Here is a 57,671-nt window from a genome sequence, read left to right as displayed (position 1 = left end):
CCGGCAGCAATCATGCAGTGGAAAATGTCGCGTGGTTACAATCTCCCCTTATTCTATAATTCGACAGAGACGGGCATCAGGATGTTGACACAGACGCTTTTTTTTCAAAAATCATTAAAGCTGTTTGCTTTTGACTTTGGCATGTCTGATGCCGGACGTGACATTAGCTATGATATTTCGCACCGAATGTGGCCGAGCCTTGCGATTGCTTTGCCCGTATTGCTTCTGGGTATATTGGTAAACATTATCTTTGCTATGGCGATGGCTTTTTTTCGCTCTACCTACATTGACCTCAGTGGTGTAATTTTTTGCATTATCCTGATGTCTATCTCCAGTCTTTTCTATATTATTGGCGGACAATATATTTTTGGGAAACTGCTGCGATTAGTACCTATTTCTGGTTATGATGCCGGACTTAGCAGTATCAAGTTTATTTTATTGCCGGTATTTGTTGCTGTTCTGGCAGGGATTGGCGCAGGCTCCAGGTGGTATCGTAGTTTATTTCTTGAAGAGATGAATCGAGAGTATGTTAAAACCGCGCGTGCAAAAGGATTATCTGAACTGCGTGTCTTATTTCGTCATGTATTGAAAAATGCCATGCTGCCAATTCTTACCGGCATTGTTGTGCTTATCCCTTCTTTGTTTATGGGAAGTCTTATCCTGGAGTCATTTTTTGGTGTGCCAGGGCTTGGCAGTTATATTATCGATGCCATCCAGCAACAGGATTTTGCTATTGTAAGAGCGATGGTATTTCTAGGTTCCGTTCTTTATATCGCTGGTTTAATTTTGACTGATATCTCTTATACATTGGTTGATCCGCGGGTGAGGCTGGGTTAGGTATGGAATTATTATGGACAGACCAATGTTTTTTAGCGGTATTGATAATAAGCGCTGCAGTAATTAGTTTTAGTTTACGCAAAAAGCATGTCAGAAGGGCTTTTCAAAGCATCTTTAAAAAGCCACTGGCTGTGAGTGCCTCGATTGTATTATTATTTTTCCTGGCAATAGCCGTTATTGATTCCATTCATCTCAATTTTCCAATATCGGCTAATCAAGATCCTGTCACAGGTCAGCAGAATTCGATTTTAGACAGGGTAATGGCACCGCTGGGCAGTTTTTATGAGAAAACGTATTCCGCACCGTTGGCACTGAATTTATATAGTGCAGAAACAATACTAATAGACGGAGAAGCAAGACAGGTACATCCTCGTTTGAAGTACCTGCCAAAGACCATTAAAAATACCCATGACAGAACAGCACAACTAATAGCAGTTAGTTATAGAGCAGTACTGGTGAGCTTGCTTATTGTTATCACTCTGTGGGGGCTGATTATCGGAATTGATTGGAGCTTAGGCAAGCGGTTGAAGCTGATACCGGAAAAAAGCGGCATCAGTGGGCTGATTACGCTTTTTATATGCCTGTTTGTGATGCTCGCCAGTTATTGGCTTTCTCGCGATTTTCATCTTTTAGGTACTGGAAAAATTGGCCAGGATATCTTTTATTATACGGTAAAAAGCATTCGTACTGGCCTTGTTATTGGCATATTAACCACTCTTTTTATGATGCCACTGGCTTTATTACTGGGGATGGCTGCTGGTTATTTTGGCGGTATTATTGATGATATTATTCAATATCTTTATACCACCCTAAGCTCAATTCCCGGGGTACTTCTAATTACTGCTTCAGTGTTGTCCATGCAAACGTACATTGCTAACCATCCTCAGCAGTTTCCTACCCTTAGCAAAAGTGCAGATGCCAGGTTGCTTGCCCTTTGTTTGATTCTTGGGGTGACGAGCTGGACAAGCTTATGCCGATTATTGCGGGCTGAAACACTGAAATTAAGGGAAATAGATTATGTTATGGCGGCCCGTGCTTTGGGAAGCAGTTCCTTTACCATCATCCGCAGGCATTTGCTGCCGAATGTGATGCATATCGTATTAATTACTCTGGTTTTAGATTTTAGTTTTTTAGTTCTTGCCGAGGCCGTATTGTCTTATGTGGGTGTAGGGGTGTCGCCTATGACAATCAGCTGGGGAAACATGATTAACGGGGCACGTTTGGAGTTGGCAAGAGAGCCTATTGTCTGGTGGCCGATGATGGCCGCTTTTGTATTCATGTTTATTTTGGTGCTTGCCAGCAATCTTTTTGCAGATGCAGTGCGAGACGCCTTTGATCCTCATCAGGCAACTCTCTAAGGTGGTAGTGCTACAAATATCTCAACAGGGTCTTATCGCTGAGCTGCGATGATTCTCTGCTTGCTCTGAATAGCTGACTTCTGTAGAGTTCTGTCATCGTTGGAAGAGTTTAATCATTATGAAATCACGTTTTGTTCATTTGCGTGTCCACACCGAGTTTTCAATGGTCGATGGCTTGGTGCGCATAAAACCCTTGATGAAAGTACTTGCCGACAAGGGTATGAATACCATAGCCGTTACTGACCATTGCAATCTTTTTGCGGCTGTCAAGGTATTCAAGGCAGCTCTTGAGATGGGCATAAAACCCATTCTTGGCGCCGATTTGCCTTGTCACGCGCCAGAAAATCCAGAGCAAACGACATCACTTGTGCTTTTATGCCAAAATGAAACAGGCTATCGCAATTTAACTTGCTTAATTTCAAAAGCTTACCAGGAAGGGCAATATCAGGGGCAGCCCAGAGTACAACACCAATGGATTGCCGAGTATGCTGAAGGGTTGATTGCTTTATCAGGGGGGCGCTCCGGCTCTATAGGGAAAGCTTTACTGGCTGAAGATGAATCCACTGCTTATGGACTTGCGCGATCATTGATGGCTATTTTTCCTGAGCGATTTTACCTGGAGATCCAAAGAACCGGGCGAGTTGATGAAACTGAATATAATGAGCGGGTTGTTCGTTTGGCTGAAGAGCTCAATTTACCTTTAGTTGCTACCAATGATGTGCGGTTTTTACACCCGGATGATTATGAAGCCCATGAAGCGCGGGTCTGTATTCATGAAGGGTATACTTTGGCAGATCCGCGTCGAAACCAACTTTATAGCACCCAACAGTACTTGCGTTCTTCCGAAGAAATGGTGGCCTTATTTAAAGATTTACCTCAAGCAATAGAAAATACGGCTGAAATTGCTAAACGATGTACAGTAAAGCTTGATTTAGGTAATAATTATCTGCCGAATTTCCCAATTCCCGATGGTTATACGGTAGAAGGCTATTTGTCACAACTTTCAAAAGAAGGTTTGGAAGAACGATTAAAGCAAATTTTTCACGCTCATCCCCCCGAAAAGATCGAAACTTTACGTATAAACTATGATAAGCGGTTGCAAATTGAGCTTGATGTAATCAATAGCATGGGATTTCCAGGCTATTTTCTGATTGTTGCCGATTTTATTCAGTGGGCTAAGAAAAATGGGGTACCTGTAGGCCCTGGAAGGGGTTCTGGGGCTGGCTCACTGGTTGCCTATGCATTAAAAATTACCGATCTGGATCCCTTGCAATACGAGTTGCTGTTTGAGCGCTTCTTAAACCCGGAAAGGGTTTCAATGCCTGATTTCGATATTGATTTTTGCATGGAAGGCCGGGATCGCGTCATTGAGTATGTTGCCGAGAAATATGGTCGTCAGAGCGTTTCCCAGATTATCACCTTTGGAACAATGGCTGCCAAGGCTGTGGTACGTGACGTAGGGCGAGTGCTGGGTCATCCTTATGGTTTTGTAGATAAAATAGCCAAGTTGATTCCTTTTGAAATTGGCATGACCTTAAACAAGGCACTTGCAGAGGAAGAGGAATTAAAACGACGCTATGAAGATGAAGAGGATGTTAAAGAATTAATTGATTTAGCTTTAAAGCTGGAAGGGATCACCCGAAATGCGGGAAAACATGCCGGAGGCGTCGTTATTGCGCCATCAAAGTTGACTGATTTTACTGCCATCTACTGTGAACAAGGCTCGACACAGTTAGTCAGTCAATTTGATAAAGATGATGTTGAAGCAGCAGGATTGGTCAAATTTGACTTCCTGGGATTAAGAACGCTGACAATCATTGATTGGGCATTAGCCATTATCAACAAAGAGCGACTTAACAGAGGCGAGCTGCCTGTCGATATTTCCTTAATTCCAACGGATGATAAAAAAACCTTTGAATTGTTACAGGCTTGCCAGACGACAGCAGTGTTTCAGTTGGAATCGCGAGGGATGAAGGAGCTGATTCATAGACTTCAGCCTGACTGTTTTGAGGATATTATTGCGTTGGTTGCTCTATTCAGACCAGGGCCTTTGCAGTCAGGAATGGTGGATGATTTTATTGATCGCAAGCATGGCCGTTCAAAGGTTGAGTATCCGCATCCTGATTTAGAGCCTATATTAAAACCGACCTATGGGGTGATCCTTTACCAGGAGCAGGTCATGCAGATTGCTCAGGTTCTGGCAAACTATACTTTGGGGGCAGCTGATCTCTTACGTCGTGCTATGGGTAAGAAGAAACCGGAAGAAATGGCCAAGCAGCGTGCCATTTTTACTGAAGGAGCCACTGCACGAGGGGTTGATGAGCAGGTTGCTACCCATATTTTTGATTTGATGGAAAAATTTGCCGGTTATGGATTCAATAAATCACACTCAGCGGCTTATGCATTAGTCGCTTATCAGACGGCCTGGCTAAAAGCCCATTACCCGGCGGCCTTTATGGCTGCTGTAATGTCATCTGACATGGATAATACAGACAAGGTGGTTACTTTTATAGATGAATGTTTACAGATGAAACTGCAGGTTTTGCCGCCAGCAATTAATCATTCTTATTATCAATTTACGGTCAGGGATGAGCAAACTATCCTCTACGGCCTTGGAGCAATCAAGGGAGTAGGGGAAACAGCTATTAATTGCATTACTGAAGAACGGGCAAAAGAAGGCGAGTTTTCAGGGCTGTTTGGTTTTTGTCAGCGCATGGATCTGCGTAAAGTAAACCGTCGGGTGCTGGAGGCACTTATTAAAAGTGGTTCAATGGATGGTTGGGGTATCGAGAGGGCAGTTTTATTCGCGTCATTAGAGAAAGCATTGAAAGTGGCTGATAAGACGCATCAGAATCAAAACAGCGGACAAACGGATTTATTTTCTTTATTGGAAGAAGGTTTAACGCAGGAAGATTATATTGAATGTAAGCCCTGGTCTGAAATAATGCGTTTAAATGGCGAAAAAGAGACGCTGGGACTTTATTTAACAGGACATCCGGCAAGACAATACTGCCAGGAATTTAAGGAATTCATCACCCCGATAGCAACACTTAATCCAGCTTCCATGAAAAAGGCAATTATCTGTGGTTTAGTGACTTCAATTAGGCGGGTAATGACTAAGAGAGGAAAAAAATTAACTATCATTGGTTTGGAAGATGCTGGTTCCAGGTTGGATGTGGTTGTTTTTTCTGAAATTTATGAGATGCAGCAAACGATGATTCAATCGGGAGAAATGCTGGTTGTAGAAGGGGACATAGCAGCTGATGAGTACAGCGGAGGTGTTAAGATGACTGCCAGTCAGTTATTGACGATCGATGAAGCTCGCTCGCAACTTGCAAAATGTCTCGTTTTGAGGCTGACAGCTGAAGAGGGACATTTGATACCCAGTCTGCAAGCAATCTTAAAAGCTAATCAAGGCAGATGTATAGTACAAGTGCATTATGCTAATGCGCAAGCGATGGCCATCCTGAATCTGGGATTAGAATGGCGGGTATCGCCAACTGATGAGTTTATTACGGCATTAGCTGATTTACTTGGGGAGAACAAAGTGGTTTTGCACTACTAGGCTCTGCCAATTGCTTCATTCAGGGGGTGCGATTAACTGCGGATTTTCCTTAAAAGTGGTAGTATGGATGGAGCGCCAGCGAAATCCAGGGTGTATGAGTTTATTATCAAACTGCGCTCCCGGATAGTTGGCGCCCCAGGCTACCATTAATTAACCCCAACCGCAGTTTTAATCGCCCCTTCATGCAGGCCAAAGTTTGATATAAATTAATTTAATGGCGTAATAGAGGTTCACTTCAAAAAACCAAATGAAAGCCGGCTCTAAATTATTAAATTTCAAAAACTATGATCCTATGGTTTAATTGTTGTTGAATTTTGTTGTTGAATAAGCTCTTTAAGCAATTGACCATTTTGCATGTTATCAAAGAGTTCTCTAACAGGTTGAATTTCGATAGCATCAAAATAGGTTTCCTCGGTTATCAACAATTGCTCGAGGCATCCCTTTAGGACGGAGGTAGCATTACTATGATTGCTGCTACGATTTAATTTATAACAAAGCTTATTTAAAAGATTGATAACGTTTTGCTGTTTCATTGCAAACTGGAGTTCTTCTCGATTAGAAACTGGAAGTGTTTTTGCCTCTTCCTGCAGAGTCTCTTGCAGGTTTTCAATATGTCTGACAATCATTTCAATTTCTTCATTTCGATAGCCAGTATAATCGGCAATAATTTGTTGATAGCGATGATATTGGGTAATTAAATGCTCGAATTGCTCTTCCTGCTGATGAAATTGGATAATACAAGATGCAGCAATTCGAGCTTCACTCATGGCAAAAGCCGATGAAATGCCGACTGGGTAATAAGGAGACATAGCGCAATCTCCCAGAAGAATAATGTAGCTATTATCAGGTAATTTTCTTACAGGATTATCGGCATAGTGGATGTCAGAAAGAAAGGTGCCTACATTGGATTGTGTTTCATTTTCTCCCTTCCCATCGATCACAAAATTCTCAGGAGGCACTTGCATTCTAAACGATGCAAAAAAGCTTGCCCATTCAAGTACTTTTTTTCTTTTGATAGAGGGATTTTGGGTTTCATGAAGCGATTCTGGAACAGGGGTTGCAATGAATAATCGAGGTTTCCACTTAGGTCCAGCATATCGATTCTCTTTATACAGATTATCGTCAAAGATAGCATTATCTGGTTTTCCTTCACGTGGATCCCAGCCAAGTGGGCTTAAATTTTTCACTTGAAATTCAATTTTTCTTCTATTCTTTGCCAGGAATTCTTGATAGTCCTTCTCTTTTTCCAGATCTTTTAATGTTAGCCGGGCAGCCATATGGTAAGTGGGCGTGCCCATTTTTTTAAAAGAGAAAGGCTTTATTTGTGGAGAAAATTCCGTTTTAATCGCATCATTAATGTGTTGAGTCAGATGACGCCTCTCTCCTTCACATACCAGCAAATAATCAAACGTGATGGTAGTATTGTCTTTATCCAGATGCAACATTCTATTTTTCAGATCTATTGAATCTACGGTTGTTCCTGGATACCAATGGAATTTGACATTGCTTGTTTCCTGATTATCAATGTGTTCTTTAAGTGCTTCCTGGAGTGTTCGAATGGAGAAGTTTTTAGGTTCATTAAATTCATCTTTTTGTCTCATAAGTTTACGCAGGAATTTTTGTCGTTTATTTAAATTAGATAGAGGTTTATTTTGGGCATCTATCAGATCTCCCGCATCATTAATTTGCAGTTGATTGAGTGGGTCGAAGAGCTGTTTGCAGTAGGTATCCCATCTTAGTTCTTTTGCGGGAAGATCTTTTTCTCTGGGAATGATTAATTTTTGTCGGCGCGTAAACTCGGTTCTTTTCTCAATAAGATGGATTCTAAGTTCTATTGAGGATGTGTTTTTAGCTTCCTCGAAAAGAGAGGCGGTTGCTGCTAAACCAGCGGGCCCCGCTCCTATAATACCTACTTCTATAACTGGCATCTTTATATCTCAAATTGTCATTTAAACATCAAAAGACAACTATTTTATCATTTTATACCGTAAATACACAATTAGATTTAATTTTAATCCATAAAAATTTCAAAAGAAATCCCTAGGTTCTGTGCACTTATCGCTAGCTTGGGTCAAAAAGCCTTGATTGGCGAGCACCTAAGCGGAGCATACATAGAAGTATGTGAGCATCGGAGCGCAGAAAATAAAGGCTTTCTGGCCAAGATTAGTAGATAAGTGCACAGAACCTAAAGCAAGCTGAATGTGATTTACTGCATGCATAAATCAAGCTTTAGTGCACCCTCACCCTCATCGTATTCGTAGGGAGAGAGGAATTCAGACCGTGGGATCTGTTTGAGTTTTCTTTCTTGACCTTGATGTTGTAATAGGATAATGACAGTCTCACTTGGTATATCATAGGTAAAAACGATCTTTCCATAATTTTTGCTTTTTCCAAGTTTTTTAATTCTCAATTGTCTGAGGCTTTCTTCCATCTGGTTAAATTCGCGCATGGCATTAGCTAAAGGGCTTGTATTGTGCGATTGATCCTGCTGCAGAAACTTAAACCAGGCTTCCTTTCCGTTCTCCTCAATTAATTTGTTTACCAGAGGATTAACGGTTTCCTTTTCGAAATTTCTGAAGATTTGGAGTAAGTTATCATAGCTTTTCTGAGCTATAATCGCCTCTTCATGTTCTGTTAATAAAGAGCCTGTCTTTTCGTTAAATTCTACTGAGCCGGTGGTGGCCTTCATGCGGATAGTATGGAAGGGGAGGAGAGATGCATATAGTTTGGCTGCAAAGCTACTTTGTATGTCGAGCTCATTTATATCAGTGATATGATTTTTTTCATAAGTTTCGCTCCTTGCGCCATAACATATGGATAATGTTATGTTAAATGGAATAGCGTTATTTTTATGTGTAATTAGTAAATGAACAAAGCCTGCCAGTTGAGAATAATGAAGTAATCTCTTTGTCTTGAAGATTTCTTCTGAATCAAGTTGTGCATAACAATACTCTGTATCGTCAATTGCACCATGGGCGGCGATGATTATTTTATCGTCTTGTTTGCGATGATTAAACCAACATTGAAGTTTTTTTTGCGTTCTCTCATCAAGCTCCAGTGTATTGGTATCAGCATAAGTTGCTGCGACAGCCATCAGGTTTAAAAAGGTAATTTTCTTTTTCCCCCAAAAAGAATGGCGATGTTTTTTTTCCAGTGACTTAACCGCTTTTTCTCCGAGGATACCTGGATCAGCTAAATTCAGAAATAAAATTTTCATATCAATAAAATTAACGAATTACAACCATTTTGATTATATCCTAATCATATAACAAAGTAATGATTTTTTTTGTTCCAAAAAAAATCATTCAAGCGAAGTATTACCTCTTTTTTTGCTGTCAGCCATAGGCTAACATGTCATAAAGCTGCTAACGGATTGTATGAATGACTTTTTTTTCAAAATTGCTTGTGATTTGCATGTTAGCCCTATCAGCAATTAATTCAGGCTTTGGGGCGCAAAAGGATAATTTTTATAGAAGTTTTTTGCAGCCTAAATATCATGGTGAGCGTTTAAATTATTGTACTTTGGATGGGAAGTGTGGTTCTGCAGTAGCAACAAATTATTGTAAACTGATGGGCTATGCTTATGCTGATCAGCAGATAATTGATCATAATGTCGGGTTAACCAATTATCTTTTTTGTGATGCGCGATGCAAAGGGTGGCGTTGTAATGGCTTTAAGGTGATCCGTTGTGTAGCAAATATGTCTCATAAGCCTCCCAGAACTTATCATTATCGTTTAAGACGTTTTGTTTATCCCCGTTTTGATAATTACCGTATCGATTGGTGCTATGATGGTCATCGCGGGTGTGGCCGTAAAGCGGCTCATTCTTTTTGCCGCCGGATGGGTTATTTGGACAGCCGTAAATTTGCCATAGAAAAGAATATTGCTGCCACCAAGGCAATCGGTAATCAGAAATTATGCTTCGGAACATTATGTAATGCCTTTGCTTATATTAACTGTTATCGATAGGAATTTTTTGTGTAATGATTTATGACACTAATAAAAAAAATCGTCATTTATTTGACATAAGATTGATTGGCATCCAATACTCAACAATAGATAAGATGGACATAGGGATAGGGTTATGAGCAACAATGAAACAGTCTTCATTATTGATGATAACGAAGTACGTTGTCATAAGCTCAATACCATTTTGAGTTTTGTAGGTGAGTCCTGTTTATTTGCTAATTACAATAATTGGCGAAAGGCCTCTTACGAAAACACCCAGCTAATCATGATGGGTGCAAGAGAGTCCTCTGAAGATCTGGAGTTCATGGACGAGCTTCAATCACTGGCACCGCAACTTCCTGTTATCCTGATTGACTCTACTTTACCAGAGAGTCATTATTCAAAAAAAAATGCGCTGGCTAACCTCTGTTTTCCCTTTACTTATGCGCAAATGCTTGAAGCACTTCATAAGTGTCAAATTGCCAATGAAACCGCCCTTGCTGAGGAAAGTAATAAAAAACGAAACCCCTCCTTATTTCGCAGTCTGGTGGGGAGCAGTGAGTCAATTCGTCAGATACGTCGATTAATAGCACAAGTTGCTGATACCGATGCCAGCGTGCTCGTATTCGGTGAATCTGGAACGGGCAAGGAAGTCGTGGCGAGAAATATTCATGCGTTTTCTTCACGGTATAATAAGCCGTTCATACCGATTAACTGTGGTGCTATTCCTGCGGAACTATTAGAGAGCGAATTGTTTGGCCATGAAAAAGGGGCTTTTACGGGAGCAATTACTTCTCGCCAGGGCCGGTTTGAATTGGCGAATGGGGGGACTTTATTTCTTGATGAGATAGGCGATATGCCCTTGGCTATGCAAGTTAAATTATTGCGTGTATTACAAGAACGATGTTTTGAACGGGTTGGCAGTAATAAAAGCATTGAGGTAAATGTCAGGATTATTGCTGCCACTCATCGCAATCTTGAACAAGCAATCAGAGAAGGCAAGTTTCGTGAAGACCTTTTCTATCGCTTGAATGTATTCCCAATTGAAATGCCGCCTTTAAGAAACAGGCGAGAAGATCTGTCGTTGCTATTAAATGAACTGGTTTCACGAATTGAAGGTGAGAACAGACCGGGCATTCGTCTTATGCCGGCAGCGCTTGATGTCTTGGGACGTTACCATTGGCCTGGAAATGTTCGGGAGCTTGCAAATTTAGTCGAGCGTCTGTCTATTTTGTTTCCTAATGGCATTATTGATGTTGATGACTTGCCAAGGAGGTTTAAGCTGGGTGCTAAAATTTCAAATCAGGAAATTGCCAGCAGCGAACGAGAGACTTTATTAGAGATGATAAGTCCTGATTCTATCGCTAGTGATGGTATTGATCTGAAAGAACATCTGGTAAAAACAGAGCTTGCATTAATTAGTCAGGCTTTGAATGAAGCTGATTGGGTAGTTGCTCATGCAGCCAGTTATCTTAATATGAGGCGTACTACCCTGGTGGAAAAAATGCGTAAATATGGCCTGACGCGCCCGGAGCGCGCTTAGGGCACCACAGACCCTCGAGGTAATTGTTCACGGGGTATGTAATTAAGGAATATTAAGTCCTCTGTCTTTCCCGCGAAGGCGGGAATCTATCTAAAAATCAACCTATGTGCTAACTTTATGGATATATTCCCGCCTTCGCGGGAAAGACAACTCAAATAAATAGGTTTATAAACAGAAAAATTTACATATTCTGTGAACGGTTACAACTCGAGTTACTATAGTTTGACTGCGTCAAGTATGTTCTTCAGGCATTTTTATGAACCCCGCGGTCAATGGCCGCAGGGATAGGATTCCGTATTCATAACGTGAAACCTGATAATAGTGTGGGTATTATTCCTTTGATTCTTTTGTTTCGGGTTCTGCTGTTTTTACCGCAGCTGGCTTGCTTACTTTAGGCTTGGCTGCTGCTACAGTTGCCACTTCTTCTTCACCTGCTGCAGGCGTTGTTTCATGACTGGCTGACGTAATTACTGCCTCTTGTTCTGGGGCAGGGGCACTTTTTTCCTGAGAGGCTGCAGGCTCTTCCCTGGATTTTGTCTTAGGGGCTGAAGAAACGACATCGTCTTGAGCGGTTTCCTCACGTTTCTTTTTATAATCGTCAATAATTTCAGATACGCTTTGTTTGACATCTTTAAAAAGCTTACCAGCAATTGAAGTGATTTCTTTTAAATCAGGAAGTTTTGATTTGAAATCGCTCATAGTTACTCCATAGTTGTTCGTTCACTTGTATTAAGTATATAACCATAATTATTATTAGTATAATCAATAGTTAATAAGTTATTGCAAATGGGAAAAATAAACATGGAATTTGATAGCCTTTATGCCCAGGGATGAATCAGTTTCATCGCAGGTTTTAGTAACTTTTCTGCCAGTGATTTTTTCCCATGAATAGTAATTTTAAATGCGTTAAACGTTGCCATTTTCTCAGTGAGGTAGTCATCGCTGGTTTTTAAGCTATCAACGAGCCGCAAATCAAAAGCATCTTTTGCCAGCCAATGTTCTCCAGTAGCGACCTCTTCAATGTTGACCTGCGGGCGATTGGTAAGCACATATGCTCTGAAAGCATGATGTACCTTTTCCAGATCTTCCTGGAATTTTTTGCGGTCTTTTTCTGTATTCTCGCCAAAGAGAGTCAAAGTACGTTTATATTCGCCGGCTGTTAATAACTCAACGTCAATATTATTTTTTTTCAACCAACGATGAAAATTAGGGAATTGAGCCACAACACCAATAGAGCCAAGAATGGCAAAAGGAGCTGCAACGATGCGATTGGCAACGCAAGCCATTAGATAACCCCCACTGGCGGCAATTTTATCAATGCAAACAGTAAGAGGAATTTTACGGTCACGAATCCGTTGTAACTGTGAGGCTGCCAAGCCATAACTATTGACCATGCCCCCTGGACTCTCCAGGCGAAGTACTATCTCATCCTTGTCATTAGCAATGCTGAGAATGGCAGTCACTGCCTCACGAAGTTGCTCTACTTCTGTTGCTTTGATATCGCCATGAAAATCAATCACATAAAGGGAGGGCTTATCTTCATTCTCTTTTTTCTTTTTTTCAGGTTTTTTATTTTTAATATGCTGAGACATCTGGTGTTTTGTCTCTTCGTGCTGTTTGTTAAGCGAAGTGATTTCCAGTTTGGATTTTGGCTTTCGGCTCAAGACTGCAATACCTGCCACTGCAAGCAATAAAGCAATGACCAGTGTTAATGTTTTTAAAAGAAACAAACCATACTCTGATAGAAACTCCATCATCCACCTTACTCTGGATAGAATAAAAAAGTGATTATCACAATGACTGTCTCAGGGTGCAAGTGCTTTCATTGAATGTTTCAGGATTTGCTCCATTAAAATGCCGTTATTGCGAACGAAGTGAAGCAATCTGGAGCCATGTTGCAAATAGGTTTCTATTCACAGCCCTGATTACATGCTTGCTTGCCAGAAAAGTAAATTATGTTAGTCTCCTATTTTTTAAACTGCCGGTCTTTTTATGCTTGAGGTCTGTTCGCTTTGTTTTGATTACCAGGATAAACCGCTACTGGAGCAGATAAATTTTACCCTGCGGGCAGGACAGCTGTTGCATTTGCGTGGGGGTAACGGGGCAGGTAAAACAACCCTGCTTAAGTTATTAGCGGGACTTTTGCATCCTTCGGAAGGTGAGATCCGTTATCAGGGGAAGCCTGTCAGGAATAATCTGGTTATTTATCAACAGAAAATTTGCTATGTGGGCCATAAGACAGGAATCCATCCCCTATTAACTGTTAAGGAAAACAGTCTTTTCGATATGCATTGGGGACGGCGAGAGGTTGCTTTTGATTCCTTACTTGAAGAGTTTGGATTGCAAGGATTAGACCATGAGTTATGTAGCCATCTTTCTGCAGGACAAAGGCGGCGGGTAGGTCTTTTACGTATTGCAATGACTAATGCCAGGCTTTGGTTATTAGATGAGCCGTTAGTGGCTTTGGATAAAGAAGCAGTCAAGGTGCTTGTGGGGCATCTTGAAGATCATCTTGCTCAAGGAGGGCAAGTGATTATAACTTCTCACCAAAAATTGCCTCTGATGCAGGCAGACTGTCTGGAGTATAACTTATGATAGGTTTTGCCTTGCTCTTTAAAAGACAAATCCAGAGAGAAATTTTAATCCATCTACGTCAACCGCGCTTATTGTTATATTCTGCGCTGTTTTTTTTAATGGTTGCTGTTTTTTTCCCCTTGACCATGCCTCCTGATGTTTCCATTATGCGCACTATTGCCCCCGGACTGGTATGGATTGCCATATTATTAGCCCTCTTATTGTCTTCTGCCGGATTTTTTCAGCAAGATTATGAGAATGGTGTGCTTGAGCAATGGCTAATTTCAGGTTATCCCCTGAGCCTGATTCTTGGTGCAAAACTGCTGGTTCATTGGCTGCTTGGCCTCTTGCCGATGCTTCTTTTTTGTCCGTTGCTTGCTTTATTATTTAATTTAACGTTTTACGAAACGATAATTTTGATCATAAGCCTTATTGCTGGAACACCGGCTATCCTGTTTTTATGTGGCCTTGCTGCTTCTTTCAGTGCTGGTCGAGGCGTTTTAATGGCGTTGATTTTATTGCCGTTGACGGTACCGGTGATGGTGTTTGGCAGTGGAACGTTGACAGCGGCGATGCAGGGTCTTCCAGTGCAAGGCTATCTGGCAATATTGGCTGCCTTATCTATTTTAGCTTGTGGATTTCTGCCTTTTGCCACTGCAGCAGTGATTCGTATTAGCCTTACGGATTAATGCATGGTAAAATTGTGGTTTTTTCTGATTTAATTATTCCCTATGTGGAAGTTTTTATATCAAATGGCCTCGCCTAAAATCTTTTACCAGCGAACAAAGTCCTGGCTTCCCTGGTTAGGTATTTTATCGTTAGTTTTTTTAATAGCCGGTATTTTCTGGGGGTTGATTTTTGCTCCGCCGGACTATCAGCAGGGAGATGCTTTTCGCATTCTCTATATTCATGTCCCCAGTGCGTTTTTATCTATGGCTTTATACGGTGGAATGGGATTTTTAGCGGTTCTCCTGTTGGTATGGCGTATCAAAATGGCCGGTCTGATGCTTGGAATGGCTGCTCAGTTAGGTGCTTCCATGGCTTTTCTGGCCTTGGTGACAGGCAGTATCTGGGGTAAGCCAATGTGGGGTGCCTGGTGGGTATGGGATGCCCGCTTAACCTCCGAACTTATTTTATTGTTTCTTTATTTGGCTATTCTGGCTATTAAAGGTTCTTTCCAACATAAAGAACAGGGTGACAAGGTTGCTGCTATTTTCACCTTGGTTGGATTGGTTGACCTGCCTATCATCCATTATTCCGTTTATTGGTGGAATACGCTGCACCAGGGAGCGACTTTGTCTGTATTCGCCAAGCCTAAAATTGCTGCCCCTATGTTATATCCATTACTATTGACCTTGGCCGGTTTTTCTTTTTATTGTCTTTGGGTTATGTTGCATAAGGCCCGTTGTGAGGTATTACTTCGAGACTATAAGCAGCAATGGGTAAGAGACTTGATTGAAAAGGAAGGAATATGAATCAATTTTTAAAATGGTGGGCCATGGGCGGCTATTCAATCTACATATGGCCAGCTTATGGCTTGGTTTGTGTTGTTCTGGTTATGAATATTCTCGGCATTAAATTTCAGCGGGCGCAGGCACGTAAAAAATTGCAACAATGGTTTAAGAGACAGCAATGATGAACCCTGTCCGTAAGCGTAAGTTAATCTTGATATTATTTGTAGTTTCGATTTTAGCAATGGTTACTGGTCTTGTCTTGTATGCTTTAAGGCAAAATATCAGTTTATTTTATACCCCTGCCCAAATTGCGAATGGCGAGGCATCTGGAAAACAGTTAATTCGTCTTGGAGGGATGGTGGTGAAGGGAAGTATCGTACGTGCTTCTGATGATTTGTCCGTACAATTTGAATTGACGGATTTTAAAGGAAAGGTCACTGTCAATTATCGCGGGATTTTGCCTGACTTATTTCGTGAAGGTCAGGGGATTGTTGCGCTTGGAAAGCTTACAGATAACCAGCATTTTACTGCCATCGAAGTTTTAGCAAAGCATGACGCGAATTATATGCCGCCAGAAGTGAAGGATGCTTTGGCCAAGTCCAATCAAAATGGGGAAAGAAGTACGCATGATAGCTGAAGTTGGTTTATTTTCTCTGGTATTGGCTTTGGTTTTTGCCTTATTGCTTGCTTTAATTCCCAGTTTGGGTGTATGGCGAAATAAAGCGGACTGGACAGCGGCAGCTCCCCTTTATGCTTGCGGACAGTTTATCTTTGTTGGACTTGCTTATTGCTGTCTTACAGCTTGTTTTTTGCGTGATGATTTTAGTGTGACTTATGTTTTGACAAACTCCAGTGTTTCGTTGCCCTGGTTTTACAAATTGTGTGCAGTATGGGGTGGCCATGAAGGTTCAATGCTGTTATGGGTTGCTATTTTAAGCCTGTGGATGCTTGCAATCAGTTTCTTTAGTTCAGCTCTGGATAAGGCGATGCGTGCGCGAGTACTGGCCGTGCTTGGTTTTTTAAGTGCAGGTTTTATTCTTTTTTTATTGGCGACATCCAATCCTTTTGGCCGACAGTTTCAACTTCTACAGACTCAGGGCAGAGATTTAAATCCATTGTTACAGGATCCCGGGTTCCTGTTTCATCCTCCGATGCTTTATATGGGCTATGTAGGGTTTTCCGTGGCTTTTTCCTTTGCAATTGCAGCCCTTTGGGTTGGGCGGGTAGAATCCTCATGGGCAAAATGGACAAGACCCTGGACGCTGGCAGCATGGTGTTGCTTAACTACGGGGATTACCCTGGGAAGCTGGTGGGCTTATCGTGAACTTGGTTGGGGTGGATGGTGGTTTTGGGATCCCGTTGAAAATGCCTCTTTTATGCCCTGGCTTGTCGGGACAGCATTAATACATTCACTGGCTGTAAGTGAGCAGCGCAAGCAATTCAAGGCATGGACGTTGTTATTGGCGATCACGGCTTTTTCTTTGAGCCTTATCGGAACCTTTTTAGTCCGTTCAGGTGTGTTGACGTCTGTTCATGCCTTTGCGGTTGATCCTCAGCGTGGATTATATATTCTGGGCTTTTTGCTGGTTGTTATTGGTGGGTCTTTGGTATTATTTGCTTTACGTGCCCAGACTTTGCAAAGCCGCGACAATCTTTCCCTGGTTTCTCGCGAAAGCGCCCTGTTGTTAAACAATGTCCTTTTGGCGGTAATTATGCTCACCGTGTTAATGGGGACGGTATATCCTTTACTGATTGACGGGCTGGGGCTTGGCAAATTATCGGTTGGCGCGCCTTATTTTAACTCTGTTTTTGTGCCATTAATGATCCCTTTATTAGTGCTAATGGGCATTGGAATCCATTTGAACTGGCAACGGGATAGTTTGCAAAGGCTGACCCTGCGGCTGGGGAAAGTGGTTTTTCTCAGCATCGTTTTACCGTTTATCTTATTGTTTACTTTTACTGAATCAGTAAATGGTTATGCTTTAATCGGGTTAACCCTTGCTTTGTGGATAATATCAAGTACGCTAAAACTACTCTTTATTCGTGGTAAACAACGTGGTTTTACGCATCTGGGGCAATCTTTTTGGGGAATGGTTGTTGCCCATTGCGGTTTGGCTGCTACGGTTATTGGCATTGTAATATCCAGTAATTACGGCATCCAGCAGGATGTAAGAATGGCTCCGGGTGATAAAATAAAACTTGCTGATTATGATATTCAATTTATCAGTGAATCCTCATTGCAAGGTGCTAACTACCATGGCACGCAAGCCCAATTTAAAATCAGCCATAATCATAAGGTTGCCTTTATCTTTCCTGAAAAGCGGCTTTATGATGTAGGTCAGATGGCGATGACCGAATCAGCTATTGATGTTAATCCATTTAGAGACATTTATATTGCTCTTGGGGAACCTTTGGGTGACAAGGCTTGGGGAGTTCGTTTGTATTATAAGCCCTTTGTCCGTTGGATATGGGGTGGAGGGTTTATGATTTTGGCGGGCGGTTTACTCAGTTTGACTGACAGGCGTTATTATCGTAAGCGCCAGGAGCTTGCTGTAAATGGCCATGAGGTACAAGCATGAGTGTTTGGCGCTTACTGCCGTTATTGGTTTTTGGGGCGTTAGCAATTTTTCTCTGGCGTGGACTCTCTCTTGAGCCGCAAAACTTACCCTCTGCACAATTGGGTAAATCGCTCCCGGATTTTCAGTTAGCCACTTTAGATAAAGAAACGCTATTTACCCCGCAAATATTGGAAGGTCAGGTTTCCTTGCTCAATGTATGGGCCAGCTGGTGTCCAGCCTGTATGGAAGAACAGGTGTTTCTGATGCGTCTTTCCAGGCAAGGTGTTCCTGTTTATGGCTTAAATTACAAAGATGAGCCGCAGAATGCCAGGCATTGGCTTGATGAGTGGGGTAATCCTTATCGTGCTATTGGGGAAGATAAAGAAGGAAAGGTGGCCATTGACATGGGGGTTTATGGAGCACCGGAGACATTCCTGATTGATAAAAAAGGCATCATCCGCTACAGACATGCAGGCATTCTTGATGAAAGGGTATGGGATAGTGAGTTTATCCCCCGAATCAAGCAGTTGCAGGAGGAAGCGTGAAATATTTGCAATATTATGGCTTGTTATTGGGATTATTATTTTTACCTACTGTATTCGCGGCCAATACAATCTATCCTTTTGAAACGGCCAGGCAGGAGGCGCAATTTTCTCATTTATTGAAAGAACTCCGTTGTCTGGTATGTCAGAATCAGGATTTGGCAGACTCCAACGCGAGTCTCGCTAAAGACTTGCGTCAGCAGGTTTATCAATTTGTCAGGGAAGGGAAGAGTGATAGCGAAATCATCGGCTATTTAACTGATCGGTATGGTGATTTTATTTTATTTAAACCACCAGTAAAGCCGTTAACGGCTTTACTGTGGTTTGGGCCTGCTCTTTTTTTACTGGCGGGGTTAGTGATTTTTTGGCGTACCTGTTTAAAGCGAACTTCTGATGAATAAATGGTGGTTATTGTCTTGCTTTTTGCTGCTTATATTATTGGCTTTGCCTGTAATATTATATCCTTTACGTAAATCACACAGATTAGTTTGTTTGTTGCCCATTCTATTGCTGATTAGTACATCGGCAGCCTACTGGCATTGGGGAGGGTGGCAAGATTTGTATCGTTACAGTCAACAAAAAGAGAAGCAAAAGAAAATAGAGGCTGTTATGCAGTCTATAAAAAATCCGGCTCAGTTAATTGAGCGGCTCAAAGCGCGACTGGAGTCTGAACCTGAAAGTGCCCGTGGCTGGTACTTGTTAGGAAGGCTGTATGCAAGTCAGGGGCAATGGACATCTGCCCGTGATGCTTTTCAGCGCTCTTATGAATTAAATCCTGAGGATATGTCTGCAACGATTAATTATGCGCAAAGTCTTTGGCAACTTAACCAGCAGCACTTTAATGACCAGGTTAGAAACCTGTTTAAAACCGTATTAAAGAAAAATCCTGATGAACCAGAAGCGCTGGCTATGTTGGCAATGGATGCATTTATGAATCATGATTACCCATCGGCGATTGATTACTGGCAACACTTGCTTAAACTGGCGCCGGAACAATCCGAAGAGGCGCGCATGATCCGCAAAGCCATTGCCAAGGCCCAGGAAAAGCTACATTAAAAATATCAGTCTCAGTCGACTTGTAATCAATAATTAAGAAACTATTAACAGTGATAAGCTTTATTGAACTGGTTTGGGTAAATTTGAAGTCAACAGATTTAAGACACGTCAGTTAATCAATAAGGTGGGATGCCAGTTTCCTGTTGCTTTGTCTGCCATTTTACTGCCCAGACCCAGCGCCTGTGAAAGTGGATATCCACAGGGGCTCTAAATCCCATAAAAAATACTGGGCGAATCTCGAAAATAGGATCAAAAAAATTACTGATTAATCTTTATTGCTTACAGAGGTCGTCGATTATAGGTTTCAAACCGACTAATAAAAACTCAAGTGACTATAATATGTAATAATTAATAGAGGAAGCGTTAAAACAAGAGAGAAATTCATGCATTTATCTTTCAATTCCAATGTTAGTGGTCAGTTTTTTGAATCTTTTGTGAAACAAATCTTTACGTTTTTAGCAGAAAAAAATCTTTTAATCAATGACAGCAATCAACATATTATCGCGATCAAATTAAGAACGGATGGTCACCATGTAGTCCTACAAAATTTATTTGAAAATAAAAAAGCTGAAAATATTGAGTTTATTGATGAATCAATACAAACAGACACTAACAAGACCGTTGTTTTTTCTTATAACAGTAAGCATATCACAATGACCTTTTCTGGAGAAAATGGAAAAGTAAAAAAACTTGAGAAAGGAACAGAAAAGTATGTGAACCCTGAATCTAAATCATTTGTTTTTTATCGAAAAAATTTTGATTTTTTAGAAATAAAGACGAAATCACTAAATAATCTTTTGAACTTGATTTCTAAGGAAACAACTTTCATTACTTCCCAAGAATCAAATCAACTAACGGGTAAGATAAGATTGAAATTTTTGATTAAGAAAGAAGAACAACAAACGTCTCAAATTGAAAAATTACATAATGTTTATAAAGAAGGAGAAATATTCTTTTTTAAAAAATCTCCAAATATTTCACGTGTTGAAGCACTGGCAACAAGGTTTACATGTCAATTAAATGACCTTACTGCAGCACAACATGTGGATAGGTTAAATGCCATTCCTTCTCAAAATAAATTGTCTATCTTTCGTGAAATAATATTACAACTGGAAAAAAGAGGATACCCGCATGGTGATATGAAGCCATGGAATATTTTTCTAAGAGAAGAAGTTGAAACCAACACTATCTATATAAAAATTCTTGATGCAGATTTCGTCAAAATCGACGGTCATATTCGTAATGCATCTGGGGGAAGTCAGTTAATGGAAGAATTAGGGATCGGTGATATAGCTATGGAAATAGTTGAGATTTCATACCTGGCATTGAAACTGGTTGATAAAAATTTATCAACAATGCTGAGAGAAATTTCTAGTTATCTTGAAGACATTGAGAAAGATAATCCTAATCTCAAAGGTAGTGATGCTGTTTTAGAGAGAATATATCGAACTATTACACAACATATTTCTTTGTATGTTAATTCTTCTCAAGAAAAGCATTCTGTTTTACCTACTATCGAATCGATCAAAGAGGATATTAATCAAGTTGTGAGAGACAGCCGAAAAAATAATAAGCTAAGTTAAGATCTGTATTTTCGTATGGGGATCCTAAATAATATTGTGGAGCAAGACCATCGATTTGTGAAGAAAATCACAAAACCCATGAAGGAATTTAAAGCGCTTTACTTTGCAGAGGCGACATTAGCGGGGATCGAACTGCACCACATGCTCAGGAAAGCACAACATAAAGGATCCGCTAATCAAGCTATTTTTGCACAGTTCTATGGACTCGCGGCATAAACTCGCCCAAAATAACGCCGTTCCTGGTTTAAAAATATTTTTGCAACAGAGCCGAAAATCTCATTCGCATTTAATCTGGGCCAGTTTTATGCGCTGTTTGCAGTCTATGGGGTTTTCGTTTGCGGGCCATTACATATAACGAAAAAAATCACCAAATGAGAGGGAATTATGAAACTGGGGAAGGAATACTTATGACAAATAAATTTGACGTGATTGTGATTGGTGCAGGGCAAGCTGGACCCTCCCTTGCAGTACAATTCGCGAACATGGGAAAGAAAGTTGCCATTATCGAGAGAAAGCTATTTGGCGGAACGTGTGTCAATAATGGTTGTATCCCTAGCAAAACGCTCATTGCCAGTGCAAAAGTGGCACATCTTACAAGAGAAGCTCAGGAATTTGGCGTTATGGCTCAAGGTTCCATAACCGTTGACATGAAAAGAGTGAAAGCTCGCAAGGATGCGATTGTTGATAAAGCTTCAAAAGGGCTTGAAGATTGGCTGGAAAATACCCCCAACTGTCATGTATACAAAGGCCATGCCCGTTTTGAAAATCCACATATAATACGTGTTGGTGATGAGTTATTGGAGGGTGAAAAAATATTCATCAATGTTGGGGCACGGGCTGTTGTACCGAGCATTCCGGGACTTGAAAAAATACATTACTTTACGAATTCCAGCATCATGGAAGTAGATTTCGTGCCCCAGCACTTAATCATCATCGGCGGTAGTTATATCGGCCTTGAATTTGCTCAAATGTATCGTCGTTTTGGTGCAAAAGTTACTGTGATTGAGAAAGCGTCAAAGCTAATCTCGCGAGAAGATGCAGATATATCTGAAGCCGTTAAAGAAATCTTACAGTCTGAAGGAGTTGATATCCGCTTAAATGCAGAATGCATAGAGCTTGATAAACAAAATGATGAAATCGTAGTTCGACTTGATTGCACCGACTCAGAAAAAATCATCTCTGGTTCCCATCTGTTATTTGCTATTGGCCGTATCGCCAATACAGATGATTTGGGTTTGGATAAAGCGGGTATAGAAGTGGACAAAAATCATTTCATAAAAGTAGATGACTACCTGCAAACGAACATTGGCCATATATGGGCATTGGGCGAATGCAACGGAAAAGGTGCCTTTACGCATACCTCCTATAATGATTATGAAATAGTTGCGGCCAATTTAATCGGTAACCAATCCCGTCGAGTCAGTGATCGGATTCTGACTTATGGTTTGTTTATTGACCCACCATTAGGGAGAGCTGGTATGACGGAAGCTCAAGCGCTTGACTCGGTAAAACCAGCATTGATAGGTAAGCGAGCAATGACACAAGTAAAGCGAGCGGTTATTAAGGGTGAAACCCAAGGATTCATAAAAGTCCTTGTGGATGAGGAAAGTAAACTCATTTTGGGTGCAGCAGTTTTAGGTGTGGGTGGGGATGAAATTATTCATTCCATTTTGGACGTGATGTATGCAAAAAAGCCTTATACGGTGATTCAAAATGCAGTGCATATTCACCCGACTGTGACGGAATTAATACCAACAATGCTGGGGGAACTAAAGCCGCTCAAGCACTGAAGAAGTTGATTTCATGGCTTATCTTCAGCCTGTGTGATTGTGGTGTTATGCAAAGGGTGTGTTTGTGAATATTGGATGCCTAAAAAATGAAAGCGCTCATTGAATATCAATAGAACAGAGGTGACTGTTGTTTAAACAGTTATATTGAATTCATGGTAATTATTAAATTGTCAGTGTCAAATTGCTTGTAATTCGTCTAGACTAATTCTGACTAAGGAATTTGTATCCATTCAAGGAGTGAAGAATGAGTAATCGAGTTTATCAGGTAGTTGAGTTAGTAGGTACTTCAGAAGAAGGTATTGAAGAAGCAATCAATAATGCGATTGCTCAAGCTGCCAAGATTCATGGTAAATTGGATTGGTATGAGGTCATGCAGACGCGTGGGTTTATAGAAGGCAATCAAAATAAATATTACCAGGTGCAATTGAAAATAGGTTGTCACGCTCATTAAACAACGGAATGTTCATAATTTACACAAACTCAGGATATTTGCGAAGTGCTGTTAAAAAATGCCAACCGTAAAGATTGAGTTTGTGTTGACCAACGCCGGAAATATTTAATAATTCGTCCAACGTTTGTGGTCTTTCACTTACCATTTGATGCAAGGTGGTGTCGCTAAAGATCATAAAGGGAGGCTTATTTTCCTCTTCGGCCAGTTTCCGTCGCAGGGTGCGTAATACCTCAAACAATGAGTTTTCTTCTGCGGTCAGATTGTTGTATTTATTTTTGCCAACCTTGTCTTTTACGGTAATCCTTGGTAATGAAAGAAATACCTTCTCCTCGCCCTTTAATAGAGCTGCAGCCTTTGGCGCTAAGCGAAGAACATTGTAGCTGCCAATATCCTGATAACAGTAATTACGATGAATTAATTGCCAGGCTAATTGTTTCCAGTAGTTTGCTGGTTTGTCTTTGCCAATACCAAAGGTACTTAATTGATGATGGCCTGCTTGTTGAATTTTTTCTGCTGAACTACCGCGCAGTACCTCAATTGTGTAATTCATACCATAACTTTGACGTAGCCTGTAGATACAGGATAGTAATTTTTGGGCGTCTTCTGTTGCATCAATTGTTTCAGGGGGGTTATCGCAAACATCACAATTATTACAGGGTTTATCATTAAACTCATCGAAATAACGCAGTAAAATCTGGCGACGGCAATAGGTTGCCTCGGCAAAGGCCAGCATATGATTTAATTTACTGGTTTCTACCCGTTGCTGATTTTCATTGGCAATGGTGGCTATCCGGCCACGTAATTTGGCGCTGTCGGCCGGATCATAGAGAAGTAAAGCGAGAGCCGGCAAACCGTCACGACCCGCTCTGCCGGTTTCCTGATAATAGCTTTCAATATTCTTGGGAACATCATAATGAACGATAAAACGTACATTGGATTTATCAATTCCCATGCCAAAAGCCAGTGTGGCGACAACAATATCAATACGGTCATGACGAAAAAGGGTTTGTACTTGGCGGCGTTCTTCATAGCAAAGTCCTGCATGGTAGGCTCTGGCTTTGATTGTTTGTTCCTGTAATTTAGCGGCCAGGCGTTCTACCTCCTTGCGTGTGCCGCAATAGATGATTCCTGATTGTTGAGATTGCGTTTCCAAAAACTGGTTGAGTTGTCTGAAGGGGTTATTTTTAGTAATAACACTGTAATGAATATTAGGTCGATTGAATGAGGCAATAAACTGTTTGGGGTTGTAGTTTAGCTTTTTAATTATATCCTGGCGAGTTTGTTGATCAGCGGTTGCTGTAAGAGCGATGATTGGCACCTGAGGAAAATGGGTTTTTAATGCCCCTAATGTGGCATATTCGGGTCGGAAATCATGCCCCCATTGAGAAATGCAGTGGGCTTCATCAATAGCGAATAGCGAAAGAGTACAGTCATAAAGGCGCTCTAAAAAAGAAGAACTCATTAAACGTTCGGGAGCTATGTAGAGCAGGTCCAGTTCGTTATTATGGAGCCTTGCGAGCACTTGCCTTGCTTCGTCACTGCTTAAGGAAGAGTTGTAATAAGCTGCTTGAATTCCCTGTAATTTCAGGGCAGTCACCTGATCTTCCATTAGTGCAATCAGGGGAGACACCACAATAGCTACCCCCTTGCGGACTAACGCGGGTATCTGATAACAAAGCGATTTCCCCCCGCCTGTAGGCATCAGTACCAACAGATCACTGCCATTGATTAAATCATTAATTATTTCTTCCTGGGGAGGACGAAAAGCATCAAAACCAAAATAATCTTTTAATATCTGGAGTGCTGGTTTGTTTTGTTCAAATTGTCCACTGGGTTCCATGTGATTGTTCTTTTTTATTTCAAGGACACCAAAGTTTGTCATGATAGCATTTTTTATTATGCCCGCATAAATGTTTTGTTTTATGATAAGGCTATTACCCAAGGAGAAAGGAAAGCTATGGATTTTAAGTTCAGTGAAGAGCATCATGCTTTTCGAGATATGGCTGCAGAATTTGCACGCAACAAGCTGGCTCCCAATGCAGCGTCCTGGGATGAGAATAGTTATTTCCCTATGGATATCTTACGAGAGGCGGCAAGTTTGGGGATGGCTGGTATTGTGTCTGGCGAAGATATTGGTGGCTCCAATCTGAAGCGTTTGGATGCGGCACTTATTTTTGAACAACTGGCCACCGGTTGTGTGACCACCAGCGCCTATCTTTCCATTCATAACATGGTTGTCTCTTTGGTTGACCGTTATGCCAGTGAGTCTTTACGTAAGGCCTGGGGGCACCGCTTAACTTCTATGGAAGCGTTTGCAAGTTATTGTCTGACTGAGCCTGAATCAGGATCAGATGCAGCATCTTTAAAAACCCGTGCTCAAAGAGAGGGTGATTATTATGTCCTGAATGGTGCAAAAGCCTTTATTTCAGGTGGTAGCGTGAGTGACGTTTATTTGTGCATGGTCAGGACAGGAGATGAATCGCATAATGGCATTTCTTGCATATTGGTTGAGAAAGATGCGCCAGGTTTGAGTTTTGGAAAGTTGGAAAAAAAATTAGGATGGTGTAATCAACCTACCTGTATGGTCTATTTTGAGAATTGTCGCGTCCCCATTGCCAATCGTGTAGGGGAAGAAGGCATGGGATTTAAAATTGCCCTAAGTGCGCTTAACGGAGGTCGTGTGAATATTGCCGCCTGCTCTTTGGGTGGGGCGGCAGCCTGTTTGCGGTTAACTCAACGCTATATGCATGAGCGGAAGCAGTTTGGCAAGCCATTAACGCAGATGCAAGCCTTACGTTTTTATTTTGCGGATATGCTAACTGACTTTGAAGCTGCACGTTTAATGGTTTATCGTGCTGCTGATGCTCTGGATAAAAAAGATCCACATGCTCCCATGTATTGTGCTATGGCTAAACGATTGGCAACGGATGTCGCTTTTCGCATCAGCGATAAAGCCATGCAGTTGCATGGTGGCTATGGATATTTGCATGATTATCAAATTGAGCGTATTTTTCGCGATCTCAGAGTCCATCAGATCCTTGAGGGTTCTAATGAAATTATGCGGGAGATTATTGCCAAGGCCACATTGGATGAGGATTTTTTAATTGATTAACACCGCATTTTAGGAATGCGTATTAACAGGAGTTTTGCATGAATTTAATCGAAAAAGAGCTGGATGCGAATGGCATATTAACGCTTACATTAAACCGTCCGGAAAAGTTAAATGCTTTAAGTCACGACGTCTTATACGCCCTTTCAGAAATAGTTACCTCGGCTAAGGACAATCCGAAAGTCAAGGGACTGCTTCTCACTGGCTCAGGAAAAGCCTTTTGTGCTGGCGCTGATATTTCTCGTCTGGCAGAATGTAACGCTCATACGGGTTATCAATTTGCTTGTGAAGGCCAGGCTGTATTCAGACAGCTGGAAACCTTGGGTAAACCTTCTTTGGCTGCTGTAAATGGTTTTGCCTTTGGTGGCGGCTGTGAATTAGCTATTTCTGCCACCTTGCGCATCGCATCTAAAACAGCACAATTTGGACAACCTGAAGTTAAATTGGGGGTTATCCCTGGTTATGGCGGTACGCAGCGTTTAGCCAGGTTAATTGGCAAAGGGCGTGCTATGGATTTATGTTTAACCGGTCGTTTTATTAATGCTGAGACAGCTTTAAGCTGGGGCCTGGTCAGTGAAGTTGTAGAACAGGATGCATTACTGGAGCAGGGTAAGCGTATTTTGACCACCATTTTGTCAATGGGGCCTTTGGCAGTGGCCAGTGTAATGGAAGTGATTGATCGAGGTTATGACATGTCGCTGACCGATGCCTTGCATCTGGAAGCAGTGCATTTTGCCAAAGTATGCGCTTCTGAAGACAAGCAGGAGGGTGTTGGGGCATTTCTTGCCAAACGGCAGGCCGAATTTAAGGGGGAGTAAGCGGATGACTGCAGAAATAATTTTTTCCCGGGAGAAACATATTGGTCTGGTAACGTTGAATCGTCCGCAAGCGCTCAATGCCTTAAATCTGGCAATGATTAAGGCATTACAACAGCAATTGATTGAGTGGAATGATGATGTGGACATTCATGCTGTAGTGATTCAAGGACAGGGAGAGAAGGCGTTTTGCGCTGGAGGGGATGTTCGTTGGTTGTATGAGGCAGGTCTTGCAAAAAATCCTGAGCAAATGCAATTTTTCTGGCATGAGTATCGTTTAAATCATTATATTCACCAATTTAAGAAGCCTTATATTTCTTTAATGAACGGGATGACCATGGGAGGGGGTGTTGGAATTTCCCTGCATGGTTCCCATCCGGTTGCTGGTGAACGCTTTGTTTTTGCGATGCCTGAAACAGGTATCGGATTTTTCCCAGACATTGGCGCAAGTTATTTACTGTCCCGTTGTCCAGGGTATACTGGTATTTATTTGGGATTAACGGGTAACCGCCTTAATGCGCAGGATGCCTATGCTTTGGGATTAATCAAACAGGTAGTGCCTTCTGAGTATTTAGAGACAGTTCTGGAAACGTTGATTAATACAGATTTGTCATCTGCTGCTCACGAGCGGGTGGATGCTTGCCTGGATGAATTTGCGTTAGCTGTGCAAGATACAACTATTATGGGAATGAAACCCTCTATTGATTCTTGTTTTTCCAAAGATACGGTAGAAGACATTTTTAAAGCATTAAGAGAAAAAGGGGGGGAGTGGGCAGCACGTGTTCTTACTGATTTAGAGCAAAAAGCCCCTTTAAGCCTTAAGGTGACGCTGACACAGCTGCAAAAGGCTAAATTGATGCCGATGGCAGAATGTATCAAGATGGACTATTGTCTGGTCAATCAATTTATGCAAGATTCTGATTTTTATGAAGGAATCAGGGCTTTACTGGTTGATAAGGATAAATCGCCACAATGGCAGCCTGACAGTCTGGGAAAAGTCACTGCAGCTAAAATTACTGAATATTTTAACTGTAATCAAGATGAACTAAGTTTGTATTCGCTTGCTTAATGTTAAGGTTGTATTAGCGTTTTTGGGGGTTGAATATCGTCTATGCTAACTAAACTTTGACCTGTTTTTATGGCATCAATTTCTTTAGTCACGGCAGCGATACGTTCACCCAAAATCATCCTGTCTATTTGTTCTATCACTAAACCCAAGGTTTGTCTTAGGGTATTATTATAAGGCAAAGTAGATTCTGAAAGATAATCGGTTAAGCCGACTGATAGCGCTAAAAGTTGTTCATCAGGGGTTTGGAATTTATTCAGGATGTTGAACCAAAGTTGAGCTATTGCTACATATTCCTTTAATAGTAGTTGAATATTGCTTTGATTATTTTGATACCCTAGTAATTCCCAGGCTTCTTTCCCTAGCAGCAGGCTTAGTCCTGCTTCCAAGCCTTTAATTTGTACATCAATATCAACATTAAGAGGGTTTCGGGAAAGAGACTGATTACTCAATATCGATAATAAGGAAAATGAAGAGTTTAGCTTTTCTGACTTTGTAGTAATGAAAGCAGTATTGAATATACTTCGACTTAACTGACGTAGTAAGCGATTGTTAATTTCCTCCATCCGCGTTTCTAAAAAGTCGTGCTGTTTAGAATCAATATCAAAATTATTATGAACTTTTTTACCTTTTTCGACCAGAACAGAAAGTATTGATAGCATGAAATAATCTAAAGGCGCAGGCTTCTTATTCTCTGCGAGCAAGGTAGTAAGACGGCCATAGGCTATACTGGCATTATTAATTGCTGCATCTATATAGTTTCCAAATGCGTTTATAAAATCGCCTTGCTGTTTATAATAATCACCAAGCTCAACATGAGCTAATGAAAACCCCAATTCGCCTGCTTTTTTCAAATTATAAATAATAAACTCATGTTCGTTTTCTGAAGACATTTCCGAAGGTAGCTTATGGATTTTAATCATCGCTCTGCAAAAGTAGCGAATGCTTTCAAAATAATCCTTTTTAGCTTGTTCGGAAGAGAAGTGGTTTTCTACTGGATTAAGTAGAGTCAATGTCAGATTTAAGTTTAAGAGGTTGATGTCCGGTATATTATTCATTAACAAGGGTAAAATACGTTGGAAATGCGTTAATTTTTTTGATTCTTTATTCAGCTGCAGACTTGCCTCAGGGCTTACCTGATTTAGCTCAACGACTATTTTTGAAATTATATTTTGGTAATTTTCAATAAGATTATTAATTTTTTCCAACCCTGTCTTGAGGTCTTCTTTATTATTTTTACAATTTACAATAATGGACAGCATGGATTTTGCGATTTTATTGATGTCGGCAAAATTTTCTGAAATTCGAAAGTTGGGAGCTTTTTCAAGGAGTTTTTCTAAATAATTCAAGGAGTTACGAAGCTGCTCTAAATCTCCCGACTCCGGATTTAAATTATGTAATTGCTTTAAGGCAACTGCTCTAAGTAAATGATTTAACTTCGGATCAGCAGCAGGATGAGCTGAATCAATTTTATTAATGAATTGCTGCAGCTTATCTTCAACAGATTCTTCGTCATATTCTTCAGAAATCGCTTTGTAATAGTCTTCAAACAGGTAATTATCGTAAAACTCTGGCGTGAAAGAGTAATCTGGTGTTTTACTTAAGACTTGAAACAATTTAGACAAATGGGCTGGCGTGCTAAAATAGAAACTTTCCTGCGGGATTCTTAATTTTTTAGGGGATGAAAAATCAACCATTGATTGGCCATCAACCAGGGAGAGGATTGATTGAGTCAATAATTTTCTGGTTTTATCCCTGGCATCAATATGATAAATATCATTATTATCTTTCCAGGAGGTTGTAAAAGGCGGAGCTGACATTAACAGTTTTGCTCGATTTTCTTCTTGGTAGGAAAAATTACTAAAGCAATGTAAGAAGAAAAATTGCTTAAACTCTTCTTCTGTGAGGCTGTTTTTTAATTTTTGACTTAATTTTTCAAGATGAGCCAAGCCGACAATTGCGATTGTTATGCCATCATTGTTTCTGGCTATTTTGGCAAGATTGTTAGCCATAATATCGTCTCTTTCGGGGTCGGTCATTATCGAAGAAACAGTTTCTGAATCAGGGGCTGATACAGTAGGACTGCGTTTATCAATAGAATAATAGTTAACTTTATGGTTTTTTATTTCCTTTAGCATCAGAAGTTTAATTTGTTGTTGCTTTATTTGCTGGGTTAGGAACTCAATTTTGGTTAAGGCATCTTCATTATGTAGGGCATCTCTTTGAATACTAAGTTGGGAGAAAAAAGTGGAATAATCCTGAATTGATTGTTCTAAATGCTTAATGCTGTTTTCCAAGGTAACAAGCGTTTCAGGAAGCTCTACTGCAATGGCAGTCAGATTGTATGACTCTTCATTTCTTGCCAGCAGGTCAAGGCAAACTATCTCGGCGACAAGATCCAGGTGTGATTCTCCAATCACAAGCACTTTTCCCATACAAGCTCCAAAGCGTAAAAGCGTAAAAGTATAAAATTAATATAGTCAAAAAATTAGCTAACGGTAATTTTCCTAAACCAGGAAAGAATAGAATACGAGGGATGCTCGTATTCCAGTCTCTGTTAACACCTCATAATTTCTGCAGGTGATATATGTCGCGTCGATAATATAAGCTCAAGCCGATTAAACCCATCATCAAACTACCCAGCAGGGCACAATGGGGTATTATTCCTAAAGAAGCCTTAAACGATTCCAGAGTATATAGTCTTACCCCCTCAGAGTTAAAGTTTCCCATCCAGGAGGCATCCATTGCATGTCCTATTTTTGTATGGAAGAAAGATCCTCCAAGCATATTAATGCAGTTAAGGAAGGCAATGGTGACTCCACGTAACTTTGAATGCACCAAATCAGCACCCGCAGCAAATACAATGACCTGATAACAGCACAGGATGCCTATTGTAAGGAATAAAGCAGCTAACAAGTACCAATTGTATTGGTGACTCGATAATAAAAATAAGAAAACCATCGCCATACCTGAACCACAAAAGCCAAGTACCCAATAGTTGCCAAATTTTTTGCTTAAAAAAGCAAGCAGGGGTCCTCCAAATAACATACCAACAAAAATGAAGGAAATGAGCTCAGCAGCATTGGTTTTCTCGATGCTAAAAGCGGTCATTAAATAAGGAACACCCCAAACATCAGCAAATCCTTCAAGGGAACCAACCATCAAGAAATTGGCAAAGGCTAGTAACCATATAGTCGGCATGCTTAATAGAGATTTGAAATAAGTTAATTTAAATTGCTCAACATTTTCTGTAGTTTGAGTTTCGGATTTCGGTGAGCGTAAGAAAGAATAGGCCGCAGCGCCAAGCATGATCGCAATAAGAGATAATGTGAGAGCTACTGTTTGCCAATCATAATGAGTAACAAGAAGGCTAATTGGTTTCCCTCCATAAATTGCGCCAAGAAGACCGAGAGTAAATGAAAAACCAATCATTTTTGAGTATTGATTCTGAGGGAACCATTCTGAAATTACTTTCGAGACAGTAAGAAAGCCTGCGGCAGACCCAACTCCTATCAATAAGCGGCTTAGACAAGCAAGGTACCAATTGTTGGTATAACTAAAAAGAAGACTTGCCAGGCCGCAGAGAACTGCAAAAATAAAAACAATATAGCGTGCATTAAAACGCTCAAGCATAACCGCAATCGGAATTTGCATTCCGGAATAACCATAGTAATAAAGTGCAGCGAGAACACCAAATTGACTGGCTCCAATTGAAAATTGCTCCATCATCAAGCCAGGCCATAGACGCAGGATGAATTGGTAAGTGAAGAAGAGCAACGGCAAAAGCCACATCAAAAAGGGAAGATGACTGTTTTTAAGCCTGAACATAAGCAACCTCGTTAATAAAGGAGTCTCTAAAAAATTGCTAAAGCGGTTATGGAATCATTGGTAGCTTTCCAACATCTGCTTGCAGAGTTTTCAGGTCACCTTAAGTGGTTTGAAAAAAATGGTAAAAATATAGATAAGAAGTAGAGTTCGGCTTTTCAGCCGATAATATGAGAGGAAATAATAATTAATACATTCAGGGGTTCAGGACACATCGATGTTTAGCAACAAAATTTGACAGTAAATTAACTATACAGAACTTTTTGTGATCAGAGAAGCATTTTGTACAAAAATTCTCTGTGTATGACAAAATATGTCATATACAGAACCTAGAGTTAGTTCATTAGAGAAATTAACCACAAGGCATAAAAAATAGGCTAATATCTTATAAAGTCATAAATGGATATTAGACTTCATGCCCAATAGATCAAAGAAAAATACGCTCTCACATAGGAAACAGGTGCTTATTGATTTGGCGTTACAGGGTGGAGGTGCTCATGGCGCTTATACCTGGGGCGTTTTAGATCGTTTGCTTGAAGAGCCTCGATTACGCATCGAAGGAATTTCAGGCACTTCAGCGGGCTCCATGAATGCTGCTGTTCTTGTTAGTGGTTATATTAATAATGGAGCTGAAGGTGCAAGGGCTGCGCTGGAAGAGTTTTGGCGGCGTGTTTCTCGGGCTGCTCTGTTCAGTCCTTTTCAACGTAGCTTCCTGGATATTCTGTCTGGGAGATGGACTCTAAATTATTCACCTTGGTTCATTGCTTTTAATTTTATTTCACGTCTTCTTTCACCCTATGATCTGAATCCCATCGCTTTTCATCCCTTACGTTCAATTTTACTGGAAAGTATTAATTTTGAGGAGCTTGCAGAGGCACCGATAAAACTGTTTATTACCGTAACCAATGTGAGAACTGGAAAAGGAAAAATATTCAGAAATGGCGAAATAACACCAGAGGTATTGCTTGCTTCAGCCTGTATGCCTACTTTGTTTCAAGCGATTGAAATTGATGGTGAAGCGTATTGGGATGGTGGCTTTTCAGGGAATCCAACCATTACACCACTGATCCAGGAGTGTGAATCAAGTGACACGGTGTTAGTGCAGATCAATCCTATTGAGCGTACCGGTATTCCTAAAAGTGCACCTGAGATTCTCAATCGCATTAATGAGGTGGCTTTTAATGCAACATTAATTAAAGAGCTACGGATGATAGCAGTACTTAGACAGGTTGTTGATACATTAAAAGGTGAATGTGCCCGTTGGGCTAAAATGCGTATCCATCGCATTGCCAGCAGTAAAATGGTGGAGTTGGGTTATTCTTCAAAACTGAATGCTGAATGGTCATTTCTATGTATGTTGCGTGACGAAGGCAGGCGTACAGCAGATAATTTTCTAATTAAATACGGCAAGGATCTGAATCGACGTTCCAGCTTTGATTTGGATTCATTATTGTAGGAGCAAGATTAGGGTGGATTACTCCTGATTCTATAGAAACATGGGATAGATAATCAGGATAGCCTCATTTGAATCTGATGATTGAAGGAACTCCTTAATTCAGGAGCTCCTTCGACAACATTAAGCCATCCATGATCATCATGGTCATTAAATCCGGCTTGAGTGCGAACTCACTATGGCCGATTTGTCGGATAAGTCAACAAGGCAGACAAGGTTGTCCACCAGGTAACGCAAATGCTTGTCTACCGATTTTTTATCTACTGCTGAAATTAAGCGGCTCAGATTTGCAAACTCTGTTGAACCGTAATATCCTGCCTCATCACAACCTTGTCGACAAGAAGCTATTTTATCTTTTAATGGATGACGGGCTGGCAGCCGCTCTTGCAGGATTTTGATATGGAAGGTCAGTTGTTCATGTAAACGATCAGCCACATGCCTTTTTTCCTGCGGTTCAACTGAAGTATCGGCCAGACAGTCACGGGCAACGGTTAAGAACATTTGCACGCTGATGTCATAGAGGCGACTGTAACCCTTTGTGTTACGTCTGGTATTTCTATCGCTCTCCAATATAGATTTTTGAGTATTCCAAATTGTTGTGAGGGTATTTTCATAAAGACTTTCCCTGTTGGCAGCCGTTAAAGCCTGAATAGCAAGATTACTAAACAAGTTGTTCGCCTGGGTTTTGCGCTCATTATTTTTCCACCAGAAGTTGGCATAACGGCCTTGTTGTTGCTGAAAGTAATGCTGGTAAGAGGCTTTAATATCATTAACCGCCTGTTGACCAACTATTGATGGAGATGGTTGGTCTATGTAAGGATGTTTAGCCACTTTAGACAACTCATGGGCAAAATGAGTTACTTTCTGATAGCAATCTTTGACTTGATCTAGGCGAATCTCAGGTTTGAGTTTGTCTAAACGCTCAGGAAGTTGGGGGATTTTTACAGCCAGATTTTTATATTCCTCATAACAACGTCTGCTAAACCCATCGTCTACTTTGATCAGATCATGCTCTAGATGTTGCATTAAAGCCTCACGCTCTTTTCTTTTTGAACTATTGAATTCACCAAAGAAATCATTGAAATTCTTTTCTTCACTAAGTTCGTGGGCTTGTTTAATTACCTGAATGGTCTCTTCTAACTGAGAGGGGTTTTTTATTGTTTTTTCCTCAAAATAGGCTTCACACAGAAGCTTGCGGTTTGCGTCATCAAGACCGGTATTTTCCGGTTTTTTGAATACATTAAAAAAGCCAAGATAGGAGGCATTTAAATCACTGCTTATCGGCTGATGTAGATATAATGTATGCAACTTATCGATGTTAAATGTTTTGATGCGGTTTAATATCATTAAGCTGTCATTAATGAGTGCTGCATTATGCTCTCTTTGCCAACAGCTATATAACAAGGGTAGATCATCATCCTGCAGTTCACCTGAGTTTTTTATGCTATCAGCAAAACCAGATAGATCATCAATCAGTTGTTTATCATAATTTTTAAGCGCCTGGTCGAAGTGAACCGTAAAAAATGTTTTCTTGGCACCCGACATAGATTGAATTTTTTCAGCCAGGTTAAATACATTTTTCAGCTGACCTTCATCCTGTATTTGGTTCTTACTAACCAATTGAGACAGATTGGCAACTGTTTTTGGTGAAAGCGAAGGGTGCTTCCTGGCTACCCCCAAAAACAGCTGATTCTTTTCCAGAGTCATGCTCTTGAAAAGGCTATGCCATTGCTTATATTCCTTAATAGACGATGCAACAGGGTAATGAGACTCCACTAACCCTCTGGAAGACATAAATTGGGCAAATGCATCTCCTTTCTGTTGCAATTGATTCAGAACATCATGCGCAGAGTTAAAGTTCTGTCTGCTTATTTTGTTTTCCAGATGCTTATATATATAGTCCAGACTCAGATGCGGCGGAAGTGCCATCAAGGGAACAAAAACCTGCTGTAAAAATTTTGTTCTCACACTGTCTTCATTCAAATTTGCCTGAGACAACAAGTTGATTAATTTCTCACAACTTTCATCAACCACCGGTTGATGGCGAACAAGAAAATGCCAGAAATCAATTTGTGCTTCCTCGCTAAATGCTTCCGGCAAACAGCGTGGTTTGGGCAGTGCATGATTGCGCCAATCAAACGCCCCTCCGCTTAATGCTAATTCAAACACCGGTCGTATAATAGCAGGTGACAAATCAAGATCATTGACATAGGTTTTCAGATAAGCGTTCAATTGCTCAATGTGATCGGCCGCTTTTGCTGTTTTGCGGTTTTTATCAATTAAATCGATAATGAAGAGTAGTTCGGATTTGTTGGTATGTTTCGTTAATAAAGCCGTGCTCTCTTTTTCAGAAGCAAATATTTTTTCAATATTCTCTGCCAACTCATCATCAAAACGATCCCAGAAGTGTTTGTGAATCACAAGGCTCAGATTTTTTACCAGTTGCGGTGACTTGACTTCGACAAAACCTTTGATAGCGATATTCATGACCAAGGATATTAGTCGGCTTCTTTTAGCTATTTCCTCAGGTTCAAGATCACAGGGTGACTCTTCGTTAAAATGTCCGCGTTTGAAAAATTCACGCAGGCAATCGATAAAACCCTTGTCATTGGCGACATCTTCCGCATTGACCAATTGTTCAATGACTTTGGCCATAGCCGCACATGACACACTGTAACTTGCAGGATGCTCGAGAATCCCGGTTAATTGATTAAACAATTGTGCTCTGCGCGATGTTTGATGTTGAGCATCCAGCTTGCTTTTCTCGTTAAAACTACTAGCCGATTGCAAGGTTTTGTACAGCTGATTGAGTCCTTTTTGTTCTTCGCCGTAAATGGCCTCGATAAATGGCTCTGTGACTTCGGCACCAGAAAAATAAGCTTTTTCAGTACCGCTAACCCACTGCTGATAAAAATTCAAAACATCAGGCATATCAGCTTCCTGAGTTGGTTTTACCGGCCTTGGTTTGGATATCACTAATGCACCTTCCTGGGGGCTTAATTCTGGTTGAATTACTATGGAAGGCTTGATTTTTTCGAGATTTTCTGTCGGAGAAACTATCCTATGCAGGCAATCGCTAATCAGATCTTTTAATCCATTGGCTGATCTGACAATTTCGTTTTCAGTGTCTGATAACGCTTCGAGATGCTTGTCAGGGTGGTATGCCAGAAGGATTTTTTTAATTTGCCTCTCTATCTTTTTTAGTTCGTCATGATCCGGTGCCGTTAGCAGTTTTCTTTCACGCTTGGAATTCCATATTACATGCTGATCTTTCAGAAACTGCATTACAGTCTCTTCGCCTTTTGACAATTGCTCAACCTTGGGGGTTAAGTCCAGCAGCACTAAAGGATTTAAACTACGATGGCGGGCACAAATTTCTTGCCAGTGTTGATCGGCCTTTTTGAAAAATTCCTGATAAATTTCTTCTGTATCGCCTGTTTTCCCGGCAAGACGAATATTCCAGGCGGCTTCGATTTGCTTTCGGCACTCCAACCAGTCTTCACGCAGATTTTCCTGGTTTAAAGCCAGATAACCACCACCGATGCTTTTATGCAGGACATCCATGACATTTCCGGATAAGCAGGCAATTAAATATTCCTTATTACGAAGAAAATGCTCCTGTTCTTCTTTCAATTCATATTTTAATCGTTCCACAGAGCGGGTAATGAGGTATTTTTCCTGGGTATCTGAGTCGTTAGCCAGCCAATCCCATTTATCTGAACCACGTTGCTGATGTTTTTGCAGTTTTTTCTCTAAATGTTGTTTTTCATCCTCTAAAGTCGCTTGCATGCGGTTTTTGTGATACTCCTTATAATACTTGTATTCTTTTTTCACTTCTCCGTAATTGATAATATCCTGACAAGTACCATACGCCCCATTTCGCCCTTGACGGCCTCTCTCCTGCTTGACGATATCGGGGATGGCTGGGTAAGTCCGCATAGTTGCAAGTCCTGCTTCCGTTTCCGGCTTGATATCAGTTCCACGCCCCATCCTCGCACTGACAGTTACAGCACCCGCACGACCAGCTATGGGGACGACATCAGCTTCAGTCTTTCCACTGTCGTTGGTATCTTTAATAAACCTGCCAAAATCATACCCGGGATCAATTTCCTGTATAGCTTGACGCACTTTATCGGCAATACGTTTAACCGCAATGTCCTCTTTACAGGTGGTTAATACAGGTCGGTTTTTAAAGGCGACAATCTGTTTTGCCAGCGCTTTAATTTGTTCTTCTTCTGATTCACAAAAGATAGTTGGCAGAAATCGACTGCGTATAGGCTCATGACTAGGTAGTTTAACTACATGCTCAATACCATATTTTGATTGATAAAATTGCAGATTTTTTTCGTTACCGGCTGTACCTGTGCACCCTTCCATCTTGTCATAATGTTTTTTCAGCAAATAAGGCGTGTTTTGGGATAACGCAATCTGGCTGGCTGGTTCTACGAAGAAATCAGGGGTTTCTCCATGGTTAACTGCTTCCTCATTCAGGCGGACATGAAGAAATTGCTGCACCAAATCACTGTAAGTAGAGCCGGGGCTTATCTGATTCTTGATCATCACCTTGGCAAATTTAGTAGAAATCACAAGTCCGCCACTGACGGTTTTTGAATCCGGTCTGATACAGAACTCTACTCCTTCCTGCAGGCCCGAAGCAATATGTGCTGCTGTCAGTAATTGTTTTAGTTGCTGGTCGCGTTTTGCAATAGCTTCCGGATCATTGCTTAGAGCAGGAATGATGTATTTTTGAAAGAAACGGGATTGTTTCGGGCTGTATTTCACCTGTTCCTGCAGAAGAGTACAAAGGTTTTGTAGATCGGGAATACGGGATACTGTTAAGACGTTTTGTTCATTGCGATTAAAATGTTCTTTGTTTTCGAGATAAAAATGATAAGCAACGCGATAAACCCATTCATCCAGATTATAAATGGCATCACTGTCGGTATTATCAGAAAAATTAAACTGGGTGTGTTCGTGCCTTAAAATATGATCACATTCATCGAGAAATGCAACCCGGTTTTTGGGATCTAGGTCAATTTTGGTTTTGCCCTCCCAAATGTGGGTTGAATGAAATAAACTGAAATTACCGATTGTTTGATAATTGATGGCTCCAACGCCGTTATCTGAAATGATTGCTTTATAGTCTTTTGCCGGTGAATTTGAAGTGATATAACTATGAGGTATGCCTATACTATCAAGTACAGGAGCAAATTCCTCATGATCCCGCCTTGAGAGACTATCTTTGGAACTAAAGACATCTACTACTTTGCCGTTTAATGCCAGGTAAGCGACACGCATAATAGTAATAATGCTTTTACCTTGTCCGGTGCGTACCTGATGCAGCAAACTTTCATCGTTATGTAAGGCTGCATAGATTAAATCAAGCATCTGAGTATGATTGGCCCATTTGCCCGTTTTTCGCAGCAGTATTTCCCGCATACAGGCCAATATCTGCACTGAGGCCTGATGTTTATTTCCCTCAGAGCCATGTTTTAATTCAGCTAATGATTGATGCATCGTTTCAGTCAATGCTTCGATAGGCAGTGTATGCAGCTGTTTCGCCTGGCTATAACTGTTGCAGTAATACAACAAGTTGAGAAGTTGTTTTTGTTCCTTATCAGAAATAAATCCTTTTCCTTTTCGCTTAAAGCCTGCCAGTACCCGTAGTAAACTGTCTTTATCTTCGGTGTTTACACTGTAATGGCGCTTCGACTTCCCTTCCGGAGTTAATCCCTGCTCAACTGATTCATAATGATGTATCAGTTTTTCTGTAGTGTCGCATTGAGGCAATCTTAATAATTTAGATAACATGACCAATGAAGGCTTGGGATCAGTGGCGAAATATGCTGCCAGTTTTCTTAGTTCCCCTGTCGGCTTTCTTTCAAGCAACCTTTTCAGAGCCTCTAGTATATAATGCTCGCTCCCCCAGTCCTTAAGTGCCTGAACAAGGATATAGCGGCTAAGGGCCATTTTATCATTGACGGCTTTAAATCGAATAAATTCAGACGGTGTAATCTCCCCCTTGGTAATTAAATGAATCCACTTTATCTGACTCTCCTGACAGCCAATGCTCGGAGTGATCATTAAGTCTGAGGTTAACTCAGCGATGACTGCTTTTCGCAGTGATTTTTCTTCGTGTTGTATACTCAATACCAATTGGCTGACAGCCTTTAACCACTTAGGCTCCATTCCTGCATCGTGGAGTTTGAGGAACAGCTCCTGGATATCATGAACAAAGGCAAGATCGCGCTGTTGCAGAGCCAATCGTGCCAATACAGGCTTGTAAGTGTTTGGTAAGGATGAGCGGGAAATTTCTCCTAATATCCGTTGAAGCTCCAGATTATCAACGGCAGCGCGCAAGGTGTTTAAATTAGAGTTTAAAAGGGTAGGACTATGATTTAATAACTCACTTAACAAATCTACCGGATAATGGTGATGTTCAAAAGACTGCTTATCCAATAAGCTGCTGAGCCATGAAGCCAGTTGGGGCACGGAATAATAACGTTGCTGATTATTGGCTTTTGCCTTGGCAATCAACAAACCAAGGACCTGACCCAATTCATTGTAATGTGCCTTGTTATCGAGGCTAGTTAATAGCTTTAATAATCCTTCCAGCTCTTTTTCCGGGTCTGCATCTGTTCTGATGGTGAGGTATGATTTAAACAGCGTTTCACAAAGTTTTAAATTTTGTGCTTTGAACCCTGATTTCAGATGAGCATTTAAATATTGAATGGCAAGCTCATGTTCCCCACGTTCGAGCTGACGGAACGGTGCATCTTGATAGGTAATGAGACACCCCTTACTTAAAAAATCTGATACCAGATTTCGACGAACATTTGCTACATCTCGACGGCGTTGCTCAATACTGCCGAATCCTTCTGCTCCAGCTATCTTTCGGATAGCTGTCTGTAATTCTTTAGTAGTGGGCAATCTGTTGCTTTTAGCAAAATCAATGGAGTGTAATTGATTTTTAAATACACCTAACTGTTCTTTAATTATGGAAGAGGGCTCACTTCCTTTACTCTGAGATTCTGCAAAAAGATCTTCTGCATCGCTTAATTCATCAATAAGCCAGGGATAATCGTTGACTAATGGATTAGATAACCCTTTTTCTTTGGCAATCTCTAATAGTCGAGTCAGGCTTTCTTCCTGATTTTTGCCGGCAAAACATTGCAATGCACGGCCACAGGCATTGATAAAGGCAATTTTTTGATTTAAACGTAAACCATTACTATTAAGTATTTTCTCCATGCCAAGCTTGTCGAGTACATTTAAGAACACCGGAATATCGGCAAAATGCATTTGAAAACTGTTAGTCAATAATTCGCCATCAAGAAATACATGTTCATTGAGCCAGGCCAACCAGCGCGGATTGACATCAGCTAAACGGGTAAATATCTCCTTTAGCTGATGAGCATCAAAATCACTCAGTTTATCTTTCCCTAAAGCCAGACAAGTGTTCCACAAACGCAGAGTTAATCCGTCTTTATCTGCTTTGACTGCTTCACCGGAAAGCATGTCTCTGTACTGTTTAAAATCATCGATACTCAATTGCAAACGCTGCGCTGCAAAACGAAGTGCATGTTCAGTCTTTAATTGGAGCGGATTACCCAAATTATCCCAGTTTGCTACATAGCTGGGCTGCGGTTGTTCAAGCGTGGGGGTGAATTCGGTTAACCTCAATTCTTCTTGCCAATAAGGATAAGCCTCATAACGGCTAGCATAATATAATCCATTGTGACGCCAGTCGATTTTATCAATATGATTCAGGATATTCTGTTGAAGTTGATCGCTGTTTAACTGCCCCGTTGTATTTTTTAAGACATAGTACAAACGGTCAAGAAACACGTTGGCATTAAAATCCTTTGTATTGGAAAGGTATTCATCCAGAGCCTGTAAATTGATATGTAAATTTTTATCTTCAATATAGCGAATCAGTTTTTGATAAGCATACCATAGCTTCGCATAGCGCATGTGGCCTGTGGCCGCGCCATGGGCATCCACCATTTTCCACCAGACTGACTGATACTCAGCCTGATTCTTTAAAGTGGCAATACTTAAAGCAATGGCATCGACTTCTTCCTTATCAAGACATTCCGACCAATTTTGCGATGGGTCCAGAAGTCGTTTTTTCCAGATGGCAAAATGCTCTCTCCCGAACGCTTTATACATTTGTTTACAGATAAAAAGCCAATGCTCCGTACCGTTATCGGGTTTTTCCACATCATATTGGTAAAACAATTGGCCAAGCCCTTTAAGATTGGTCTCGGTTAACACCAAATCACTTTCCGGTGAAAACAATAAATCCTGGAGCTTTTCCTGTAAATGTTTTCTCTTTGCCCATTGCCGTAGAACATTTAAACAGTCGTCATAAACAGCCGCTTTATTAGGTGAACCAAAAACGGTCACATTTTGCATGATTATAGAGGCATCTTTATTCTCTAATTCATCCTCGGAAAACTCTTTTAAGCAGCGTTTGGCGTTTTCATAGCGCACTTCATCCTTATCTTCCGTCGCTAAAAAACGCCATAAAGCTTGCAGCATATTTCGATCATGCTCTTGAGTCAGGGCAACAAATTGACGGAAATCACCGCGAAACTCAGCGGGTTTTCTTGGCTCATAAAGCTCAACAGTAAAAGGGTTACGTTGTTTTATGGTTTGTGCGGCACGCTTTCTTAAGTCTTCTTTTTCTTTCTTATCAGAAAAACAAAGGATCAAACCCTTATTTCGACGTGAATATGCCAGATAAAATCCTGGAGGAAGGTTTTCTTTTGAGATGCCCAGGCGAAACTTGTTGGCATGCTGCATTAATTTTTCTACGGCAGCCGGTTCAATTTTTTCGATAACTTGCTGAGCATTCTGTCTACTTCCAACCCAGATGGAAAACAATTGTTTTAAATGCTGTTGTTCCCAACCCGATTTTTGTTTGATGTTTTCATCAATCGAATCCCACTGATTTTTACACCGCTCATCAATATTAAAACGGTTAATCAGTGCATCTTCATCTTCATTGTAATTAATAATTTCCTGCTCTTGTTCCTGCTCTTGTTCCTGCTCCTGCTGTTGTTCCTGTTCAGCCTCAAACTCTTGTTCAACCTGTTGCTGTAACTGTTGTTGGATACCTGGCGTTTGCGATGTCAAAGGATAAGTAACGTTTTCTCCATGCCAGGGTTGCGGTTTTTGCGCCAGTTTGTCATCAAAAATGACCTCAGGTTTCAATACGCCATCGGCACAGGCATAAATGTTTTGTGTGTTTTGTTGTAAAGCGTGATGTGTTGTGTTGCGTTGATTATCCAATATTTTGTTTTGCAGCTTGGTATAATGACTTTTCAGAGAACGGTGATTTTCGTCCAGATAAGCTTCCCTGTCCCAGGCAGGAACACGAATTAAAACCTGCAGGTTTTGTTTGTCAGCCATTGACTGGAGATGATTAAGTAAGTTTAAGTTCTCCTTTTCCCAACGAATGTCCAGATTATAAAGTACAATTTCACTACACTCTTGGGACAATGCTTTTTTGCGTTCATTCAACGTTTTAATGAGATCTATCAATGCCTGCTGAGCATTTCCATCCAGAGGCTGCGGTAATATTAGTGACAACTGTTTAAATAAGGGTGAACAGCCTTTTTCTTTCTGATCAAATGCTTGAATTTTCCAATTTAAATGATTAAGAAAATCTTTAGGTTTTATGAAAATATTACTGGTGAGATCAAAAACTGCAGGTAAATCAGGCGCAGGTTCCTTATCTAAGACATTCCATTTATCAGCATAAGTATGCTGCAAATACTCAAACATCTGATCCAGTCCTGTTGTTCCCATTTGAGCCATTTGGGCAAACTGCCACATGAGAGCAGGAAATTTATTTTTATCTTGATGATCACAGAAATTTTGACCCCATGAAGGATTAAGCTCACCCAGTTTATTTATAAAATCCAAATCAATGTCTTTTCCATTTTGTTGAAAAAAATTAACCATGGATTGTCCTGCCAAATCCCATAGCAGGCTTCGCATATGGGTATCTTCCTTTGCATTTTCCAATGCGTCTTTTCTCATTTCAGCAAGAAAACGATTTCGTGCAGCACATTCCATAGGGTATTGGAATGAATCCGGATATAATCGGTAAATGCGTGTATCCGTTTGTACAGTTTGCAGATTAAAATCGTGGGTAAATAATTCTCTTATTAGCGCATTTGAATTGCTTACTTTCGGTAACTTTAAACGGGAAATAGAAGGGTTATGATAAACGAGATTCAGGGCGTTAATAAGTTCAGAGGCTTCGACTTCATCCTTATTGATGCTTAAGGTATCCCTCGCGTTTGAAATCGAAAATATTTTTTTATCAAAAGCGGCGAGTGAACTATCGGCGCTCAGAGTGCTTTCCAGTGCTGAATGATGATTTTCCTGTAATAAAACGCGACGATTTCTATGAGAATAAGGATATAATTTCCGCAATTCCTCGTTAGAAAATGGTTTACGCTGAATAAAAGCCCGTTTTAAATTTTTTATTTCATTTTGACTGAAACTGGTTGTTAAGCATTTCTCCAGGATGGAATGAAGCATTAAGGAAACAGGCACTTTTTCACGATATTGGGTTAAAGATTCACCCTGTGAGGAACGGCACCAAGGCAGAATCCGCCCAAGCAATACCGCATGCCATTGAGCATTATTATCAAGCTTTGAGATGTCATTTAAAGCGGTATTATCCTGGTAATCTATCTGGACTGTACTAACGTTCGGTAAATACTTTTCCAGATCTTTTACTAAATCCTGAGTAGGAATAAATTCTGGATGATAAACCGTCCATTGATTATTATGTTTATGCGCAAGAACCCAGAGGGGTGCATCCTCGGAGCCAATATTCAACAATAAAGTTTCAAAATACGTTAACTGGGCGTGGGAAAGATGCTGCAGTTCATGGACACCCATTGGGACAATTTTTGTACAATGAATCCCACCCTGTTCTACTGCACGCATATCATTATAAAAGCTAACGGCAAGATAGCGGAACAAATCGATACGAGTTAATGGATAATTTAGCCAAGATGGCTGTTCTGGGCTTTTTTTCGATGTTAAAAAACTGAGATGATGTTGGCGAGGATCATGTACATAAAAATCATTTACTTTGGAAAGTGGATATCCTTCAATCGTTCTTTTCAGCCAATCAGGGTCAATGTCCTTCCACTCCAATTTTCTTTTAACAAGCTGCTGCTCACTGATTGCCCCCCATGAAGAAAGCTTTGGTTGTGTCATTTGAGAAAGCAGGCAATCAGCAAGCAGATGATATAAAAAATCATAGGTTATTGAACCCTGAAACCCATTATTTATATTTAATTCGCATTCCAGCCAGGGATGCCTTTTGATGAAGTCCGCAAGGATTGTCTCAGGAGAAAAATGATCAATTTGCCGGGCGAAGAGCGTTTTAAGTCCATTTTCAGGATTCTCCCAATGCACTTTAACGAAAGTGTTTTTAAATTCTTCTTTAACCGCAAGCTCAATTCTGTAGCTACTGATTCCCCAGTTTCTATATTTGGTTTTATTAACATAGATGCCTGGATATAATTCTGTAGCATCGGGATCTGTTTTGCTGCACCTAAAACCCTCGGTTGCATCTATATAAGCCTGTTTTATCCGTCTTTGGCTTTCTTTCTCAATCTCACCTTCTTTCATTTCTAGCCACACCGATAGCAGATCAGCTTGAATATCTACAATAAGATTTTTTTTAACAAAATCAGCATGTATTTTATACATTTATCCATACTCCTGAGAGGCAAATTGATTTTTAATAGACAATATGAAATAAATATTAGCACTTAAAAATTAAGGTATTATTAAACCTCAGTTCAGTGGATCACTTTGCCTTTTGCAGAGGACAAATTTGACAGAAGAATGAAAAAACAAGAAATAACTCGCTGATTTTTAAGTCATTTTATATAATTCCTTTCGCCAAAAAAGAGGATTATATGAATAAAATCAGCGAGTTGAAGAGGATATTAGGTGAAAACTTCCATGGAACAAGGCCAGATTAGATTGTTTTACACGCATGCTCCTGGTTTTTTTTGTAGTTCGCACTATTAATTTAATATTTAATATGTACTTAATATTTTTACGTTATTATTGAGTTATTTAATTTTGAGGATATTAGTGATGGCAAAAAGCTTCATATTATATGGTCAGCCCAATTCAGGAAAAAAGTCACTTATAAATCGTTTGCATGGAAATGAGTTTACTACGTCATATCTGTCGCTTATTGAGATGGGAAATCAATGTGTAACTAACTTTTCACAAGAAAATATTTCTCTAGAGTATCATGACAGAGAGGGATTTGAACGCTTTGCCGATAATCAAGGTAAGTTTTCTGGAAACAAAAAAGTCTTAATATGCGTAAGTGCTGAAGAAAGCATTGAGCATGCGAGAGATGCGATAAAACAAGCGCATAATCGCATAAAAAAGACTTCAAATAGGGGAGGGGTTCCAATAATAGTTATTACTAAAACTGATAGCGAAAAAAGACAACTCTCTTCGAAAGACATTCAGGAGCTTTCATCTCATTTTAATCTTAAGGTTATTGAAACTGATGCAAAAAGAGAAAATGTTCGTGAAGAATTTTTTGTACAAGTACTTAATAGTGTCGCTAATTTAAAGGCTTCTGACTCAAAAATACAATTTATAACAGCACATCAGGCGTTGTTGATGGAAGAGAAAAGCGTGTGTCTTGTTGGAATGTTTCGTCGAACAAATGTTAACTACTATCAAGACCTATCAGAGATTATTAAGCATGCACAGACAAGTAATAACCGAAGTAGGCAGGTTTGTGTTAGTTTAGGGTGGATGAATCGGGATGGGTCACTCACAAACGAAGCTCCCAATGATGTAAAAGCGGCTGCAAAGAAGGATGACTCAACACCTACAGCTAGATATTGAGAGGTTCTGCAAGTGTGCAGAAATCGCTCAACTTTCTACGTATGTAAACATTATTTACCTTAGAAAATATAAATTTACGAGCAGAATGATCAGGACTCTCATGATATTATTTTTAAGTTAAAAAAATAACCTGTTAACATGAATTAGTTTTGACTAATCTCACACAAGTACTTGAAGAAGTGAGAGCCCTTTATTAACTTTCATGAATAGTATTCTTTGATGAATTTATTCCACCTTTTGCGACAGGCCGCCTTGTTTTGTTTACGGGCTGGCTGATAATTTTAGTGATTCAACTGCATGTTCAGATAAAACAACTATTAAATAAGAGATAACATTGATGCGGGAAATTCAGTGTGTTAGTTTCGTCAGTATCTTATTTTTAATGATTGTCAGGCGTTTAAACTATCGATATTCATCAAGGAGGATGTCATAGATGAATCAGGCACAAGATTTCGTGGATGCGTTAAGAAGTGGACATTACCTTAGAGCATTGGAGCTGGCAATCTTTATAAACAGTAAATATACAAGGATTAAATCTCAGATTGGTGCTGATGAATTAATTCCACTAGGTGTTTATGAATTAAGCCAAACAGATCTCGATGAGTCTGATATGAGTGCAATTAATTTTTTATATAACTATATTTTTTATCATGATGAGCTCACCCAAGGTGAGGAAGAGTATATGCTAATGACCCTCCTTTCTCTGGTGAGTATGGTGTTAGTTATTAAGGAAGATCAGACGTTTGAAAGAACGATCAGATCAGTAACCATAGAAAATGACCGGCAACTTAAAGATTTTCTAAAGGATGATTCCGCTTTTTCAAAACTTATAGAGCAGCATGTTAAGGAGGCAGAGAAATGGCTTAAAGCCATGATGAGTCCATTGAGCAAGATGGAGTTGCTAAAGAAAATAGAAGCAATGGAGGAAAGGATTTTTTCAAATTTTGAAAGTGATATTAATCGGTTAAAGCAACAACTGAGTGCGACAAAAATTAATTTTTCCTGTGCTCTGCTTGAAAGTAGAATTCAAACCAGGGTGCTGAAAGAAATTGTGAGTGAATTTAAATTACATTTACTGTCCAAACTTGAAAAAGCAGGGATAATCTTAACGAATGAAGATGAGCTGGTTTTACTCACTGATCCGAATACCAAACAATTAAAGTTGATGCACAGGTACGGGGCAATTGTTTCCCTGGAAGCACAAATAAAAGAAAAGATCCTGTTTGAGCCGGAAGATAAAGATAAAATAGAGATAATAATCAAATATTGTAACGACAATGAAACCAAGTGGAAAGAGCGGGAGTTTAACCAAAAATGTACTGATGTTTTAACCGGGGGTTTAAAGCCGTTGTACCGCAGATTTTTTAAAAAAGAAACGCTATATAAACAGAAAATAGATGCGATTACGAGAACGCTGCAACCATAAATGAATTATAATCTTCAGTGTTAATATATAATCAACGTATCATTTTTTCCCGATGCATTGTTTTGATTTATTTATCTTAACCTTTTAAAATTACCATTTTTATTACTCCTAACTGTACTTTAGGTACTAGCAGGTTACTTATGTCAGATTTTTACCAGGATTTCGCCAAGAGGCGAACCTTTGCAATTATTTCTCACCCGGATGCGGGTAAAACAACAGTTACTGAAAAATTGTTATTATTTGGAGGTGCAATTCAGCTTGCGGGCACTGTCAAAGGACGAAAGGCTGAACGGCATGCTACTTCTGACTGGATGGAAATGGAAAAAGAGAGAGGAATTTCCATTACTACCTCAGTCATGCAGTTCATTCATAATGATCATGTAATGAATTTGCTGGATACCCCGGGGCATGAAGATTTTTCTGAGGATACTTACCGTACTCTGACTGCTGTTGATTCGGCATTGATGGTTATTGACGTTGCAAAAGGCGTTGAAGAACGAACCATTAAACTAATGGAGGTTTGTCGTTTGCGCGATACGCCTATCATGACGTTTATTAATAAACTGGATCGTGAGGGTAGAGAGCCAATCAGCTTGCTTGATGAAGTGGAAACTGTGCTTGGAATTCAGTGTGCGCCAGTAACCTGGCCTGTTGGGATGGGTAAACGCTTTAAGGGCATCTATCATCTTTATCAGGATACTGTTTACTTATACCAGCCAGGAAAAAACACACAAAAACAGGATGCTTTACAAATCAAGGGGTTGGATAATCCTCAACTGGATGAGTTATTGGGAGATATCGCCCAGGAGTTGCGTGACGAAATCGAATTGGTTAAAGGCGCTTCCCATGAATTTAATGTGGATGATTATCTTTCAGGTAAATTAACACCGGTTTATTTTGGCTCAGCAATTAATAACTTCGGAATTAAGGAACTTCTGGATGATTTTGCCAAGTACGCTCCGGGACCGTTAGCTCGAGCAGCTGTGGAGCGTTGTGTTAAACCAGAGGAAGCCTCGTTTACTGGTTTTGTGTTTAAAATTCAGGCTAATATGGATCCTAAGCATCGTGATCGGATTGCTTTTTTAAGGATTTGTTCGGGCAGTTTCAAGCGAGGCATGAAGTTAACGCACTTAAGGCTTGGCAAGGAGGTTCAAATTGCCAATGCGTTGACTTTCATGGCCGGCGATCGCGCTCATGCTGAAATAGCCATGGCTGGTGATATCATCGGTTTGCATAATCATGGAACTATTCAAATTGGCGATACGTTTACTCAGGGTGAGACGTTAAAGTTTACTGGTATCCCTAATTTTGCCCCTGAGCTTTTTCGCTTGGTGCGTTTGAAAGATCCGCTAAAGAGCAAGGCCCTGTTGAAGGGATTAATTGAGCTTTCCGAAGAAGGAGCCACACAAGTATTTCGTCCGTTAAATAGTAATCAATTGATATTAGGTGCGGTGGGGGTGCTGCAATTCGATGTGGTGGCCCATCGATTAAAACATGAATATAAAGTAGATTGTATTTATGAAGCAGTTAGTATCAGTTGCGCGCGTTGGGTTTATGCAGAAGATGATAAGGCGATGACTGAGTTTCGCAATAAAGCTTACGATTATTTGGCATTGGATGGTAGTGATTCATTGATGTATTTGGCACCAACAAAAGTAAACTTGACTATGGCACAGGAGCGCTACCCTGGCATTCAGTTTACGGCAACACGTGAGCATTAGAGTCTGTCGGCATTTCACCCTAAGCTGCTTACTTCCCGCGTTTTATGCGTGGGATCCACGCAAATTACACGAAACTAAACATCCTCTTGCCAAGGTTTGAGAATAGATTCCGCGCATAAAGCGCGGAACGTAGGCTCTGGCTCTAATTGTCAACAGAGCCTAATATTAAATTAAGTATTTAGGGTTTCAAGTTACTATAGGCTATATCGATGCCCTTAATACCTTTCAGGGATCCCGCGGTCGATGCCGCGGGGAGGCTTGGATAACAGAGAATTTGCCTTAGGTTGAGCAGCTTGCAACGATGGTGCTTAAGCCTCGATTAGTTAGTTTAACCTTGCCTCCTGAATCAGCTGTAATAACAAATTTTTCGCCATTATGAACAATCATTGACAATGTATCGCCTTGAGATAATGGTTGTCCATTAATCTTTCCTGATTTCTTAAGCACTTCGATGAAGATTTCATCGCTATTATCTCGTGTACGAACCGTGCAAGTTGAGGTAATTGTCCAAAACCAGGAATTGGTAAATTCTTGCGGATCATTTGGCGGTAATTCGTACTCAATGCTTATGCCAGGTCTAAAGTCATGATTAATCGCTAAAGCGTTAGTGCTGAGTAAAGAGCCAGCACATAACAGGCCATAACCCAATTTTCTAAACATACAAATCTCCCTTCTAAAAAGAAATTAAGATACCTTTATTTTACGGTTATGGCAAATCAGAAGGTAATGAAAAATAATAAAATTTATTGTCAGGTTATTTATTAGAGTCTGCTGATATTTCAACTTAAACTGCTCACTTCCCGCGCTTTATGCGCGGGATCTATGCAAGCCACACGAAACTAACCATCCTCTTGACAAGGTTTGAGACTAGATTCCGCGCATAAAGCGCGGAACGTAGGCTCTGGGTCCAATTGTCAACAATGATGATTAAATGTCGGCAAGGGCTTTGGCAATGGATTCAGTCATTGTTTTTGCATCACCAAAAAGCATATAGGTGTTATCCCGATAAAATAAATCATTCTCAACGCCAGCATAGCCAGGGGACAGGCTTCGTTTTACAAACAAAACGGTTCTGGCCTTTTCTACTTCCAGTACTGGCATACCATAGATGGGTGAATTAGGATCAGTTTTGGCGGCAGGATTTGTGATGTCGTTAGCGCCGATAACAAAAGCAACATCGCAGGTGGCAAAATCGCGGTTAATCTCACTTTGTTCAAAAACCCGATCATAGGGAATATTCGCTTCGGCTAAAAGCACATTCATATGGCCTGGCATACGGCCAGCAACAGGATGGATGGCAAAGCGTACACGTATGGAGCGAGCTTCCAAAGAATCGACCAGTTCCTTTACAGCATGCTGGGCATGAGCCACGGCCATTCCGTAGCCGGGAATAAAAATGACATCTTTGGCATTACTCAGTAAAAACGCAGCGTCTTCACCGTTAGCCTGATGGATTTGTTGATTTTCAATACGAGCAGATGCATTTGCATCTCCTCCTTTCAGACCACCAAAAATGACATTAATAATGGAGCGGTTCATCCCTACACACATGATATAACTTAAAATTGCCCCGCTCGCACCGACCAGTGCCCCGGTGATTACTAATAGATGATTACTTAAAGTAAAGCCAATACCCGCTGCAGCCCATCCAGAATAGGAGTTCAGCATGGAAATTACTACAGGCATGTCAGCTCCACCAATCGGAATAATAAGTAAAAAACCGATTAAAAAAGAAAGAAAGGCTATGATGCTAAAAATCGGCAGAGATTGGCCAATGACAAAATGAACAAGCAAACCAAGAATAGAAAGCCCGATGAGTAAATTAACCAGTTTTTGCCCCGGGTAGCGGACAGGCTGCCCTGACATTAATCCCTGTAATTTTAAAAAGGCAATAACCGAGCCTGAAAAGGTAATTGCACCAATGATAAGCCCGAGACTCATTTCAATTAAGCTGGCTTTTTTTATTGCTCCAGGCTCACCAATTTGAAAAGAATCAGGAGAAAGGTAAGCACAAAAAGCAACCAGAACAGCAGCCAAACCCACCAGCGAGTGGAACCCGGCGACGAGTTGCGGTATTGCAGTCATATTGATTTTCAGGGCAATAATGGTACCGATAATGCCGCCTGCTATAATAAGACCTATTAACAGCCAGTGGTGCTCAATAGACGGCATCATCATTGTAGAAACAACAGCAATCGCCATTCCGGTAATACCCAGCAAGTTACCGCGCCTTGCCGTAGTCGGGCTTGCCAGTCCTTTAAGCGCTAAAATAAAGCATACAGCAGCGATCAGGTATAAAAATGGAAACAAAGAAGTCATGAGTGCTCATCCTGTAGACATTATTTTTTATACATACGTAACATGCGTTGGGTTACCACAAAGCCGCCAAAAATATTAATGGCAGTAATAAAAACACCGATGCCACCAAGAAAGGTTATTGTTCCTGTCAGCTTACTTCCGGCAGCAATTAATGCACCGAGAATAATAATACTGGAGATAGCATTAGTAACTGACATTAGGGGGGTGTGCAGGGCAGGGGTTACTTTCCATACAACATAATAGCCGACAAAACAGGCTAGAACAAAAATAGTCAGAATTGCTACATAGGGATTGCTTAGTGTATTAATATCAGGCATTTTCTATGTTTCCTTTAACCAGTTGGAAAGGGAGGTAACTGCCCTGATGACAGAGCATGGCTTGCTTAATAATTTCATCTTCTTCATTAAAAACCAATTCTGGAGGAGAGGGGGCAAGATGGCGCATTAAATTAATCAGGTTGGTTGCGTACAACTCACTGGCTGTTGCAGGTACTAAACCAGCCAGATTACTATAGCCGATTAATGTAATTTCGTCGTGTTTCAGGACTTTATCTTGTTGACTTAATTCGCAGTTACCGCCGCGGGCAGTAGCTAAATCTACAATGACTGAACCCGGTTTCATTTCTTCTACTGTTTTTTTGAATAGCAGAACAGGCGCTTTTTTACCTGGAATTAAAGCGGTACTAATAATGATATCAGATTGCTTGGCGTATTGGTCAATTAACTCAGCTTGCAAGCGCTTATATTCTTCACTTGTTTCTCCAGCATAGCCCCCACTGGTTTCACTATCATGCTCCTCACTGACTTCAATAAATTCAGCGCCCAAGCTTTCCACCTGCTCTTTAGCTGCTCTACGCACATCAAATGCATAAACTACAGCCCCCAAGCGCTTGGCCGTAGCAATAGCCTGCAATCCGGCGACCCCCGCCCCGAGGATAAGTATTTTGGCTGGATGGATCATACCTGCGGCAGTCATCATCATGGGAATAGCCCGTTTAAAATGAACCACTCCTTCTAATACCGCACGATAGCCTGCAAGATTGGCTTGAGATGATAAGCTATCCATACTTTGTGCGCGGCTGATACGCGGGATTAAGTTCATGGAAAAAATGCTGATTTTTTCTTTACATCCCCATGTTAACAAATCACTTTCTGGTTCGTTGTCAATATGGCCTATAATCAACGCCTGTGAAGAAAGGCCTTGCAATTCTTTGGGAGAAGGCTCATTGACGCAAACAAGGATATTGGTTGCTTTTAGTAACGCTTTACGATTATTGACAACTGTTGCACCAGCTTGTTGATAATCTGTATCACTAAAACCGGATGCCTTGCCTGCATTGGTTTCAAAATGAATTTCAAAGCCCATTTTTGAGTAATTTTTCACCGCGCTGGGTGTAATAGCGACACGGGTATCTTTGTCGCTTTCATTTAAAGCAGAAATAATCATGGAGAATATCCCTTTCACCGAAAACTAATCTTATCCTATTGGAATCTTTTTGATATTGCTAGTGTTTTTATAATTTCCCTGTCAGGTCTATTGAAGACAGTGAAGCGGTTTGTCCTGGATCGATTGCCTCTTCCTATAACTTACTATAAAGTAAGTTCCTTACAATAAGTCCAACTGAATAATATGGAAATTCTTTGCTTTTTTGCAGGGATAGCATTTGTCTATGCTCAATCTTTTTATGCATTGAGTTTTGTGATGGTTTGCCTGATCCTGTCACCTCGATGGCAAATCGTTGTCTGGTTTGCTGCCGCCGCTATTTGGGGAACAGCGCATCAGTGGTGGGTGTCTGATGAAGGCATCCCGGATATGCCGGTTATTCAGAAAGCGTTTATAGAAGGCAAGGTAGTCTCCATCCCCACAGTAACTTCCGTTAAATCGCAATTCCAGTTTGCAGTAACTTACTTCAATGGTAAGCCGGTAAAAGCCACCGCAATGCTTGCTTGTTACAAGCATTGTCCTCAATTTAAATTGGGTGATTTATGGCGCTTGCAGGTGAAATTAAAAAGGCCTGCCAACTTAGCCAATCCTGGTGGTTTTGATTATGTCAATTGGCTCAGTGCGCGTCATATTGCCTGGACTGGATATACCAAACGAGAAGCAACCAAACTTGCTTCCGGTGAGAATCACTCGAAAAGTTTGTTGGGTTTACGCGAAAATCTGGCCTCATCTTTGGTTAAATTAATCCCTTCTTCTCAAGCCTTGGGGGTAATGGAGGCATTGACGCTAGGTTTAACTACACATATGGCGAAAGAACAATGGGATTTGTTTCGTCGAACAGGGACAACCCATTTAATGGTTATATCCGGTGCCCACATCGGCTTGGTTGCAGGATTAAGCTTCTTGCTGATGAGATGGTTATGGTCGCGCAGCAGCAGGCTATGCCTTCACTGCCCGGCAGCGCAGGCAGCTAGTATTATTAGTTTGATAATGGCTTTTTTCTACGCTTTGCTTGCTGGATTTGCTGTTCCTGCACAACGATCATTGGTTGCCTGTTTTTTCTTACTGCTAAAAAATTTTCTTGGTTATCGTTTCACTGCATGGCAAGCCTGGCGCTATTCTCTGCTCGCGGTTCTTCTTTTTGAACCGCATGCAATTTTGTTGCCTGGGTTTTATTTGTCTTTTCTGGCTGTAGCCATTCTGATTTTATTCAACCAGAGGGTTTCATGGAAAGGATTTAAAAAAACCATTTGCCTGCAAGTGGCTTGTCTTTTTGGGTTGATGCCTCTGACCTTGTATTGGTTTTCTTATGGTGCTGTGAATGGTTTAATAGCCAATTTACTGGCTATTCCCTGGGTTGGCTTTGTTATTGTTCCATTAGCTTTGGTCAGTCTTTTTTTAGTTCAATATTGGGATAATCATTTACTATTAGTGCCAGTTAACTGGTCGATAGATGCATTGTTATATTACTTGAATTTCATTGATTCATTTTCTTTCTTTAATTTGAATTTCACATTCACCCGCTTTCTGGCACCGCTAGCCATTATGTTGGCGATGTGGCTTATTCTTTTTTTTCCTGTTAAAGCTATTTTTCCTGCGATCCTTATCTTGATAACCGCAGCCTTTTTTCCCGGTCATCCCAAAATAAAAAATAATGAGGCAGTAATTAATATCCTGGATGTAGGACAGGGGCTTGCTGTGGTGGTAAGGACTGCCAAGCATCAGTTGATTTATGATACAGGTGTGAAGTTCTATCAAGGTGGGGACATGGGAAAACTGGCCATTATTCCTTTTCTCCATACATTAGGGATAGGAAAACTTGATAAGGTAATTATCAGTCATCCGGATCTGGATCATCGGGGGGGGCTTGCCTCCTTGGAGGAGAAATATGATATTGGTGAGCTGGTAGTGAATAATGTGGCTTTTTATCATCGGGGTAAAAATTGCCATCATTATCCCGCCTGGCAATGGGATGGGGTATCCTTTCAGTTTTTGGCAATTAACAAAACATTTAAAAATAAAAATAATAATTCCTGCATCTTGCAAATTAGTAATAAGGGAGGGAAAATTTTACTAACCGGCGATATTGAAAAATCCGCTGAGGAGTACTTGATAGCCCATTATCGGGAACGATTGGCTTCTGATTTTCTGGTAATCCCTCATCATGGCAGCAAAACATCTTCTTCTTATTCTTTTATAGAACAGGTTGCACCCAGATTTGCAGTAATTTCTGCAGGATTTGATAATCGCTATCATTTTCCCCATAAAGAAACATTGCAAACCCTGAACGAGCGAAAAATAAAAATTTTTAACACGATAGATTGTGGTATGGTTACTGTGGAACTTGGGACTGATGATGGCAATATTTTTCCTGCCTGTTACAAGAAAGGCCGATAAAACGGCTAAAATTGAACCATTACAATTCTCATTGACAACAAAATATACATAATGTAGCATCCATCCTATCTTCTACAATAGGCTATTAACTATGATGCGTGTTCTTGCCTTTTTTGTTTCATTCATTACCTTATTTACAGTTTTTCCAGTAGATGCTGCAGATAATAATTGTCAGCAACACCAATGTATTGCTGTAGTGGATGCTGGAAGCACCGGTTCACGCTTGCATATTTATACTTACGATCAGGATAAACACAAAAATCCCATTAATATCCATGAATTATGGTCAAAAAAAATTAAGCCTGGTTTTGCGACAATAGAATCAAATCAGGCCACTGTTAATACTTATCTGACGACCTTGTTTGCAGGAGCACCTGAAAATAACCTGGCTGTTTATTTTTATGCAACGGCCGGTATGCGCCTGTTACCACAACCTAAGCAACAACAGCTTTATTCTGCTTTACAACAGTGGTTTGCTAATCAATCAGGCTGGCAGTTGCAAAAAGCAAAAACAATAACTGGCAGCGAGGAAGGTTTGTTTGGCTGGCTTGCAGTAAACTACCAATTGGGTGCCTTCGACTCTAAAAAAGAACTCTCTGGGGTGATGGATATGGGAGGGGCTTCTGTACAGATTGTTTTTCCAGTGCAAAATACTGCAGGCATTAGTAATCAAGATATTCAGCAACTTGATATCTATGGACGTCATATGACGGTATTTATCCATAGTTTCCTGGGGCTTGGACAGACAGAAGTGACCCACCAATTTCTTGATGAGAGTACCTGTTTTGCAGACAATTATGAATTACCTACAGGACATAACGCAGCTGGAGATGCCTATACTTGTGAAAGCGATGTGTCTGCTTTAATGAATGCTGTACATCGGGTCAATCAAACGGTACAACCCGCCTTAGTTGATAACCAGGTTAAAAACTGGTTCGTATTAGGCGGTATGGCCGAACTTGCTCACAGCAAGCCCTTTCAGTTTGGCAGTCAATTTACCAATCAAGCCTTATTGGAAAAAGCTGACTCTCAAGTATGCCACCAACAATGGTCTACACTCAGTGATCAATATCCCACAGACGACTACCTCTATGGTTATTGCCTGTTCCCTTCTTATTACTATGCTCTGATGGTGGACGGCTACGGTCTTCAACCTCAAGAGCCTATCAACCTAATGCCCTCTAATCAAGGCAGTGATTGGACTCTGGGTGTTATACTTAGCCTAAATCAAAAATGAATTTGCAGTCTCACAAAGAGGTTGCACCCTAAACCTCTACAAGTATAATAAGCCCTATTGCCGTTGTAGCTCAGTCGGTAGAGCAATTGATTCGTAATCAATAGGTCTGCGGTTCGATTCCGCACAACGGCATCAGTATCTGCAAGGGTTTATTGGGTCTTGTTTAAAAATGGAATTTGGAGATTAGTGATTAGCCTCGTGTTTTTTATACCTTATAGTTCAATAATTGCGGCCTCAGTAAATAGCAGAGATATTCAAGATGAGATAATTTTGGCTACTGATAAAATTCAAAAAGGTTGCTCTGCCCATAAGGCGTATGATACCGGATCGAATTACATATCATTAGTATCGATTTTAAAATGGTGTCAAAAAGCTGATGAGCTCCGGTAATCCTCCCAATGATGGCGCGGCTAAAGGAGCTTGAGGCTGAGAATAGCCGCTTAAAGAAGATGTACGCTGAAGAGCGCTTAAAGTCAGAAATTTTAAAAGAGGTGCTCGAAAAAAAGTAACAACGCCATCCGCTCGTCGAGAGCTTGCACAAAGGATAGTGCAGGAACGGAATATTGCAGTCAGGATGGATTTTTGGCTCTTCCCCAAATCCGGGGGCACTAATCAAGAACACAAAACTTTAACCCTTAACCTATAGTTTTCAAAATTTCTAAATCCGTAGGCACGACGCTGAA

At 40.6% G+C, this 57,671-nt stretch carries 38 protein-coding genes, 1 tRNA gene and 2 pseudogenes (1 of these 41 running past the window's edge); 29 read left to right on the top strand and 12 right to left on the bottom strand.

Annotated elements, in window-relative coordinates:
• From E1O65_RS05305 to dnaE, 3 genes are all read left to right on the top strand, one after another.
• A protein-coding gene (locus E1O65_RS05305; protein WP_133132556.1) for an ABC transporter permease crosses the window boundary here: on the top strand, positions 1-837 show its 3' portion. It extends 141 nt beyond the left edge of the window; 837 of the gene's 978 nt are visible here — the last part of the coding sequence; the start codon falls outside the window, past its left edge; the stop codon is at positions 835-837.
• A 2-nt stretch (positions 838-839) separates the two neighbouring features.
• The gene (locus E1O65_RS05300; protein WP_133132555.1) at positions 840-2,195 is read left to right on the top strand and encodes an ABC transporter permease; all 1,356 of its coding nucleotides are present in this window, start codon (positions 840-842) and stop codon (positions 2,193-2,195) included.
• Between the two features lie 118 nt (positions 2,196-2,313).
• Positions 2,314-5,760, top strand: a complete 3,447-nt coding sequence (gene dnaE / locus E1O65_RS05295; RefSeq protein ID WP_133132554.1) for a DNA polymerase III subunit alpha — start codon at positions 2,314-2,316, stop codon at positions 5,758-5,760.
• Between the two features lie 290 nt (positions 5,761-6,050).
• On the opposite strand, the gene E1O65_RS05290 is transcribed toward dnaE, so the two are convergent.
• Positions 6,051-7,688, bottom strand: a complete 1,638-nt coding sequence (locus tag E1O65_RS05290) for a hypothetical protein (protein ID WP_133132553.1) — start codon at positions 7,686-7,688, stop codon at positions 6,051-6,053.
• 278 nt (positions 7,689-7,966) lie between these two features.
• On the bottom strand, positions 7,967-8,977 hold the full coding sequence (locus E1O65_RS05285; RefSeq protein WP_133132552.1) for a hypothetical protein: 1,011 nt from the start codon (positions 8,975-8,977) through the stop codon (positions 7,967-7,969).
• A 164-nt stretch (positions 8,978-9,141) separates the two neighbouring features.
• Between E1O65_RS05285 and E1O65_RS05280 the strand changes: the two genes are divergently transcribed.
• Together E1O65_RS05280 and E1O65_RS05275 are read left to right on the top strand one after the other, a co-directional pair.
• The gene (locus tag E1O65_RS05280; RefSeq protein ID WP_133132551.1) at positions 9,142-9,729 is read left to right on the top strand and encodes a hypothetical protein; all 588 of its coding nucleotides are present in this window, start codon (positions 9,142-9,144) and stop codon (positions 9,727-9,729) included.
• Positions 9,730-9,844: 115 nt separating this feature from the next.
• Positions 9,845-11,251 carry a sigma-54 dependent transcriptional regulator gene (locus E1O65_RS05275; protein ID WP_133132550.1) on the top strand — a complete coding sequence of 469 codons (1,407 nt, stop codon included), beginning with the start codon at positions 9,845-9,847 and terminating at the stop codon, positions 11,249-11,251.
• A gap of 330 nt (positions 11,252-11,581) precedes the next feature.
• Here the strand turns inward: E1O65_RS05275 and E1O65_RS05270 are convergent, their stop codons facing one another.
• The gene (locus E1O65_RS05270) at positions 11,582-11,950 is read right to left on the bottom strand and encodes a hypothetical protein (protein ID WP_133132549.1); all 369 of its coding nucleotides are present in this window, start codon (positions 11,948-11,950) and stop codon (positions 11,582-11,584) included.
• Positions 11,951-12,069: 119 nt separating this feature from the next.
• Complete coding sequence (sohB, locus tag E1O65_RS05265; protein ID WP_133132612.1) at positions 12,070-13,005, bottom strand: protease SohB; 936 nt, start codon at positions 13,003-13,005, stop codon at positions 12,070-12,072.
• A 238-nt stretch (positions 13,006-13,243) separates the two neighbouring features.
• On the opposite strand from sohB, the gene ccmA reads away from it, so the two are divergent.
• The 13 genes and pseudogenes from ccmA (at position 13,244) to E1O65_RS05200 (ending at position 23,259) form a co-directional block, all read left to right on the top strand.
• Positions 13,244-13,846, top strand: coding sequence for a cytochrome c biogenesis heme-transporting ATPase CcmA (ccmA, locus tag E1O65_RS05260; RefSeq protein ID WP_133132548.1), 603 nt, complete (start codon positions 13,244-13,246; stop codon positions 13,844-13,846).
• Positions 13,843-14,514 carry a heme exporter protein CcmB gene (gene ccmB, locus E1O65_RS05255; RefSeq protein ID WP_133132547.1) on the top strand — a complete coding sequence of 224 codons (672 nt, stop codon included), beginning with the start codon at positions 13,843-13,845 and terminating at the stop codon, positions 14,512-14,514. Before ccmA ends, ccmB begins: the two co-directional genes overlap by 4 nt.
• Before the next feature lie 42 nt (positions 14,515-14,556).
• Positions 14,557-15,300, top strand: coding sequence for a heme ABC transporter permease CcmC (gene ccmC / locus E1O65_RS05250; protein ID WP_133132546.1), 744 nt, complete (start codon positions 14,557-14,559; stop codon positions 15,298-15,300).
• Positions 15,297-15,461 carry a heme exporter protein CcmD gene (ccmD, locus tag E1O65_RS05245; protein ID WP_165474908.1) on the top strand — a complete coding sequence of 55 codons (165 nt, stop codon included), beginning with the start codon at positions 15,297-15,299 and terminating at the stop codon, positions 15,459-15,461. Before ccmC ends, ccmD begins: the two co-directional genes overlap by 4 nt.
• Complete coding sequence (gene ccmE / locus E1O65_RS05240; protein WP_133132610.1) at positions 15,461-15,916, top strand: cytochrome c maturation protein CcmE; 456 nt, start codon at positions 15,461-15,463, stop codon at positions 15,914-15,916. Before ccmD ends, ccmE begins: the two co-directional genes overlap by 1 nt.
• Complete coding sequence (locus E1O65_RS05235; protein WP_133132545.1) at positions 15,906-17,858, top strand: heme lyase CcmF/NrfE family subunit; 1,953 nt, start codon at positions 15,906-15,908, stop codon at positions 17,856-17,858. Before ccmE ends, E1O65_RS05235 begins: the two co-directional genes overlap by 11 nt.
• Positions 17,855-18,382 (top strand): DsbE family thiol:disulfide interchange protein, encoded by a 528-nt coding sequence (locus E1O65_RS05230; protein WP_133132544.1) that lies wholly within the window; start codon positions 17,855-17,857, stop codon positions 18,380-18,382. The genes E1O65_RS05235 and E1O65_RS05230 overlap by 4 nt, the downstream gene beginning before the upstream one ends.
• A gap of 5 nt (positions 18,383-18,387) precedes the next feature.
• On the top strand, positions 18,388-18,780 hold the full coding sequence (locus E1O65_RS05225) for a cytochrome c-type biogenesis protein (RefSeq protein WP_242601540.1): 393 nt from the start codon (positions 18,388-18,390) through the stop codon (positions 18,778-18,780).
• Positions 18,773-19,435: a tetratricopeptide repeat protein gene (locus E1O65_RS05220; protein WP_133132542.1), complete on the top strand. Its 663-nt coding sequence runs from the start codon at positions 18,773-18,775 to the stop codon at positions 19,433-19,435. Before E1O65_RS05225 ends, E1O65_RS05220 begins: the two co-directional genes overlap by 8 nt.
• Positions 19,436-19,818: 383 nt before the next feature.
• Complete coding sequence (locus E1O65_RS05215; protein WP_133132541.1) at positions 19,819-21,018, top strand: hypothetical protein; 1,200 nt, start codon at positions 19,819-19,821, stop codon at positions 21,016-21,018.
• A gap of 12 nt (positions 21,019-21,030) precedes the next feature.
• A pseudogene (locus tag E1O65_RS05210) lies at positions 21,031-21,234 on the top strand (DDE-type integrase/transposase/recombinase); the annotation flags it as partial.
• Positions 21,235-21,425: 191 nt separating this feature from the next.
• On the top strand, positions 21,426-22,808 hold the full coding sequence (locus tag E1O65_RS05205) for an FAD-containing oxidoreductase (RefSeq protein ID WP_133132540.1): 1,383 nt from the start codon (positions 21,426-21,428) through the stop codon (positions 22,806-22,808).
• A 244-nt stretch (positions 22,809-23,052) separates the two neighbouring features.
• A complete protein-coding gene (locus tag E1O65_RS05200; protein WP_133132539.1) occupies positions 23,053-23,259 on the top strand; it encodes a dodecin in 207 nt (68 codons plus the stop codon).
• Positions 23,260-23,278: 19 nt separating this feature from the next.
• Here E1O65_RS05200 and recQ read toward each other — a convergent pair whose 3' ends face one another.
• Positions 23,279-25,099: a DNA helicase RecQ gene (recQ, locus tag E1O65_RS05195; protein WP_133132538.1), complete on the bottom strand. Its 1,821-nt coding sequence runs from the start codon at positions 25,097-25,099 to the stop codon at positions 23,279-23,281.
• Positions 25,100-25,216: 117 nt separating this feature from the next.
• Between recQ and E1O65_RS05190 the strand changes: the two genes are divergently transcribed.
• Genes E1O65_RS05190 through E1O65_RS05180 form a run of 3 tightly spaced genes read left to right on the top strand, consistent with a single transcriptional unit; the run spans position 25,217 to position 28,252 of the window.
• The gene (locus tag E1O65_RS05190) at positions 25,217-26,371 is read left to right on the top strand and encodes an acyl-CoA dehydrogenase family protein (RefSeq protein ID WP_133132537.1); all 1,155 of its coding nucleotides are present in this window, start codon (positions 25,217-25,219) and stop codon (positions 26,369-26,371) included.
• Between the two features lie 38 nt (positions 26,372-26,409).
• Positions 26,410-27,186, top strand: a complete 777-nt coding sequence (locus E1O65_RS05185; protein ID WP_133132536.1) for an enoyl-CoA hydratase-related protein — start codon at positions 26,410-26,412, stop codon at positions 27,184-27,186.
• Positions 27,187-27,190: 4 nt separating this feature from the next.
• Positions 27,191-28,252, top strand: a complete 1,062-nt coding sequence (locus E1O65_RS05180; RefSeq protein ID WP_133132535.1) for an enoyl-CoA hydratase/isomerase family protein — start codon at positions 27,191-27,193, stop codon at positions 28,250-28,252.
• A 2-nt stretch (positions 28,253-28,254) separates the two neighbouring features.
• Here E1O65_RS05180 and E1O65_RS05175 read toward each other — a convergent pair whose 3' ends face one another.
• On the bottom strand, positions 28,255-30,684 hold the full coding sequence (locus E1O65_RS05175; protein ID WP_133132534.1) for a hypothetical protein: 2,430 nt from the start codon (positions 30,682-30,684) through the stop codon (positions 28,255-28,257).
• A gap of 130 nt (positions 30,685-30,814) precedes the next feature.
• Entirely contained in the window at positions 30,815-32,077 is a 1,263-nt protein-coding gene (locus tag E1O65_RS05170; RefSeq protein WP_133132533.1) for an MFS transporter, read from the bottom strand.
• Positions 32,078-32,489: 412 nt separating this feature from the next.
• Between E1O65_RS05170 and E1O65_RS05165 the strand changes: the two genes are divergently transcribed.
• Positions 32,490-33,530 carry a patatin-like phospholipase family protein gene (locus tag E1O65_RS05165; RefSeq protein WP_133132532.1) on the top strand — a complete coding sequence of 347 codons (1,041 nt, stop codon included), beginning with the start codon at positions 32,490-32,492 and terminating at the stop codon, positions 33,528-33,530.
• A gap of 147 nt (positions 33,531-33,677) precedes the next feature.
• On the opposite strand, the gene E1O65_RS05160 is transcribed toward E1O65_RS05165, so the two are convergent.
• Positions 33,678-45,272 (bottom strand): hypothetical protein, encoded by an 11,595-nt coding sequence (locus E1O65_RS05160; protein ID WP_133132531.1) that lies wholly within the window; start codon positions 45,270-45,272, stop codon positions 33,678-33,680.
• Positions 45,273-45,668: 396 nt separating this feature from the next.
• On the opposite strand from E1O65_RS05160, the gene E1O65_RS05155 reads away from it, so the two are divergent.
• From E1O65_RS05155 to E1O65_RS05145, 3 genes are all read left to right on the top strand, one after another.
• On the top strand, positions 45,669-46,445 hold the full coding sequence (locus E1O65_RS05155; protein WP_133132530.1) for a hypothetical protein: 777 nt from the start codon (positions 45,669-45,671) through the stop codon (positions 46,443-46,445).
• Positions 46,446-46,878: 433 nt separating this feature from the next.
• Positions 46,879-47,871, top strand: a complete 993-nt coding sequence (locus E1O65_RS05150) for a hypothetical protein (protein ID WP_133132529.1) — start codon at positions 46,879-46,881, stop codon at positions 47,869-47,871.
• Positions 47,872-48,011: 140 nt separating this feature from the next.
• On the top strand, positions 48,012-49,592 hold the full coding sequence (locus tag E1O65_RS05145; RefSeq protein ID WP_133132528.1) for a peptide chain release factor 3: 1,581 nt from the start codon (positions 48,012-48,014) through the stop codon (positions 49,590-49,592).
• 279 nt (positions 49,593-49,871) lie between these two features.
• Here the strand turns inward: E1O65_RS05145 and E1O65_RS05140 are convergent, their stop codons facing one another.
• The 4 genes from E1O65_RS05140 to E1O65_RS05125 all read right to left on the bottom strand — a co-directional run bounded on the left by E1O65_RS05140 (position 49,872) and on the right by E1O65_RS05125 (position 53,357).
• Positions 49,872-50,252, bottom strand: a complete 381-nt coding sequence (locus E1O65_RS05140) for a hypothetical protein (RefSeq protein ID WP_133132527.1) — start codon at positions 50,250-50,252, stop codon at positions 49,872-49,874.
• A gap of 267 nt (positions 50,253-50,519) precedes the next feature.
• The gene (locus E1O65_RS05135) at positions 50,520-51,911 is read right to left on the bottom strand and encodes an NAD(P)(+) transhydrogenase (Re/Si-specific) subunit beta (protein ID WP_133132526.1); all 1,392 of its coding nucleotides are present in this window, start codon (positions 51,909-51,911) and stop codon (positions 50,520-50,522) included.
• Positions 51,912-51,931: 20 nt separating this feature from the next.
• Complete coding sequence (locus E1O65_RS05130) at positions 51,932-52,228, bottom strand: proton-translocating transhydrogenase family protein (protein WP_133132525.1); 297 nt, start codon at positions 52,226-52,228, stop codon at positions 51,932-51,934.
• Entirely contained in the window at positions 52,221-53,357 is a 1,137-nt protein-coding gene (locus E1O65_RS05125; protein WP_133132524.1) for a Re/Si-specific NAD(P)(+) transhydrogenase subunit alpha, read from the bottom strand. Before E1O65_RS05125 ends, E1O65_RS05130 begins: the two co-directional genes overlap by 8 nt.
• 183 nt (positions 53,358-53,540) lie before the next feature.
• Between E1O65_RS05125 and E1O65_RS05120 the strand changes: the two genes are divergently transcribed.
• The 4 genes and pseudogenes from E1O65_RS05120 to E1O65_RS05105 form a co-directional block, all read left to right on the top strand.
• Positions 53,541-55,751: a DNA internalization-related competence protein ComEC/Rec2 gene (locus E1O65_RS05120; protein WP_133132523.1), complete on the top strand. Its 2,211-nt coding sequence runs from the start codon at positions 53,541-53,543 to the stop codon at positions 55,749-55,751.
• A 91-nt stretch (positions 55,752-55,842) separates the two neighbouring features.
• Positions 55,843-56,988, top strand: coding sequence for a multidrug DMT transporter permease (locus E1O65_RS05115; RefSeq protein ID WP_133132522.1), 1,146 nt, complete (start codon positions 55,843-55,845; stop codon positions 56,986-56,988).
• Between the two features lie 59 nt (positions 56,989-57,047).
• Positions 57,048-57,120, top strand: a tRNA-Thr gene (locus E1O65_RS05110).
• 266 nt (positions 57,121-57,386) lie between these two features.
• Positions 57,387-57,565, top strand: a pseudogene (locus tag E1O65_RS05105) (IS3 family transposase); the annotation flags it as partial.
• Positions 57,566-57,671 lie beyond the last annotated feature (106 nt).

This window comes from Legionella sp. W10-070, from assembly GCF_900640175.1.
Classification (GTDB): Bacteria; Pseudomonadota; Gammaproteobacteria; order Legionellales; family Legionellaceae; genus Tatlockia.
The sequence above is the reverse complement of the archived record's forward strand: the minus strand, read 5'-3'. Positions and strand labels throughout refer to the sequence as shown.

Coding starts and splice junctions, on each gene's coding strand:
- E1O65_RS05300 (WP_133132555.1), top strand. CDS start 840: ATGGAATTATTATGGACAGACCAATGTTTTTTAGCGGTATTGATAATA.
- dnaE (WP_133132554.1), top strand. CDS start 2,314: ATGAAATCACGTTTTGTTCATTTGCGTGTCCACACCGAGTTTTCAATG.
- E1O65_RS05290 (WP_133132553.1), bottom strand. CDS start 7,688: ATGCCAGTTATAGAAGTAGGTATTATAGGAGCGGGGCCCGCTGGTTTA.
- E1O65_RS05285 (WP_133132552.1), bottom strand. CDS start 8,977: ATGAAAATTTTATTTCTGAATTTAGCTGATCCAGGTATCCTCGGAGAA.
- E1O65_RS05280 (WP_133132551.1), top strand. CDS start 9,142: ATGACTTTTTTTTCAAAATTGCTTGTGATTTGCATGTTAGCCCTATCA.
- E1O65_RS05275 (WP_133132550.1), top strand. CDS start 9,845: ATGAGCAACAATGAAACAGTCTTCATTATTGATGATAACGAAGTACGT.
- E1O65_RS05270 (WP_133132549.1), bottom strand. CDS start 11,950: ATGAGCGATTTCAAATCAAAACTTCCTGATTTAAAAGAAATCACTTCA.
- sohB (WP_133132612.1), bottom strand. CDS start 13,005: ATGGAGTTTCTATCAGAGTATGGTTTGTTTCTTTTAAAAACATTAACA.
- ccmA (WP_133132548.1), top strand. CDS start 13,244: ATGCTTGAGGTCTGTTCGCTTTGTTTTGATTACCAGGATAAACCGCTA.
- ccmB (WP_133132547.1), top strand. CDS start 13,843: ATGATAGGTTTTGCCTTGCTCTTTAAAAGACAAATCCAGAGAGAAATT.
- ccmC (WP_133132546.1), top strand. CDS start 14,557: ATGTGGAAGTTTTTATATCAAATGGCCTCGCCTAAAATCTTTTACCAG.
- ccmD (WP_165474908.1), top strand. CDS start 15,297: ATGAATCAATTTTTAAAATGGTGGGCCATGGGCGGCTATTCAATCTAC.
- ccmE (WP_133132610.1), top strand. CDS start 15,461: ATGAACCCTGTCCGTAAGCGTAAGTTAATCTTGATATTATTTGTAGTT.
- E1O65_RS05235 (WP_133132545.1), top strand. CDS start 15,906: ATGATAGCTGAAGTTGGTTTATTTTCTCTGGTATTGGCTTTGGTTTTT.
- E1O65_RS05230 (WP_133132544.1), top strand. CDS start 17,855: ATGAGTGTTTGGCGCTTACTGCCGTTATTGGTTTTTGGGGCGTTAGCA.
- E1O65_RS05220 (WP_133132542.1), top strand. CDS start 18,773: ATGAATAAATGGTGGTTATTGTCTTGCTTTTTGCTGCTTATATTATTG.
- E1O65_RS05215 (WP_133132541.1), top strand. CDS start 19,819: ATGCATTTATCTTTCAATTCCAATGTTAGTGGTCAGTTTTTTGAATCT.
- E1O65_RS05205 (WP_133132540.1), top strand. CDS start 21,426: ATGACAAATAAATTTGACGTGATTGTGATTGGTGCAGGGCAAGCTGGA.
- E1O65_RS05200 (WP_133132539.1), top strand. CDS start 23,053: ATGAGTAATCGAGTTTATCAGGTAGTTGAGTTAGTAGGTACTTCAGAA.
- recQ (WP_133132538.1), bottom strand. CDS start 25,099: ATGGAACCCAGTGGACAATTTGAACAAAACAAACCAGCACTCCAGATA.
- E1O65_RS05190 (WP_133132537.1), top strand. CDS start 25,217: ATGGATTTTAAGTTCAGTGAAGAGCATCATGCTTTTCGAGATATGGCT.
- E1O65_RS05185 (WP_133132536.1), top strand. CDS start 26,410: ATGAATTTAATCGAAAAAGAGCTGGATGCGAATGGCATATTAACGCTT.
- E1O65_RS05180 (WP_133132535.1), top strand. CDS start 27,191: ATGACTGCAGAAATAATTTTTTCCCGGGAGAAACATATTGGTCTGGTA.
- E1O65_RS05175 (WP_133132534.1), bottom strand. CDS start 30,684: ATGGGAAAAGTGCTTGTGATTGGAGAATCACACCTGGATCTTGTCGCC.
- E1O65_RS05170 (WP_133132533.1), bottom strand. CDS start 32,077: ATGTTCAGGCTTAAAAACAGTCATCTTCCCTTTTTGATGTGGCTTTTG.
- E1O65_RS05165 (WP_133132532.1), top strand. CDS start 32,490: ATGCCCAATAGATCAAAGAAAAATACGCTCTCACATAGGAAACAGGTG.
- E1O65_RS05160 (WP_133132531.1), bottom strand. CDS start 45,272: ATGTATAAAATACATGCTGATTTTGTTAAAAAAAATCTTATTGTAGAT.
- E1O65_RS05155 (WP_133132530.1), top strand. CDS start 45,669: ATGGCAAAAAGCTTCATATTATATGGTCAGCCCAATTCAGGAAAAAAG.
- E1O65_RS05150 (WP_133132529.1), top strand. CDS start 46,879: ATGAATCAGGCACAAGATTTCGTGGATGCGTTAAGAAGTGGACATTAC.
- E1O65_RS05145 (WP_133132528.1), top strand. CDS start 48,012: ATGTCAGATTTTTACCAGGATTTCGCCAAGAGGCGAACCTTTGCAATT.
- E1O65_RS05140 (WP_133132527.1), bottom strand. CDS start 50,252: ATGTTTAGAAAATTGGGTTATGGCCTGTTATGTGCTGGCTCTTTACTC.
- E1O65_RS05135 (WP_133132526.1), bottom strand. CDS start 51,911: ATGACTTCTTTGTTTCCATTTTTATACCTGATCGCTGCTGTATGCTTT.
- E1O65_RS05130 (WP_133132525.1), bottom strand. CDS start 52,228: ATGCCTGATATTAATACACTAAGCAATCCCTATGTAGCAATTCTGACT.
- E1O65_RS05125 (WP_133132524.1), bottom strand. CDS start 53,357: ATGATTATTTCTGCTTTAAATGAAAGCGACAAAGATACCCGTGTCGCT.
- E1O65_RS05120 (WP_133132523.1), top strand. CDS start 53,541: ATGGAAATTCTTTGCTTTTTTGCAGGGATAGCATTTGTCTATGCTCAA.
- E1O65_RS05115 (WP_133132522.1), top strand. CDS start 55,843: ATGATGCGTGTTCTTGCCTTTTTTGTTTCATTCATTACCTTATTTACA.